At 31.5% G+C, this 44,921-nt stretch carries 43 protein-coding genes and 1 pseudogene (1 of these 44 only partly in view); 27 read left to right on the forward strand and 17 right to left on the reverse strand.

The features are described 5' to 3' along the window. Positions 1 to 329, reverse strand: the beginning of a protein-coding gene (locus ES044_RS05025) for a DUF5686 and carboxypeptidase regulatory-like domain-containing protein (protein ID WP_147118254.1). It extends 2,137 nt beyond the left edge of the window; only the first 329 of its 2,466 coding nucleotides appear in the window; it begins with the start codon at positions 327 to 329; its stop codon lies off the left edge, out of view. Positions 330 to 770: 441 nt separating this feature from the next. On the opposite strand from ES044_RS05025, the gene ES044_RS05030 reads away from it, so the two are divergent. Continuing rightward, on the forward strand, positions 771 to 1,724 hold the full coding sequence (locus ES044_RS05030; RefSeq protein ID WP_147118255.1) for a tRNA dihydrouridine synthase: 954 nt from the start codon (positions 771 to 773) through the stop codon (positions 1,722 to 1,724). A gap of 1 nt (position 1,725) precedes the next feature. Here ES044_RS05030 and ES044_RS05035 read toward each other — a convergent pair whose 3' ends face one another. After that, a complete protein-coding gene (locus ES044_RS05035) occupies positions 1,726 to 2,703 on the reverse strand; it encodes an endonuclease/exonuclease/phosphatase family protein (protein WP_147118256.1) in 978 nt (325 codons plus the stop codon). Positions 2,704 to 3,416: 713 nt separating this feature from the next. Here ES044_RS05035 and ES044_RS05040 point away from each other — a divergent pair. Next, positions 3,417 to 3,821, forward strand: a complete 405-nt coding sequence (locus tag ES044_RS05040) for a hypothetical protein (RefSeq protein ID WP_147118257.1) — start codon at positions 3,417 to 3,419, stop codon at positions 3,819 to 3,821. Between the two features lie 441 nt (positions 3,822 to 4,262). On the opposite strand, the gene ES044_RS05045 is transcribed toward ES044_RS05040, so the two are convergent. From ES044_RS05045 to ES044_RS05060, 4 genes and pseudogenes are all read right to left on the reverse strand, one after another. Continuing rightward, positions 4,263 to 4,778 (reverse strand): gamma carbonic anhydrase family protein, encoded by a 516-nt coding sequence (locus tag ES044_RS05045; RefSeq protein WP_147118258.1) that lies wholly within the window; start codon positions 4,776 to 4,778, stop codon positions 4,263 to 4,265. Between the two features lie 192 nt (positions 4,779 to 4,970). After that, positions 4,971 to 5,510: pseudogene (locus tag ES044_RS05050) on the reverse strand (LytR/AlgR family response regulator transcription factor); the annotation flags it as partial. Between the two features lie 158 nt (positions 5,511 to 5,668). Then, positions 5,669 to 6,496: a glucosaminidase domain-containing protein gene (locus ES044_RS05055; protein WP_147118259.1), complete on the reverse strand. Its 828-nt coding sequence runs from the start codon at positions 6,494 to 6,496 to the stop codon at positions 5,669 to 5,671. After that, positions 6,493 to 7,452 (reverse strand): 1-aminocyclopropane-1-carboxylate deaminase/D-cysteine desulfhydrase, encoded by a 960-nt coding sequence (locus tag ES044_RS05060; RefSeq protein ID WP_189663190.1) that lies wholly within the window; start codon positions 7,450 to 7,452, stop codon positions 6,493 to 6,495. Before ES044_RS05060 ends, ES044_RS05055 begins: the two co-directional genes overlap by 4 nt. 570 nt (positions 7,453 to 8,022) lie before the next feature. On the opposite strand from ES044_RS05060, the gene ES044_RS05065 reads away from it, so the two are divergent. The 6 genes from ES044_RS05065 (at position 8,023) to ES044_RS05090 (ending at position 10,794) form a co-directional block, all read left to right on the forward strand. Continuing rightward, entirely contained in the window at positions 8,023 to 8,313 is a 291-nt protein-coding gene (locus ES044_RS05065) for a hypothetical protein (RefSeq protein ID WP_147186930.1), read from the forward strand. Positions 8,314 to 8,354: 41 nt separating this feature from the next. After that, a complete protein-coding gene (locus ES044_RS05070) occupies positions 8,355 to 8,573 on the forward strand; it encodes a hypothetical protein (protein WP_147118261.1) in 219 nt (72 codons plus the stop codon). Positions 8,574 to 8,599: 26 nt separating this feature from the next. Beyond that, entirely contained in the window at positions 8,600 to 8,797 is a 198-nt protein-coding gene (locus tag ES044_RS05075) for a hypothetical protein (protein WP_147118262.1), read from the forward strand. Between the two features lie 156 nt (positions 8,798 to 8,953). After that, a complete protein-coding gene (locus ES044_RS05080) occupies positions 8,954 to 9,238 on the forward strand; it encodes an acyloxyacyl hydrolase (protein ID WP_223269119.1) in 285 nt (94 codons plus the stop codon). A gap of 290 nt (positions 9,239 to 9,528) precedes the next feature. Further along, positions 9,529 to 9,978 (forward strand): hypothetical protein, encoded by a 450-nt coding sequence (locus ES044_RS05085; RefSeq protein ID WP_147118264.1) that lies wholly within the window; start codon positions 9,529 to 9,531, stop codon positions 9,976 to 9,978. 426 nt (positions 9,979 to 10,404) lie between these two features. Further along, the gene (locus ES044_RS05090) at positions 10,405 to 10,794 is read left to right on the forward strand and encodes a hypothetical protein (RefSeq protein WP_147118265.1); all 390 of its coding nucleotides are present in this window, start codon (positions 10,405 to 10,407) and stop codon (positions 10,792 to 10,794) included. A 195-nt stretch (positions 10,795 to 10,989) separates the two neighbouring features. Here ES044_RS05090 and ES044_RS05095 read toward each other — a convergent pair whose 3' ends face one another. Next, complete coding sequence (locus tag ES044_RS05095; protein ID WP_147118266.1) at positions 10,990 to 12,906, reverse strand: ABC-F family ATP-binding cassette domain-containing protein; 1,917 nt, start codon at positions 12,904 to 12,906, stop codon at positions 10,990 to 10,992. Positions 12,907 to 12,959: 53 nt separating this feature from the next. On the opposite strand from ES044_RS05095, the gene ES044_RS05100 reads away from it, so the two are divergent. Further along, a complete protein-coding gene (locus tag ES044_RS05100) occupies positions 12,960 to 13,352 on the forward strand; it encodes a DUF983 domain-containing protein (RefSeq protein WP_147118267.1) in 393 nt (130 codons plus the stop codon). On the opposite strand, the gene ES044_RS05105 is transcribed toward ES044_RS05100, so the two are convergent. Further along, positions 13,336 to 14,376 carry an NAD(P)/FAD-dependent oxidoreductase gene (locus ES044_RS05105; RefSeq protein ID WP_147118268.1) on the reverse strand — a complete coding sequence of 347 codons (1,041 nt, stop codon included), beginning with the start codon at positions 14,374 to 14,376 and terminating at the stop codon, positions 13,336 to 13,338. The two genes, ES044_RS05100 and ES044_RS05105, sit on opposite strands and share 17 nt — an antisense overlap. A gap of 238 nt (positions 14,377 to 14,614) precedes the next feature. Here ES044_RS05105 and ES044_RS05110 point away from each other — a divergent pair, with 238 nt between their 5' ends. From ES044_RS05110 to ES044_RS05125, 4 genes are all read left to right on the forward strand, one after another. Next, positions 14,615 to 15,223 (forward strand): hypothetical protein, encoded by a 609-nt coding sequence (locus tag ES044_RS05110; RefSeq protein ID WP_147118269.1) that lies wholly within the window; start codon positions 14,615 to 14,617, stop codon positions 15,221 to 15,223. Continuing rightward, the gene (locus ES044_RS05115) at positions 15,216 to 15,410 is read left to right on the forward strand and encodes a hypothetical protein (RefSeq protein ID WP_147118270.1); all 195 of its coding nucleotides are present in this window, start codon (positions 15,216 to 15,218) and stop codon (positions 15,408 to 15,410) included. Before ES044_RS05110 ends, ES044_RS05115 begins: the two co-directional genes overlap by 8 nt. Position 15,411: 1 nt before the next feature. After that, positions 15,412 to 16,137, forward strand: a complete 726-nt coding sequence (locus ES044_RS05120; protein WP_147118271.1) for an HNH endonuclease — start codon at positions 15,412 to 15,414, stop codon at positions 16,135 to 16,137. Positions 16,138 to 16,217: 80 nt separating this feature from the next. Beyond that, entirely contained in the window at positions 16,218 to 17,198 is a 981-nt protein-coding gene (locus tag ES044_RS05125; RefSeq protein WP_147118272.1) for a DNA cytosine methyltransferase, read from the forward strand. A gap of 371 nt (positions 17,199 to 17,569) precedes the next feature. Here the strand turns inward: ES044_RS05125 and gldN are convergent, their stop codons facing one another. The 6 genes from gldN to topA all read right to left on the reverse strand — a co-directional run bounded on the left by gldN (position 17,570) and on the right by topA (position 25,912). Continuing rightward, a complete protein-coding gene (gene gldN / locus ES044_RS05130) occupies positions 17,570 to 18,424 on the reverse strand; it encodes a gliding motility protein GldN (protein WP_147118273.1) in 855 nt (284 codons plus the stop codon). Between the two features lie 16 nt (positions 18,425 to 18,440). Next, positions 18,441 to 19,973 carry a gliding motility protein GldM gene (gldM, locus tag ES044_RS05135; RefSeq protein WP_147118274.1) on the reverse strand — a complete coding sequence of 511 codons (1,533 nt, stop codon included), beginning with the start codon at positions 19,971 to 19,973 and terminating at the stop codon, positions 18,441 to 18,443. A 42-nt stretch (positions 19,974 to 20,015) separates the two neighbouring features. Next, positions 20,016 to 20,669 carry a gliding motility protein GldL gene (gldL, locus tag ES044_RS05140; RefSeq protein WP_147118275.1) on the reverse strand — a complete coding sequence of 218 codons (654 nt, stop codon included), beginning with the start codon at positions 20,667 to 20,669 and terminating at the stop codon, positions 20,016 to 20,018. Positions 20,670 to 20,714: 45 nt separating this feature from the next. Beyond that, the gene (gldK, locus tag ES044_RS05145) at positions 20,715 to 22,076 is read right to left on the reverse strand and encodes a gliding motility lipoprotein GldK (protein ID WP_147118276.1); all 1,362 of its coding nucleotides are present in this window, start codon (positions 22,074 to 22,076) and stop codon (positions 20,715 to 20,717) included. Between the two features lie 104 nt (positions 22,077 to 22,180). Beyond that, on the reverse strand, positions 22,181 to 23,341 hold the full coding sequence (locus tag ES044_RS05150) for a formimidoylglutamase (protein ID WP_147118277.1): 1,161 nt from the start codon (positions 23,339 to 23,341) through the stop codon (positions 22,181 to 22,183). A gap of 36 nt (positions 23,342 to 23,377) precedes the next feature. Then, positions 23,378 to 25,912: a type I DNA topoisomerase gene (topA, locus tag ES044_RS05155; protein ID WP_147118278.1), complete on the reverse strand. Its 2,535-nt coding sequence runs from the start codon at positions 25,910 to 25,912 to the stop codon at positions 23,378 to 23,380. A 203-nt stretch (positions 25,913 to 26,115) separates the two neighbouring features. Between topA and miaB the strand changes: the two genes are divergently transcribed. The 7 genes from miaB (at position 26,116) to groL (ending at position 33,133) form a co-directional block, all read left to right on the forward strand. Beyond that, a complete protein-coding gene (gene miaB, locus ES044_RS05160) occupies positions 26,116 to 27,570 on the forward strand; it encodes a tRNA (N6-isopentenyl adenosine(37)-C2)-methylthiotransferase MiaB (protein WP_147118279.1) in 1,455 nt (484 codons plus the stop codon). 361 nt (positions 27,571 to 27,931) lie between these two features. Next, the gene (locus ES044_RS05165) at positions 27,932 to 29,155 is read left to right on the forward strand and encodes a sigma 54-interacting transcriptional regulator (RefSeq protein WP_147118280.1); all 1,224 of its coding nucleotides are present in this window, start codon (positions 27,932 to 27,934) and stop codon (positions 29,153 to 29,155) included. 90 nt (positions 29,156 to 29,245) lie between these two features. After that, the gene (locus tag ES044_RS05170) at positions 29,246 to 29,752 is read left to right on the forward strand and encodes an LptE family protein (protein WP_147118281.1); all 507 of its coding nucleotides are present in this window, start codon (positions 29,246 to 29,248) and stop codon (positions 29,750 to 29,752) included. 83 nt (positions 29,753 to 29,835) lie between these two features. Next, the gene (locus tag ES044_RS05175; RefSeq protein WP_147118282.1) at positions 29,836 to 30,591 is read left to right on the forward strand and encodes a hypothetical protein; all 756 of its coding nucleotides are present in this window, start codon (positions 29,836 to 29,838) and stop codon (positions 30,589 to 30,591) included. Continuing rightward, positions 30,588 to 30,911: a preprotein translocase subunit SecG gene (gene secG / locus ES044_RS05180; RefSeq protein ID WP_147118283.1), complete on the forward strand. Its 324-nt coding sequence runs from the start codon at positions 30,588 to 30,590 to the stop codon at positions 30,909 to 30,911. Before ES044_RS05175 ends, secG begins: the two co-directional genes overlap by 4 nt. 197 nt (positions 30,912 to 31,108) lie before the next feature. Next, positions 31,109 to 31,384, forward strand: a complete 276-nt coding sequence (gene groES / locus ES044_RS05185; protein WP_147118284.1) for a co-chaperone GroES — start codon at positions 31,109 to 31,111, stop codon at positions 31,382 to 31,384. Positions 31,385 to 31,498: 114 nt separating this feature from the next. After that, a complete protein-coding gene (gene groL / locus ES044_RS05190) occupies positions 31,499 to 33,133 on the forward strand; it encodes a chaperonin GroEL (protein ID WP_147118285.1) in 1,635 nt (544 codons plus the stop codon). Between the two features lie 130 nt (positions 33,134 to 33,263). Here the strand turns inward: groL and ES044_RS05195 are convergent, their stop codons facing one another. The 3 genes from ES044_RS05195 to ES044_RS05205 form a co-directional block, all read right to left on the reverse strand. Continuing rightward, positions 33,264 to 33,671: a heavy-metal-associated domain-containing protein gene (locus tag ES044_RS05195; RefSeq protein ID WP_147118286.1), complete on the reverse strand. Its 408-nt coding sequence runs from the start codon at positions 33,669 to 33,671 to the stop codon at positions 33,264 to 33,266. 92 nt (positions 33,672 to 33,763) lie between these two features. After that, on the reverse strand, positions 33,764 to 36,007 hold the full coding sequence (locus tag ES044_RS05200) for a carboxypeptidase-like regulatory domain-containing protein (RefSeq protein ID WP_189663191.1): 2,244 nt from the start codon (positions 36,005 to 36,007) through the stop codon (positions 33,764 to 33,766). Between the two features lie 73 nt (positions 36,008 to 36,080). Beyond that, on the reverse strand, positions 36,081 to 36,485 hold the full coding sequence (locus ES044_RS05205) for an HYC_CC_PP family protein (RefSeq protein ID WP_147118287.1): 405 nt from the start codon (positions 36,483 to 36,485) through the stop codon (positions 36,081 to 36,083). 200 nt (positions 36,486 to 36,685) lie between these two features. Between ES044_RS05205 and ES044_RS05210 the strand changes: the two genes are divergently transcribed. From ES044_RS05210 to rodA, 7 genes are all read left to right on the forward strand, one after another. Further along, the gene (locus tag ES044_RS05210; protein ID WP_147118288.1) at positions 36,686 to 37,138 is read left to right on the forward strand and encodes a GAF domain-containing protein; all 453 of its coding nucleotides are present in this window, start codon (positions 36,686 to 36,688) and stop codon (positions 37,136 to 37,138) included. 258 nt (positions 37,139 to 37,396) lie between these two features. Next, positions 37,397 to 38,923 (forward strand): bifunctional phosphoribosylaminoimidazolecarboxamide formyltransferase/IMP cyclohydrolase, encoded by a 1,527-nt coding sequence (gene purH, locus ES044_RS05215; protein WP_147118289.1) that lies wholly within the window; start codon positions 37,397 to 37,399, stop codon positions 38,921 to 38,923. 74 nt (positions 38,924 to 38,997) lie between these two features. Further along, positions 38,998 to 40,026 carry a rod shape-determining protein gene (locus ES044_RS05220; RefSeq protein ID WP_147118290.1) on the forward strand — a complete coding sequence of 343 codons (1,029 nt, stop codon included), beginning with the start codon at positions 38,998 to 39,000 and terminating at the stop codon, positions 40,024 to 40,026. 19 nt (positions 40,027 to 40,045) lie between these two features. Continuing rightward, the gene (gene mreC, locus ES044_RS05225; protein ID WP_147118291.1) at positions 40,046 to 40,873 is read left to right on the forward strand and encodes a rod shape-determining protein MreC; all 828 of its coding nucleotides are present in this window, start codon (positions 40,046 to 40,048) and stop codon (positions 40,871 to 40,873) included. Then, entirely contained in the window at positions 40,866 to 41,369 is a 504-nt protein-coding gene (mreD, locus tag ES044_RS05230) for a rod shape-determining protein MreD (RefSeq protein ID WP_147118292.1), read from the forward strand. Before mreC ends, mreD begins: the two co-directional genes overlap by 8 nt. Continuing rightward, the gene (mrdA, locus tag ES044_RS05235) at positions 41,369 to 43,258 is read left to right on the forward strand and encodes a penicillin-binding protein 2 (protein ID WP_147118293.1); all 1,890 of its coding nucleotides are present in this window, start codon (positions 41,369 to 41,371) and stop codon (positions 43,256 to 43,258) included. Before mreD ends, mrdA begins: the two co-directional genes overlap by 1 nt. Next, positions 43,239 to 44,519, forward strand: coding sequence for a rod shape-determining protein RodA (rodA, locus tag ES044_RS05240; protein ID WP_147118294.1), 1,281 nt, complete (start codon positions 43,239 to 43,241; stop codon positions 44,517 to 44,519). Before mrdA ends, rodA begins: the two co-directional genes overlap by 20 nt. The last annotated feature ends 402 nt before the right edge of the window (positions 44,520 to 44,921 follow it).

Consider the following 44,921-nt stretch of genomic DNA (forward strand, 5'->3'; position numbering starts at 1 on the left):
TTGTCTTTTGTTGAAATAGAGATCTCATCTAGTTTAATATTTTCTTCCTCTAAAATTGCATTCAATTCGAAAGGAAAAGAAGTAATATTGATTTCTTTTTTTAAGGTTTTAAAACCTAAAAATTGAAAAACTACGGTGTGAGTTCCTTTTTTATTTAGTTCTAAAACATAATCACCATTATCGTTAGAGGTAGTTCCAGTAACCGTTTTGTCTAGATAAACACTTACAAAAGAAAGTGGTTCGCCTTCTTTATCTGTAATTTTCCCTTTTACTTGGGCAATCGTAATAGTTGAAATAAAAAGCAATAATAACACCGTAATATTTTTCATAAGTAAATTTTAATTCAACAGGAAACATAAAGTTTCTTAAAAAACTATAGAATATTAATTTGTGAAACAACCCATACTTGTTTCTTACTTTATAAGACGTACAAATAGTAAAATACTTGCTTCTTATTCTTTATTTTTCGATAAAAGTAAGATAAACCTTGAATAGAGAATCGTTTTTAACCGTTAAATTTAAAAGTAAAAAACAAGATTATTTACAAATACAATGCCATAACTCTTAAAAAGAATAGAGAAACTACAAACCCAAAAGAATACCATAAAACATTTATATTTGTAAGCGATTAATGATTATTTTTCGGGCTTATTAAAATCATTCATTAAAGAATAAAAACGTTAAGAGCGCATACAGCTAAAACGTTTTTAATCAACCAACAAAACAAAAAAAAACAAATTCTTAAAGCTATTCATTGCTATCCATTTTTCATGAACCAGACGCTCTTATCATCTCCTTTACAAGGTTTCACAGATTATAAATTTAGAAACGCCTTTAACCATTTCTTTGGAGGTATTGATACTTTTTATTCGCCCTACATTCGGCTTAACGGAAAGTTGGTGATTAAAAATTCGTATCAAAAAGATATACTTTTAGAAAATAATACAACACTCGAAGTAATTCCTCAAATTATTACCAATGATGTTGATGAATTTTTATTCGTTTCTAACTATGTGCAAGAATTAGGGTATAAAGAATTAAATTGGAATTTAGGTTGCCCGTATCCGATGGTTACAAAAAGAGGAATGGGTTCTGGGCTCATTAGCGATGCCGAAAAAATAAATAGTATTCTTCATAAAGTTCATAACGAATCTGATATTACTGTTTCTATGAAAATGAGAATGGGCTATGATACTCCTGAAGAAATTTTAGGTGTTTTACCCATTTTAGACCGTTACCCTCTAAAAAATATTGCCATTCATGCAAGAATAGGAAAACAGCTGTATAAAGGAGGAACTAATTTAGAAGCATTTCAAAAATGTTTAGATAATAGTAAACATAAAATGTATTATAATGGCGATATTACTTCCGTTGCCGCTTTTAAAAAACTACAAAAACGCTTTACATCGATAGACCATTGGATGATTGGCAGAGGCTTAATTGCCGATCCTTTTTTACCAAGTATGATTAAAGCGAACACCACAGAATATCCTAAAAATAGATATGACGTCTTTAATGAATTTCACGACCGTATTTATCAAGAATATGATGCTGCACTTTCTGGCCCTACTCCTATTAAAATGAAAATGCTTGGTTTTTGGGAGTACTTTTCTCAAAGTTTTTCAAATCCGCAGAAAACGTTCAAGAAAATTAAAAAGGCACAAAATGCCAAGATGTATGAAAATGCTGTAAGAGAAATTTTTAAAGAAGCTAAAAATGGCTAATTTACTTCAATCTAAACTCCATAAAAACAGGCAAATGATCTGAAGCTTGTTCAAAATCATTTAACACTTTTCCTGAAATATATTCAATAGAATTTTTGGTGTAAAAAATATAATCTATGCGTTCATAAGGATTTTTGGCATCAAAAGTATTTTCGATATTTGAAAGATCGAAAGCCGCATTTCCAACTCCTTTCATTTCAAATAACTCTTTTATGACTGTATTTTTATTTGTGGCACTTGCATTAAAATCGCCTAATAAAATAGTAGGATACACCTCTTTAAATTGGTTAAAAAGTTTTAAAACTTCTTTAAATTGCTTTGCTCTTGTCGCTGTGTCAAAAGCTTCTAAATGAATATTAATTACCATTACATCTTTGCCATTTAAAACAACTTTTACAATTTGAGCTAGACGATCTAAATAAAAAGCATCTCTATGAAAAGGCGAATCTGCAACTCTTGGCAACACAATTCTTTGTTGTTCTTTTAAAGGATATTTACTAATAATCGATTGCCCAGAAACCACTTTACCAAAATGCATCGATATAGGCCAATACGGAAAAGGCAAATAACGCTCATCCCAATTAATCGTTTTTGCTCTAAACGGATACCCTAAATTAGCAATTTGTTCTTCTTGATTTACATGATAACTTCTTGATGCATTATAATCTATTTCTTGAAAAGCAATAATATCTGGAGCACTTTTTTTGGTCTCTTTTAAAACTTTTTGTAAATTTTTATCAAATAATTCTTTCGGTTTTGCAATTGGCAGATTGTTTGTCATGCCACTTAAATAACCAATATTATAGGTTACAATGCTAAATATTGAATCCTTTACAGGCAGCACATTGCTATTTACAATGGTTAGTTTCGCATACTCTTTTTCTTCTAAAGTTGATGAGGATGCCCAAAAAAAGAAAATGATAAAGGCAATGAGCAACAGTAAAAAAAATTGAGAAAATTGTTTTAAGAAACGTTTCATAAATGTATGTTTTATACTTTCTTTAGAAAATTACAATCTTATTTTTTAAACAGAAGTATCTATTTTCTTTTCCGTATTACAACACTTTAAAGCTACTCCTTTTTTTGTCAAGAAAAACCTTCTTATTGTTTATTCTTTTGTAAACTTTAAAAAAAGCTACTTCTAAAACGCTTTGCAAGAAATAGACTTTCATAGAATTATAAAGGTCGTTCTATTCTTTTTTATTGTGTACAACTTAAACAAAGAACTTAAAATTAGGTTTAAATACATAATGTATTACCAAAGAAGTCTTTAAAACCTCTAAAAGAACAAGGTTTTAAAGCGTTTCTATTTGCTGTAGCTCTCTAAAAATAGTGGCTTCCACTTTTTTTGGGTGGTAAAAATCTTGTTTTTCTATCATTTTTTTTGACATAAAACGAGCAGTCATCATTCTCATTATTTTTTTTAGAATTAACTTTGTTATTCACAGACTAATTTAAATTAGAAGCTTAAACCAGTTTAATTTAATAGTGACGTGCAAATAAATTGAATTATTTTTTCATTAAATGAAATATAATTAGCATAGCATCGTTACGCTAATTATTTTTGATGAAAAGTAAATAAAAAAAACGATTTATTACGGCATTATAAGGCTAATTTGGTATTAAACCTTCTCTGTCTGCGGTAGTCAAAGACAAAGTAGTATAAAATACAATTTAACAAAAAATCTATTTATGAAAAAAACAGTAAGTATCCTCTTTTTAGTATTCGCTTTTACCTTTGCTGCCCAAGCACAAAAAGAGGGTATCAAATTAAAAGCTGAACAGTTGTTAAAAGAAATGACAACCGCATTAAGTTTAACTGAAGAGCAACAATATAAAATTAAACCCTTATTAATGGCGCAAGTTATCGATAGAAAACAAGTATCTGAAAAGAAAAAAGAGCTAAAAGAATCTGGCAAAAAAGCATCTGTAGCTGCTCTTAAAAAAATGAAAGAAGAAAAAATAGCAAAAAAAATCGCTATGAATTCTAAAATGGCAACTATTTTAAATAAAGAGCAATTTGCAAAGTTTGAAATGATTGCAAAAGAGAAAAAAAAGAATGCCAAAATAAAAAACGACCAAAAGAAAACAAATTAATAGTGGTTCGTTCGTTTGTACTTACAACTCGAATTCTTTATTGAATTCGAGTTTTTTTTTACGCTTTAAAGTACTGTTAAAAAACTAGGAATCAAACAAATGAACCACCTAAAGGCAGAGCCATCAAGGTGTCAAAAAAATAACCTTTTCATATTTCGACACATGGCGTCGAGATATGAAGACAAAATTCTGCTAAAGAACCGACTAGGTAGGCAGGTTCAACTTACAATTTTAAAATTAAGTTTCACGAATAAAGACCTGATTTTATAATACTCTCTTAACAAAACCCTATTTCAATGAAGAAATCGGTTTTTTTTGTTTTATGATAAATTTGCGTTAGCGATTGAACGGCTTGTTTGAGCTCTTTTTCTTGTGCTAAATGAAATTTAGCACAAGAAAAAAGCGAGTAGTGAAAGCGCGACCTTGTGTAACGCCCAAATATTATTCTTTAAACCAACTAGAATATTTTACATAATTATTCGCAATTCGGTCTATTTCTCCAGAAATTAATTCTTGAGAGATATCTTTTACTTTTTTAGCCGGCACGCCTGCATAAATACTTCCGCTTTCTACTCTTGTATTTTTAGTAACCACGGCACCTGCGGCAATAATTGAGTTCGATTCTATGATACAATCGTCCATAATAATACTGCCCATACCAATTAAAACATTGTCGTGAATTGTGCAACCGTGAACAATGGCATTGTGCCCAATAGAAACGTTATTGCCAATGGTTGTTGGCGATTTTTGATAGGTAGCGTGAATTACCGCGCCATCTTGAATATTTACTTTATTCCCTATTTTTATATAATGAACATCGCCTCGAATCACGGCATTATACCAAATACTGCATTCTTTACCCAATGAAACTTCACCAAGAATTGTTGCGTTTTCTGCTACAAAACAGTCTTCTGGTATTTGTGGATGTTTACCGTTCACGGTTTTTATAATTGGCATACTTATTTATTTTAAGGTTAAATTTATGTTAGATTGAAAATTTTAAAAATATAGAAAATAAAATCATCTCGATACAAATTTGATGAAAAATCAAATTCACTCGATGTGACAGACTCTAATTAACAAAATTCTAGCATATAAGTTTACTTCTTGAGTTAATTTTGACAGAAACAGGAATGGTAAAATGGCGTTTTATTTAAAATAAGACAACAAATTACTCTTTTGCGAATCAGAAACCAATATTTCTTTTCCGTTCGAAACTATAACACTTCCGCCTTTTCCCTTTTTGTACTTGGTAATTGCGTTTACATTTAACAGATGTGATTTATGAATTCTTGCAAACGAATACCCCTTTGATGCTTCTTGAAAATACTTTACCGTTTTGCTTACCAATTTTTTTGAATTCGCTAAATGAATTTCGGTATAATTATCGTCTGCTTTGCAGAAAACAATATCATTAATGTTTAAAACTTCAAAACCATCTAATTGCGGAATGGAAATTTTTCCTGTCGCTGAATTTGTTTTTAGCAATAGTATTTGGTGTTGTAATTAATGCTCTTTTTACTTAATTTCTGCAACAATATTTACGGCTTTCATCAACTCATCATTAGAAATTGGTTTTAACAAATAATAACTTGCATGACTGTTCAACGCTTCTATGGCATATTGGTTATTGGCGGTTACAAAAATAGTCTCAAAAGTTATATCTTCTACTTTTTCTAACAAATCAAAAATGGTATTTGCAAAAAAGCTGTTGAGTTTCAAAAAATAAAAGTTACCTCCTCTATTTTTGTGAAATTTAAAATAAAATAACCTTTTTAATTTAGTTAAACACAGTTTAAATGCGCTGTGATTCCTTTTATTCTAAAACCTATATAAGTTTATAAATTCTATTGTAGTACTAATTTCTGCCCGATAACAATCGTATTATCCTTTAGATTATTGAGCTTTTTTAGTGCATTCACAGAAATATTGAATTTTCGACTCACCGCATATAAAGTATCGCCTTTTTTAACCTCGTAATAGCTAGCGGTTAAAGAAGTAGTTTCTTCACCGTCTCTATTAGGTGCCTCGTAAATAAAATCCTTCTTTTTTACTTTATCGAACTCGTGCAATTTATAATCTCTAATAATTTTCAATAATTTTGCTGGGTACCTTGTATCGGTTGCATAACCTGCTTTGCGCAAACCATACGCCCATTTTTTATAGTCTCTTATATGATACTCAAACAAAAAAGCATACCGTTTTCTTTGGGTTAAGAATAAAGAATGATCGTGGTAAGAAGTTTCTGGATATTGATATTTTCTAAAGCATTCTCCTTTTTCATCATCGTCATGATAAACCCTTTCACCCGTCCATTGTGTATGGCATTTTATTCCAAAATGATTGTTAGATTTTAGTGCTAAAACGCTTCTACCTTTTCCAGATTCTAAAATTCCTTGCGCTAAAGTAATACTAGCCGGAATTTTATATTCGTGCATTTCTCTCACTGCAATTGATGCGTATTTTCTTATATAAGCGAGTGTATACGAATTTAATGCCGGATTTTTCTTGGCTAATTTTCGGGTAATTTCTTTTTCATCAACAGAAGGTAGGTCTTCTGGTTTTGGCTCTGCAAGGACAACTCCTGAATTTTTTTTCTGAACCACCCTTTTTTTTGAGCCACAACTGGCCAAAAAGAGTATTGCACATAAAAAAACCAAAAATCTTAACTTCATGCTATATTAATTAATTGTTGCCCGTCATTTTTTAATTTTTTATTGATTCCTTCAATTCCTTGCATTCCTCCTGTATGAATTGCCAAAATACGACTTCCTTCTGCAAACTTGTCTTTTTTGATTAAATCTAAAACCCCAAACATCATTTTAGCCGTATAAACAGGATCTAACAAAACATTTGTTTCCGTTTTAAAATCATTAATAAACTGAATTAATTCTTCGTTATACTTGGCATAGCCTCCAAAATGATACTCCTTTTGTAAGCTCCAATTTTTTCTTTTAATCGTATATTTTTTAATTTCTTCGGATAAAAAATTTCCTTTTAAAGCAGGAAACCCAATTACTTTTTGTTGTTTACCTAAAGAATTAATCAAACCAGAAATCGTTCCGCCTGTGCCTAATGCCGCACAAACAAAATTAAATTTCTTGTCTTCTTTTGTTAAAATTTCTTCACAACCTTGTATTGCTAATATATTTGTTCCGCCCTCAGGAATTAAGTAGAAATCTCCCCATTTATTTTTTAGTTTCTCTATGAAACCAAAAGAAGTTTTTTGCCTGTAGTCTTCTCTAGAAACAAATTGTAACTTCATTCCGTTATTATGAGCCTCTCTTAAAGTAGCATTTTGTTCTATGGTTTCCGTTAAGCTTTTTCCTAACTCCTCTCCTCTTATAATTCCAAAAGTTTTAAAGCCTGCTAATTTACCAGCCACTGCAGTTGCTGCAATATGGTTAGAGTATGCACCCCCAAAGGTAAGTAACGCTTTCTTTTTTAGTTTTTTAGCCTCTTCAAGATTATATTTTAATTTCCTAAATTTGTTTCCCGAAACAAAAGGGTGAATTAAATCTTCTCTCTTTAAAAAGAGCTCAACTTTTTTCTCTTCTAAAATTGGAAGAAAAATTTGTTGGTTTTCGCTGGTAATAGCCTCGTTAAAAAAGGTAATGTCTGTCTTGATCAAAAAAATATTTTTATATAGAGAGCAAAAATATATAAAGTTTAGTATTAAATCTATTTTTAACTACTTTTAGATGCTATTCTCTTTAAATTATCTGTGCAATATTCTATTAATTTTAATACTTCAACAATAAATAACAACAACATAAAGTTTATATCTTTAAGGCTGTGTTGAACAAATAGCCGCTTTATAGTTTCATGTTCTAAAACACCGCTTAATTTCGATAACTTGATTCCCCTGTTTGTTCATGTTTATTCTTGTAATTCTGTTGCTAGCAATTTCATCGTTATTTGCAGTACTAACTTTCGTTACGTTTTATTTAGCATCGAGCAAGAACCAACATCAATGTACTATAAATATTTATTATACTTTTAAAATAACAATGAGATGAAGACAAACTTAAAAATCTTTATTGTCCTTATAGCATTACTACTCCTCAACTCTTGCGAAAAAGATGACTCAACACCCAAACCAAAAGTATTTCTGTACATAAAATAATGTGTTTAGGTGCATCGCGAGAAAACGAAAAACAGACCAAACCCTGAGAGTTTTAGATTCAAACTTTGGAAAGACTTGATTGAGAGCAATTGCGTATTTGACTTTATAGGAACGCAGTCTGACGAAGCTTTTTATCCAACATTTACCAAACGTACTTTTGATATTGACCATGAAGGAAGAAGCGGTTGGACTTCTGGAGAGATTTTAAATATCATTACCAATTCGCTTAATCAAACAGGAACGCCAGATATTGTTCTTTATAGCGCACCCGTTGGGAATGATGCCCTACAAAATTTACCTTATGAACAAGCGATATTAAATATAAAAGCAATCGTTACTGCTTTAAAAATGCAAATCCGAACGTAACAATAATCCTTGAACAATTAGCTCCGGCGAGATCTGATGCAATGACTCCTGAATTAACCACTTATTTTAATCAATTAAAACAAGATGTACTAACAATTGCATCTGAAAACGCTACAACTTCATCACAAAATATTCCTGTAAATATGTTCACAGGCTTTACAGATCGTTTGTTAGCAGATGATGTTCATTATAATAAAGCTATCGCTAATTTTATAGCCAGTCGATTTTATAAGGTGCTTCAAAATATATTAGAAGAATAAATATTAGTGTCAGCAAAAAAAAATCTATGAAACATATAGCAATAGCCCTTATTCTTTTTATTTCCGTACATATTCATTCTCAAGATAAGCAGTGGGCAGCCATCCTAGGTATTGATGAAGGCGGAATTATTTTAATAGATCAAAATAGTTTTATAGGTGTTATTGGAGCTGCTACAATATCTTATGGACTTATAAAATATGTTTTAGGGATGATAAAGATTTGAATTATTACCAAGTAAGGGCAAGTGCTTTTGGCACACAAGGAGGCACTGTAATCATAGATAATTTTGGAATTGAAAAAAGACTTGCACCTTGGTTTGGGTTTAGAAATCAATAATCAATAATGGCTTTATGAAGGAAATAATGGAGCAGGAATTGGCATCAACTCCTACTATAGATGGCATTTATTTGGTAACAAAAAATTTAGTCCTTACCTAGAATATGGCGCCGGGTTTTTCTACGGATTTAGTGAATTTCCGCCTAACGGAACAAATTTCACCTTTAATAGTACTACCCAAGTGGGTGTAGAATATACATTTGACAATAAAAATAAATTACGCCTTAGTTATGGTCATATTCATCAATCAAATAATGAACTATTAGACCCAAACCCTGGTGAAGACGGAAACGGTTTTAAGATCACTTATTTATGGTTTTGGAAATAACTCAAAAACTCGTTAGCTAAAATTTAACATCCTAAAGTCGTACAAGATAAACCCTTGAATTAATCGGGAATATGACTCTCAATACGCTGCTATAGTTACGGGAAACCCTATTGAACCAGTTCAAGTTTTTAATAATGGGATGACTTTACAAGAATATTTAAAAACGGCACCCTTTGGATAAATTATGCAGAAGGCACCCATGAAATAAATCTTTTGTAAAAACTAGTACAATTTAAAGCAACCATTTGGCCATTTTTACATCTACTTAATAGAACCAAAACGACTAAACAATGAAAACATTAATTTTAATATTAGCAGTTGGACTATTTTTCTCCTGTGAAGAAAATGAAAACCTACCTCAAAGCAAATTAACAGTAGTAACCTCTCTAGAGAGTCAAACTGGTATTTCTTATTCAGAAAGCATTGGCAACAGGAATGAATTAAAGAATAAAAATGGCAACTCATACGTGTACCATACAAAGTTTGCTTCATGGCTAGGAGAAGATAGTATAACAGAAGTAACGATAATCGATGGTATTGTTATTTCGAGGGTTTATGAACATTTTAAAACAAATGAAACAAACGGCCGAGTTGAAATAATTGACTCTTATTCTGAAACAACATCAAATCTAGGAGTTCATGAAAAAGGCGCAGTACCAATAACAATTGATGCACTATACAGCACTTGTGCAAGTGACTATTTAACGGTTGATGTTCAAAATAATACTATTATACTTTGAAACTGGATTAAATGTCTTAATGACTTTGTGTGGCTTTGTTCCGGATGGATGCCAAGACGATTGTTATGAAGGCATACGTATTCATAGTTTTGATTGGATTTAATAGAAATATACCCTGAAAATGTGGACTTATCTAGAAAATTTCTTGACTGCTTTTTAAATCTTATATTCAGAAACTAAAGAGAACATTTCTAGAAAATTTTGATCAAAAACTATCAAGTTTAATCTAAAACCAGAAAAGCTATGTAATTCTTTAGTTTGTAAAAACCGAATCTTGTCCATGTCAATTTAAAAAACTAAATTTAAGCATTACGAATTTAAGTCATTAAAATAACCTTAATATTCAAGATGATGTTTAAAATTTAAAGACAACTCCTTTTACTTTCAGTATCAATTTTTCTGTTTTCTTGCCAAGCAGATAACAGCTTGCCCGAAACATCTTCTTATTCAAAAAAGATTATCGGAGAATGGCAACAGGTTCAAACTTTTAATATTTTAGATGCGTCAGCAACTCCTGCAACTTATGATTGGTTTGAAGTAGCAGATGGCTTTATCTTACAATTGTTTGAGAATAGTACGTTTAAGTATACAATATTTAAAGAATGTTTTACGGGCAACTATATCTATAATGACAATTTAGCTCAAATTGAGTTTAACTTTGACTGCCAAATTAATTTTTACGGAAAATCTGTTACAAAAATAACAGCCTCTTTTGCGGAAGATCCTTCAGACAATAATCAATTATTTTTAATGCATGCCTTGGGCCCTGAAATTTGTGAAACAGCCTGTAATAGTATCCTTAAAAGAAAAGAATAATTTCTGTTGACAATAGTAATTTTAGCAGAATAATTTAATTGAAAATTAAACACAAATTATAACAATTCAATAAAATTAAGCTATTTTTAGGTATCCAAAACTCTTTATAAACCTAAAAAAGTATCTATAATGATTGTTAAGATTTTCATTATAGATACTTTTAGGATGCAATAGGTTTAAGATTTTACCGCTTGTTTAGAAACTAGAAATTTGCCCTTCAACCTTTTCCCAATCTTCCATTAACGCATCTACTTTTGCTTTCTTTACTTTGTATTTCTCAAAAAAGTTAGGTCTTGCCGAAACCTCGTCATAATTTTTTGCGAGTTCTAAATCTATTTTTTCGATTTCTTTTTCTAAATCAGCAATATCAGATTCTATTCCTGATAATTTATTATTTAGTTTTTTTAAATCTTTTTCTTGGTCTCTAGAAAGCTGTTTTTTTTCACTTTTAGAAGTATCTTTTTGCTCTTTTATGACCGTTCTCTTTTCAGCTTCACGCAGATTTTCCATCTTGTGCTGCTCTAAGAAATAATCAATATCACCTAAATACTCTCTAATTTCTTTGTCTTTAAATCCGTATACAGATGATGTTAATCCTTGTAAAAACTCTCTATCGTGAGAAACTACAATTAAAGTTCCTATAAACTGATTTAAAGCCTCTTTTAAAACTGTTTTTGAAGCAATATCTAAATGATTTGTTGGCTCATCCATAATCAAAACATTAAAGGGCTTCAACATCAACTTACATAAAGCCAATCTATTTCTCTCACCTCCAGAAAGCACTTTTGCTTTTTTATCTGCAGCGTCACCACTAAATAAGAAAGAACCCAACATGTCTCTAACGCGCATTCTATTAGAATCTGTTGCCGCATCTTCCATGATTTCTAGAACCGTTTTTTCTGGTGGTAAATATTCTGATTGGTTTTGAGCAAAATAACCAACCTCTACGTTATGACCTAGTTTTAGAAACCCTTCAAACGGAATTTCTCCAACCATCATTTTAGCTAACGTCGATTTTCCTTGTCCGTTTTGCCCCACAAAAGCAATCTTACTATTTCTTTCGATGAGTAAATCTACGCCCTCTAAAACATGTTTTTCACCATATCTTTTGCTTAAATTTTCTGCTTCAACAATAATTTTACCAGGCTCTTTAGAAATTGCAAAACGCACATTCATCGATGCATTATCATCTTGATCAACCTCTATCAGCTCAACTTTATCTAGCTGCTTCATTAAAGATTGCGCCATAGAAGCTTTACTTGCCTTTGCCTTAAACTTGTTGATTAAGTGTTGCTTCTGCTTAATTTCTTTCTCTTGATTTTTTTGCGCCTGTAATTGCTTTTCCTTAATCTCTCCTCTTAACAATAAGAACTCAGAATACGGTTTTTTATAATCGTAAATCTGCCCTAAAGAAATTTCAATAGTTCTATTCGTTACGTTGTCTAAAAACATTTTATCATGAGAAACCAATACAATGGCACCAGAATAGCCTTTTAAAAAGTTCTCTAACCAAATTATAGATTCAATATCTAAGTGGTTTGTTGGCTCATCTAACAGTAAAATATCGTTGTTCTGTAATAGCAGTTTTGCGAGCTCAATACGCATTCTCCAACCTCCAGAAAAAGTATCTGTAAGTTTATCAAAATCATCTCTTTGAAAACCTAAACCGAGTAAGATTTTCTCTGTATCTCCTTGATAATTATAACCTCCTAAAAGCTCATAACGCTCTGTTTGATCTGTTAAATCGATAATTAACTGGCTGTAAGCTTCACTTTCATAGTCCGTTCTTTCTACCAATTGTTTATTAATATCGTCAAGTTGTAACTCAATTTTCTTAATTTCTTCAAACGCTTGGTACGCTTCCTCTAAAATTGTTCTTCCTTCTACAAAATCTATATCTTGTCGTAAAAACCCAATTTCTACATCTTTGTCAAAAGCCATAGAACCAGCACTGCTCTCTATATCTTTAGACAACACTTTTAAAAGCGTAGATTTTCCTGCCCCATTTTTTCCAATCAATCCAATTCTATCTCCTTTATTCAGTTTAAAAGTGATTCCTTGAAACAACTCAGTTCCCATAAAGGAAACTGTTAAGTTATGTACGTTTAACATAAATTTTGCGTATATTTATAGATTGCAAAACTACTTAAAAAATAAAGTTTATCATGTTTAAAAAAGGAACAAAATTATACAGTATTGCAAACGGTAAATGTCCTAAATGTCATGAGGGAGTTTTTTTCGCGAATAGCTTCACTTTTAATCCTTCTAAAGTTACTAAAATCCATTCACATTGTTCTAAATGTAATTTAAAATACATGCTAGAGCCTTCATTTTTTTACGGAGCTATGTATGTAAATTACGGCATTACGGTGGCAATTTCTATTACCGTTTTTGTAATTACAAAATTAGGACTACACTTAAACTTATTAGAATCTTTTTTAAGTGTGCTTGCTGCCCTACTTATTTTAGCGCCTGTAAATTTAAGATTAGCAAGAATTATCTGGATTAATATGTTTGTTTCATTTGATAAAAATGCTTCACTTACAAAAAACGTTTAATATCTGTTTCTGCATCTAGCTCACCCTCTCTTTCTATATGATTAAAGAGCTCTTTAGCAACAGTTGGTGCAATCATAACCCCACGAGTGCCTAAACCATTTAAAATAGCTAAATTTCTATATTCTTGATGAATACCCACTAAAGGTCTTCTGTCTTTTACAGCGGGTCTTATTCCGGCAGTTTGATCTACAATTGTATACGGAACATCAATTACCTTTTTTAAATTCTCGACCAATTCTTGTTTGCCTTCTTCTGACGGATTTGAAGTTTTATCTTTATGATTAAAAGTTGCACCTACTTTATACATTTCACCTCCCAACGGCATTACGAATAAGGTGGATTTTAAGATAAAATCGATTTTAAGTGCTGGCGCGTGAATAATAATCGATTCGCCTTTTACTTCTTCTAAAGGCAAATCTTTAAAATAAGGATTCTCTTTTACACCAAAGCCTTCTGCAAACAGAATTTTACTGGCTTTTATATCTTTGTATTGAATTGCATTTTGGTTAAAAGTAATTTCTGAATGCTTAAATTGCTCAAATAAAATCCAACCATTTTCTTTTAAATAGCTTCTGTATGTTTCAATTAAATGAAGTGTGTCTATTCTACCTGCCTCCTTTACATTGCCATACTGATAGTTTTCTAGAACCCCCTTGTACTTTTGGGTGTCTAAAGTAGCCTCTAAAAAGGGTGCAACTTTTGGTTTATCAAAGGCCGAAAACCAATTATTTTGATCTCCTACAGATTTAAAAACTTTTTTAATTACAAACTTTTTATCAAATTGTGTCTTAAATTTTGTTTCTAATTTTTCATAGAAAGGAAGTGCAACTGCTAGTTGTTCTCTCGCATTCCAAACGGGCGAAAATCTTTTTAAAATAACCGGATTGTAAACACCACCTGCTACTAAAGAAGATGTTTGAGAATTGTTTTCAAAAACAACAAATGTTTTTTTTGCCTCCAATAATTCTTCTACAAAAGCTAAACCTGCCAAACCTAAACCAACAATAATGTAATCTACTTTCATGCTGCAAAAATAATTAAGTTTTCTTGAAAATTGATGGTTTTCGAAAACTTTGCGATTTAAACAAATCAGAAATAAAATTTTAAAAAATAAACTAATGCAACAAAGTTTTGTCTTTGCCGCCAAAGAGAGAAATTATATGAAGTTAAACTACTTTGATGTTCACTTTTATAGGAGTTGTAAACAATTATTCAGAAAAATCCGAACTATAAATTATATTATCTTTGAAAAAAGAATAATTATGAATAATGAGACTTTTGGAATGACTTTTCAATATGCAATTTGCATAGAATATGATATTGAAAACAAAATTTCAATTGAAAGAATAGACAAAGAACTTCTTTCTACTTTTTTAAAATCAAAAATAATACGAAAAATATTTAGAGGAAAAAGCAAACCTATTAAATCATTATATAAAACAAAAGAATTTACTTCCGAATTTATAAGTAGATGTCCGCATAGTTTTCTATTGGAAAATGAAGAAACTTTTTCAGTAAAAACATTTAAAGGAAATGGAAAAATGTTTGCTCCAAAGGTTGTTGGTCAAGCAGGAGAAGACACCTTTAACCACTTCTTTGGGCATTTACAGAAAAACGAAATAAACAGAACTAATTTCAAAGAATTTTGTCTTGAAAATATTTCAGAAATTTTACCAATTGTGGTTGATTATGCTTTAGTAAGTGATTATAATTGTTGGTTTTATAGAAAAGATGAAACATTTAGTTACGAAATAATTAAGAGGGCTGATTTACCAGATTTAACATTTGATAAAAGTAATTTTACATTTACAAAACCAACTTCACAATCTTGGAATGAATCTAATAATTTAAAATATAAATATTGTGCATAAAACTATACTTTCAAAAAATAATTTGACAAATGATGATACAAGAGATATTGCTATTAAAATTGTAGATAAATTTGTGGAAGAAGGATTAATAAAAAACTGTATTGATACGGATGATGATACCGAATTTGATTTTCAAGATATTATTAATAATGTATTGAACGAGGTTTTTAATATAAAAGAAGATTAAAATGGACTATATAAATTCAGAGCCTGAATTTTACAAATTTTTAACTTTTGATGAAAAAATTTCAAAGAAAGTTAGAACAAACTATATTTCTTGGTTAAGGTTTCTTTCCCAAAATCATAAAATTGATGACAAATTAAATTTTGATAAAATCGATGCTATCATTTCAATTGAAGAAAAACGAAAAATCAATAGAAATTTTTACACAAAAGACAAAGACTTAAGCAACTTTAAATCTTCTTTAAGGAAATATAACAAATATCTGAATAACGGTTTTTCAACAAAAATTAAAAATTCTATTAGGAAAGAAGAAGATGATATAAACGTTGATAATAAAATTACAAATACAGAAAAAGAAAGTTTGATTTTATCCAGAATTGGGCAAGGAAATTTTAGAAATAACTTAATTAAATATTGGAGTACTTGTTCTGTTACAAATTTTGATAAAACTGGATTATTAATTGCTTCTCATATTAAACCTTGGAAAGAAAGTAATAATATTGAAAGATTAGATGCTTTTAACGGTTTACTTCTTCTTCCTAATTATGACAAATTGTTTGATAGAGGTTATATTAATTTCGACTCAAATGGTAAAATAAAAATCTCTAAATTTTTAAATGCTGTTGATAAAAACATACTAAATATTAACTCTGAAATTAAATTAAGAAATCTTGAAAAAGAACATATTAAGTATTTGGAATATCATAAAGAATTCTGTTTTATTAATTAGTGTTAGCATTTGCGTTAGGGATTGAAACGGCATCCTTTTTTATTTTTCTTAAAAAAGATATAGTGTAAAGCCCGACCCTTGTGGTAACGCCCAAAAACGAATATACTTCAGCAGATTTATTTTGTGGTGCTGGCGGTATGGCTAAAGGTTTTGAATTGGAGGGCTTTAATCAAGTTTGTGGTTTAGATTGGTTTAAAGAAGCTGGCATGACTTACAGACACAACTTTGAGCATCCATTAATTGAAGGAGATATTACAAGTAGAGAAATAAAAGACAAATTTATAAACACCGTAAAAAAACAACTTAAAGGTAAACCTTTAACTGTTCTTTCTGGCGGTTTTCCTTGTCAAGGTTTTAGTATGTCTGGAAGTAGGATTGTAGAAGATGAGAGAAATTCACTTTACAAAGATATGCTTGAAATAATTGAAGAACTACAACCTGAATTTATTGTTGCTGAAAATGTTAAAGGTTTACGTTCAATGCTTAAAGGAAAGGTTGAGGATAAAATAAAAACCGACATAAAAAAACTTGGTTATCATGTTAATGTTACTGTTTTAAATTCAGCAGATTATTATGTTACTCAAAAAAGAGAACGAATTATTTTTATAGCCAATAGAATCGGAAAAAAAAATCATCATCCCTCTCCTCTACTTGAATCTGGTTCCTACGTTACAACAAAAGAAGCAATTAAAGATTTAATAAAACTCAAAGACAAAAAGGAATTTAATCATGTAAGAACTAAACATAGTGACGATATGAAAGAAAGATTAGCTTTAGTTCCAGAAGGAAAAAGTCTTTATGATAATTATTCTGATTCTTGGAAAAAATGTCCTTGGAATGAAGCAAGTTGCACAATAAAGGAAAATCATGGCGGAGTTAATATTCATCCTATTGAACCAAGAGTAATAACAGTTCGAGAAATGGCAAGATTACAATCTTTTCCAGACGATTTTATATTTAAAGGTTCAAAGGGAAAACAAATGGTACAAATTGGAAATGCAGTTCCTCCTTTTTTGGCGAAAGCAATTGGATTATCAATTAAAAAAACGTTAGAAAAATAACTATTTACAACACCGTGTATAATTAATCGATTGTTTATTAATTACTTACTTACGAAAGTTCTCGCAGATTTTAAATTTAGTTTTTATTTGCTAACTTTCGTGCTTGACCACGCAACTAATCATACACAAACACGTTCTCCTAAAGTCGATATGACAAATATTGAGACTATAATAGAGAAATAAAGAAGCTATAAATCTTTAATTTGCTAAAAAAATGCAAACAAGTTTAGCCCTGATTGAGCGGTTTGTTTGAGCTCTTTTTTGCTTTTTCAGCAAAAAAAGCGAGTAGCGAAAGCAGGAAATAGCTTCAAGTAAAAAAACGCTTACTTTCGTAAACGTTTATGTTGATTTTATTAGAGTATAAAGTTTTACTAATAATTCCACATATCAATTTCTCTATTTCTAATATTCTCTTTAATTTTATTAGCTTCTAAAAGTTGAAATAAAGAATTGCCTCGAACATAATCTTCGATAGCTCTGTTTCCATAAATATTTTCTTCCTTCACAATTACAGAACTAAATCTTCTTGCATTTAATAAATGATCGTAAGAAATGGGATGCGAAGCATTCATAGGATTGAACACTTTTGCTTCATGCAAAACTTCTCTAGCAGACGGAAAGAAAACCCAAAACAACTCGTATAATTTGTCATCTTCTATTTGCTCTACACCTAATGTTTGCACATCTTTACCCATTGGCGCTAAAGCCAATAGTCTGTATTTCATTTCTCCTTGACGCTTATCAAAATACCACATTCCTTTAAGCATATAGCCGCCAACATCTTGTGTCTGGATTCTCAAGGTATCAGAATATCCGTTTTCTTCACGAATATTAATCAAACGACTATCTATTTCGTTTTGAGTAATTTTAGTTGTGAAGAAAGAATCTGAATACGCTTCTTCTATTTTACCTTGTTTAATTCCTTTTATTAATGTGTCGAATAACGATCTTCTTTCTGAAGAAATATTCGTGGTATCAATTGGAAAATAATACGGTAGATTAATTTTTTGATTTAAATCTACAAACTCCCAAACTACTTTAGACCACATAACATCTCTATCATCTACATAACCATAAGGAATTGGTCCGTCGTTATCTACAGCTAATTGCGCTGCACTTTTCTTACCAATTTGATCTGCAGATCTTGCATTTAGGATGTTAACCTGTGCAGTTATAAAACCTGTAGTGAAACAAATAAAAAATACTAGTAAAAGTTTTCTAAACATATTTTATTTTTTTATTCTAATTGATTAACTCGATGCTAACAGGTAATACTTTTTTAAGAGGAACGCCGTTAGCGGTCGCTTGAATATCGTAAATATTAATTTGATCACCTCTTCTTGCTTTTCCTAAAGCTTTTTTAGCTGCAGCATTTAATCTTGATCCGTTTACAATAACCGTTAATTCTCCTGGTACTTTAACCTTAAAGCTAATTACCTGTATGTTCAAATCAAATTCAAAATCAGGCAAACCTGCTGCTATTGGAGCATTTTCTAAACCAGATTTTGGCATTCTTACCGTTCCGAATTGTTCCCGAACAGACCCCATAGCTGCTGGTATATCTTTAATTCTAAACGTGGCTTTCGAATTAACAGTTTTTCCGCTGCTTAATTTTGCGCTTACATTTATCGTTGCAATATCTCCACTTCCTGGTCTAAACATATAACCAGAACCAGCATTTGTTAATTTACCTCCTGAAGCATTTACATTTAAATCTCTAGAGCTAACGCCAGGCAATGAAACAGAAATAGGGTTGTCTAAACCTCTGTATACTACATTCATTTTATCTGCAGAAACTACTGCACTGCTTGGTTCTGCAATTACAGAATATTTACTTTCGAAATCTACAGGAACCTCTTCACCATTTTCTGTAAAAAAGATAGTTCCTTTTATTGTTTTTTCTCCTACATTACCTGCTGGCATATCGATAACAACTTGACCATCTTTAACAGAATTAGTTGCGTCTTTACCATTTAAAATAACTTTATTAGGCACTAAAGTGGCATCGTAACGCCCTAAAACAACTTGACCTTTTACACTTTCTCCTGCAAAATAAGCAGTTTTATCTAACCTCACAATACCTTGATAATTAGACAATGACAAAGACTCTTCTAATTTACCTCCTAATAGATCACCAACAATAGCTGCCTCTGTATTTCTAATATCAGCTTGCATTTGTGTAAGATTTGTTAAAGAAGCAACCAAAGGAAAACCTTCATATCTTGCTTTTAACCATGCTACACTTATGCCTGTTTTGCTATTGATTACAGCTTCTGTAGAAAACCTGTCTTTTAAGGTTGGTGTAAACTTACTATTTTCTCCTACTACATCAATTACACCTACTCTATACCCATTTATTTTATCTAAAAACTCCTGACCTTCTGATGTATAACCATCTCCAACAAAGAAATAAGAGTTTAAAAACTCTGTTTTATCCATTGTTTCATAAGCAGTTTTATCTTCTAAATCAGCGGTCATTTTCGATTTTATAGCAGCTAAATGTGAATAAAAATCTGCTGACAACTTTTTTATTTCATTTGCCTGCTCATTTAATTTACCAAATTTCGCAGCTTGTTCAGATGCTTTGGTTTCTAAATTAGCATAGGCTAACTTATTTTTTTCTGAAGTAGAGATATTATTCGCCTCTAACTTTTCGTTCATAAAACCAAAAGCCGATAAAACTTCTTTATCCATTTGCATTGCTAACATAGCAATAAATACAAGATACATTAAGTTAATCATTTTTTGCCTTGCGGACACTTTTCCTCCTGCCATATTTTCTAATTAGTTTTGTAAGTTCGTGTTTTATTTAACTAATTATTTACTCGACATTGCAGAAAGCATGTTTCCATAAACTCCGTTTAAAGAAGACAGATTTTTTGCTAACGAATCCATCTGATTGTTTAACCTCTCTGTATTTTCTACAACCGATGTATTTAATTCTGCTTGTCTTGTTGTGTTTTCTACTTGTACTTTATAGAGACCGTTTAAAGATTCCATTTGAACAGCAGCCAATGAAACTTGCTCATTATATTTATTAGTTGATGAAATAGACTCTGAAGCCGCCGATAAACCTTCTGCTGCACCTTGAAAGTTTTTCATGCTACTCCCTAAACTTTCCATAAGAGAAACATCAATTTTAGCCTCTTTTAAAAGAGTATCTAATTTTTGAGATAACATGCCTTCGGCACCAATTTTATCTTCTGCACCAATTTTATCTTCTGAATTTAAACCACTTTTACCTAATTCTGGATATACTTTAGACCAATCTAAATCGTCTTCTGGTGACTCAAATGCAGAGAAAAAGAAGATAACTGCTTCGGCAATTAATCCTACGGCTAAAACATTTGTACCATTCAACCAACCATAGCTAATATGATTTAACTTAAATAATGCTCCTGTTATTACAATTGAAGCTCCAACGTTGTAAGCCACATTAAATAGTTTTTTTTGAGTTTTAGACTGTGCCATGTTTTTTTAAAATATTTTATTTTTTGTTTTTTATTTTTCTTAACCCTACTTTACTGTTGTTCCAATATAATTTTGAACGGTTCTAAAACCAATATAACTTCTTGCTGTATCTGCATATTCGTAGTCTCTAGAGCCCACCTCTAAATAATACGCTACATCTTTCCAAGAACCACCTCTAATTATTTTTCTTTTGTTTTTTCTATCTTCTACATTTGGGTTCATGGTGGATGCCATGTAATATGAAGACAAATTATATGCAGTATTAGTCCATTCAGAAACATTACCCGCCATGTTGTACAATCCATAATCATTCGCATTAAAAGATTTGGCTTCCATTGTGTACAAAGCACCATCTACAGAATAATTACCTCTTACCGGTTTAAAGTTGGCTAAAAAGCAACCACGATCACTTGTGGTGCTTCCTGTTCCCCAAGGATATGTTGCAAATTCTAAACCACCTCTTGCTGCATATTCCCATTCAGCCTCTGTTGGTAATCTAAAATCTGGTACTTGTGTTGCTCCTTTTTTTCCTCTTAAATACGTGTTTTTCTTTTTAGTTCTCCAGTTACAAAAAGCATTTGCTTGTTCCCAAGAAACACCAACAACCGGATAATCTCCATAAGATTGATGGTAAAAATAATCTTGGTGCATTGGGTCGTTGTAAGAGTAATTAAAATCTTTTACCCAAACAGTGGTGTCTGGATAGATATTTAAAACCTCTGTCTTTACAAAATCTTTTCTATTTCCGCCTTTTCTAGCGGCATTATCTCTATCAAACCAAGAATAAGAATAATTTAAAAATTTGGTATTAAAAGTTCTAATACCGTCTACAGCTTCTTCTTTACTAATAAATAAAGAGTCCATTACTTCTACATAATCTACATCAGGAAACTCTTCTTTTTTCCAGATAATATCTTGCTCCCAACTTAAAGGCTGAATTGTATCAAAACTATAATAGTTATCATACATATATTTTTGATATGCACTTGCATTTGTTGTGTCTGAAGCTTTAAAAGCGTAATTCTGAATTCCGCCAGAAGGCCCGTCTCCATTAACATCTACGGCTGCCCCTAAAGATGCAAATTCTGCTTGACTAGCCAATTTAGCTCTTACCACAGAATCTCTAACCCAAAATACAAACTCTTTATATTCTTTGTTTGTAATTTCGGTTTCATCCATAAAATAAGGTCTAACAGTCACCGTTTTTGTAGGATTGCCCATAGTACCTAACATGTCTTGATCTTGTTTACCCATTGTAAAAGAACCTCCGGGAATTAGTGTCATTCCATAAGGTTTTTCTGAAAACCATTTTTTCTTATATTTTACACCTACTAATTCTCCTCTATCATTAGAACCACAACTGTAAAAAACGGTTATTAAAAGTGCAAATATTGCTGCTTTCTTCATATTTTATTTTTGTCTTTACTAAAAGTCTGTAAACCTATTATTTTTTTTGCTAAAATACAATCTTGAAATTGCTTTTAACGTACTAAATTTTTCTTTTTAAACAATTACATCATTTTTTGCATCGCTTTAAACCACCTTTCTGGTATAATTTGCTTTGTTGCCTCTGTGTAATCTTTGTATGTACATGGTATTAACGCATGCCTTTTGTATTTATTATCTGATAAAATATTTATCTCCATCCACCATCTACCCGTTTTGTTGCTCTTGTAAAAAACCAAAGGGTCATCATCTTCTAGTAAAACAGTAAATTTCTGATAATTTTCTTTTCCTGAAAACGGGTAATCTTTTACTCTAAAATTAACGCCTTCAATAAAATACCAAATCATTTGCGCAATTAAACTAGCTGTTTGATGGTTGTTGTCGTATTTAGAATTGTACTCGTAAATACCAAATGAAGAAACTTTATCGCTAATACCCGCATACCTTGCAATAGCACAAATTTCTTCGCCATAAAATCCGTTTGGTGAAGCGTTGTTATTTGCAGGGGCTTCGCTTTGCCTTACCGCCCCAATATCTATAGAAACAAGATCTGCATTTCTAAACGCAGGTTCTATGATCTCTAATTCTTTTGCTTTGCCTAATCGGCATGTATCAAAAAAGAGAGAATCCAATAATTCTATTTCTCCTTGGGAGTTAAAATATGTTTGATACCCAACATTACTATAATTAAACAGATTGTTTGGCTTTTGCATAATTATTTTACTCAAATACGATTGCGATGTTAATTCGTCTTCTAAACTTCCTAAATCAAAACGGCTGTCTACCGCTGTAATATTAATAGTTTGTTCTAAAGAATCATAGGCTCTATAGTTTACGTAAGTGATATCTTGACCGCCACCAAGAATAATAGGAATAATATTTTGTTTTAGGAGGTCTTTAATAATTTCTGAAACTGCAAAATAAGTATCTGCAACTGTATTTCCTTTTAAGACATTTCCTAGATCGGCAATTTCTCCTTGCCATTCTCCTGGAAATAATTCGTAAAATTTTCTTCGTATAAAGTACAAATTATCACCACAACCAAAATTATTTTCAGAATTACGATCTTCTTCCACGCCAAAAATCGCCAATTTAACATCGTTTAATTCAGGAAACCCTTCTTCGGATGTATGAATTCTTATTGTGTTTCCTAAACAATATGGAGAGCTCAACAATAAATGCGATAGCGCAGCTTCTTTTACAGGAGACAAAAAATCTTGGTTCATCAATTTTTTATTGGGGCACGCAATATAGCAAAATCTTTATTTCTTTTTTACAGTTTTCTTTGCTGTAGTTTTCTTTTTTGTTGCCGGTTTCTTTTTTGCAGCAGGTTTCTTTTTTGCTACTTTTTTCTTGGGTGTTTTTGCTTCGATCATTTTAACCGCTTCTGCTTTAGAAAGGTTTTCAATATCTGTAGTTTTAGGCAATTCAATTTTAATTTTACCTTTTAATACATTAAATCTTCCCCATCTCGCTTTTTCTACACGAATGCCTTCATCTTCCCAATTATGAATAACCTTCTCTATTTCTTTCTGTTTTTTTGCTTCAATTAATTCAATAATTTCCTCTTCGGATAAAGTATCAAAATCATATTTTTTATTAACGTTGATAAACATTGAGTTCCATTTTAAAAAAGGACCAAAACGCCCAACGCCTTTTTGCACCGGCAAATCTTCGTAATGAGCCACAGGCGCATCTGCTTTTTGTTTCGCAACAATTAACTCTTCTGCCCTTGGCAAATCAACCTCCATTGGGTTTTCTCCTTTATCCAAAGAAACAAACATCGTTCCGAATCTTATATACGGTCCAAAACGACCGTTAGAAACAATAACTTCTTCATCTTCATAATTCCCCAAAGTTTTTGGCAATAAAAACAACTCTAAAGCTTCTTCAATGGTAATTGTGCCTAAATTCTGATCTTTATTTAAACTTGCAAATGTTTTTTCTTCATCTTCTGGAGCGCCAATTTGTGCAATAGGTCCGAATTTACCCAAACGTACTAAAACTGTTTTTCCCGATTCAGGATGTTTACCTAAAATACGTTCTCCACTTTCTCTTTCTGCGTTTTCTTTAACATCTTCTACATTCTCATGAAAATTTGTATAGAAACCTTTAATCATTTCTATCCAATTTTCTTCACCTTCAGAAATATCATCAAAAGAAGATTCTACTTTTGCTGTAAAATTAAAATCTAAAATATTAGAAAAATTGGTCACTAAAAAGTCGTTTACAATATTACCTATATCCGTAGGAATTAATTTATTTTTATCGGAACCCGTTTTTTCGGTCAACATCTGACTATTTACATCGCCATTGGCTAAAATCATTTGCTCGTAAGACCTTTCAACACCTTCATTTTGTCCTTTTTCTACATACCCTCTTCGTTGTACAGTAGAAATTGTTGGTGCGTAGGTAGACGGACGACCGATCCCTAATTCTTCTAATTGTTTTACTAAAGATGCTTCTGAAAAACGGTATGGCGGACTCGTAAATCGTTGTGTTGCGTTTATAAAAGCGTATTCTAAACTTTCATTTACTTTTAAACTTGGCAACATGCCTGCTTGCTCCTCTTCATCATCATCTTTTCCTTCTAAATACACTTTTAAGAAACCTTCAAACTTAATCATTTCACCATTTGCAGTAAAAATCTTTGAGTTTTCAGAATTCTCAATTTTCATATTGGTGCGTTCCAATAGTGCATCACTCATTTGAGAAGCCAACGTTCTTTTCCATATTAAATCATACAATCTATTTTGATCGTATTCTGTATGAATAGAATGCATTTTCATGTTTGTTGGTCTAATCGCTTCATGGGCTTCTTGCGCTCCTTTTACTTTCGATTTAAAAACACGTTGTTTGCTATATTCTTTTCCGTAAGAATGTGTAATTTCTTCTTCAGCTTCATTTCTAGCATCCACAGATAAATTAACACTATCTGTTCTCATATAGGTTATTAAACCCGCCTCGTATAAGCGTTGTGCAACTTGCATCGTTTTACCCACCGGAAAGCCTAATTTTCTAGAAGCTTCTTGTTGTAAGGTTGATGTTGTAAATGGCGCTGCTGGCGATTTCTTTGCTGGCTTTTTCGTTAAATCTGCAATCGAAAAATCTGCAGTACTACAAGATTTTAAAAATGTTTCTGCAGATTTTTTAGAATCGAAATTCTTCGGAATCGATGCTTTAAACGTTTTGCCTTCGATATTAGAAAACTCTGCAACCACCTTATAATGAGTTTCTGCAGTAAATTCTTGAATACTTCTTTCTTTTTCTACAATTAAACGCACAGCAACAGATTGCACTCTACCTGCAGATAAACCTCCTTTTACTTTTCGCCATAAAACTGGCGATAATTCGTAACCAACAAGCCTGTCTAAAACTCTACGCGCCTGTTGTGCGTTTACCATATTATAGTCTATATCTCTAGGATTTTCGACTGCTTTTAAAATGGCTTTTTTGGTGATTTCATGAAAAACAATACGTTTTGTATTTTCTTCTTTTAACTCTAGTTGCTCTTTTAAATGCCAAGCAATTGCCTCTCCCTCTCGATCTTCATCACTCGCTAACCAAACAGTTTCTGCTTTCTTTGCTAACGATTTCAATTTTTTTACGATTGCTTTCTTATCGTCTGAAACAATATATTTTGGGGTAAAATCTCCATCTACATCAATACCCAATTCTTTGGATGGTAAGTCTGCAATATGACCATAGCTAGATTCTACTTGAAAATCTTTTCCAAGAAATTTTTCGATAGTTTTTGCCTTTGCTGGCGACTCTACAATTACTAAATTCTTTGCCATGTATCTTTTTTTTGTTGCTTTTAACAGAGCATTAACTCTATGTTAAAGCTTTGCAAAAGTATGTAGTTTTTTTTTATAATTTTTTCTTTGTTTGATTTTAGTCTAGAATTTAACAGAAATACAACATTATTTTTTCTGCCAATTTGTCATAAAAATTCAAATATGGTTGTACCTTTGCACTTCTTGAAATGATAAATTGATTGATGGAACACGTAGAAAAAATTATCGACGAAAAAATACAAGGCAAAGCCCTTGTTACGGAAAACAAAAAGCAAAACACTAAAAAATTATTCATAGAAAGCTATGGCTGTCAAATGAATATGAATGATAGTGAAATAGTTGCTGCTATTTTAGACAAAGAAGGTTACAACACCACACAGATATTAGAAGAAGCAGATTTGGTGCTTGTAAACACTTGTTCTATTCGTGAAAAAGCAGAAACCTCTGTTCGTAAAAGATTACAGAAATACAATGCTGTAAAAAAAATTAATAAAAATATGAAAGTAGGCGTTTTAGGCTGTATGGCAGAACGTTTAAAAGAAAAATTTTTAGAGGAAGAAAAAATTGTTGATCTAGTTGTAGGTCCGGATGCTTATAAAGACTTACCGAACTTATTATCAGAAGTATATGAAGGGCGAGATGCTGTAAATGTAATTTTATCGAAAGATGAAACTTATGGCGATATTTCTCCTGTTCGTTTAAACTCTAACGGCGTTACTGCATTTGTATCGATTACGCGGGGTTGTGATAATATGTGCACATTTTGCGTAGTTCCTTTTACTCGAGGACGAGAGAGAAGTAGAGATCCTAAAAGTATTTTAGAAGAAGTTCAATCTATGGTAGCTCAAAATTATAAAGAAATTACACTTCTTGGGCAAAATGTAGACAGCTTTTTATGGTATGGCGGCGGTTTGAAAAAAGATTTCAAAAAAGCAACTGAAATGGCACAAGCAACAGCTGTTGGTTTTGCCGAACTGTTAGATATGTGCGCTACGAAGTTTCCAAAAACTCGTTTTCGTTTTTCTACTTCTAATCCACAAGACATGAGTTTAGATGTAATTCACGTAATGGCAAAGCACAGAAATATCTGTAAATATTTACACTTACCTGTTCAAAGCGGCAGTAACGCGATGTTAAAAGCAATGAACAGACAGCACACGCGAGAAGAATATAAAACATTGGTTGATAATATTTTTAAGATCATTCCAGAAATGTCTTTATCACAAGATATGATTGTTGGGTTTTGTGGCGAAACAGAAGAAGATCATCAAGATACTTTAGAGTTGATGAAATATGTAAAATATGACTTTGGGTTTATGTTTACCTATTCTGAAAGACCAGGAACTTTAGCTGGTAATAAAATGGAAGACGATGTTCCTTTTGCAACAAAGAAACGCAGATTACAAGAAGTAATTGACCTACAACAAGAACACGCGTTATTTAGAACACAGCAGCATTTAGGAAAAACAGAAGAATTTTTGATTGAAGGTACTTCCAAGAAAAACCCGAATGAATGGAAAGCTAGAAATACACAAAATACGGTAGCCGTATTTGCAAAAGATGCTTATAAGTTAGGTGATTTTGTAATGGTTAAAGTAGAAGATTGTACTTCTGCAACTTTAAAAGGAACCGTTGTTGGGTATTCTGACAATAATTAAAAATCCCATCCTTATTCCTTCTCGAAGGGAAAGAAACTGTTGCGAGTAAAAAACTGTGAAAATAAAAATAATGAATAAGAGAACTTTTATAATTTATATAGCATCAATTTTTATTTGTACAATCTCTGTGATTCTTTTTTATTAAGGACACCAAGAACCATTTAGAATGCAGCGACGTTGCGACCATTACAATTTTAAAAAATGGAACTAACATTGAAATTCTTGAACATATTTGTAGAGAAAAGTATAATTTTTAAAATCACAATATTGAATCAGAGTGATCTTGATTCAAAATAAGAATAGAAAACACACAGAATATAAACCAAGAGTGTTTTCCCCTTCGGGGAAATTAAAAGAGGCTATGGAAAACATACAAGCAGTAAAACAACGTTTCGGGATTATTGGTAACGATATTCATCTCGATAGGGCTTTAGAAAAAGCGGTACGAGTTGCGCCTACAGATATTTCTGTTTTAGTAACGGGAGAAAGTGGTGTTGGTAAAGAAAGTATTCCGAAAATAATACATTCCTTATCACATAGAAAGCATGCAAAATATATTGCTGTAAACTGCGGTGCAATACCAGAAGGTACTATTGATAGTGAACTATTTGGTCATGAAAAAGGTGCTTTTACAGGCGCAACGCAAGACCGAAAAGGCTATTTTGAAGTTACCGATGGTGGTACCATTTTTTTAGACGAAGTAGGTGAACTACCACTAACAACCCAAGTACGTTTACTACGTGTGTTAGAAAATGGCGAATTTATAAAAGTAGGTTCTTCTAAAGTTATCAAAACAAATGTTAGAATTGTAGCTGCAACTAACGTGAATATGGAATCTGCTATTGAAAAAGAAAAGTTTAGAGAAGATTTATATTACAGATTAAGCACCGTAGAAATTCATTTACCACCGTTAAGAGAGCGCAATGAAGATATACATTTATTGTTCAGAAAATTCGCGTCAGATTTTGCTCAAAAATATAGAATGCCTTCTGTTCGGTTAGATGAAAATGCGGTAACAATTTTATTAAAGTATCGCTTTCCAGGAAATATTCGTCAGTTAAAAAATTTAGCAGAACAGATTTCTGTGATTGAAGAAACTAGAGTTCTTACAGCACAAAAACTACAACAATATTTACCGAATAATAAAGGAAACCTTCCGGCAGTAATTGGTGGTAAAAAAGAGAATGATTTTTCTACCGAACGTGATATCATGTATAAGATTTTATTTGATATGCGGAATGACATCAACGATTTAAAAAAGCTGACTTTAGATTTGATGAAAAACGGAAATATCGAAGAAGTTCAGGAAGAAAATCACCGTCTTTTAGAAAAAATCTATAACGATAAAGATTTAGAAGATCTTGATATCGAAGTTTTAAACATTCCTCAAAACTCATCCAAAGAAAAAGAATATGATTTTATTGAAACGATAGAAGAAGACGAATCTTTATCCCTACAAGACAAAGAAATTGAAATGATTAAAAAATCTTTAGAAAAAAACAATAATAAACGAAAGTTAGCAGCCAAAGAATTGGGCATTTCCGAAAGAACTCTGTATCGAAAAATTAAACAATACGATTTGTAAATAAATTTAAAGTTTAAAACTCTACGTTTTTAAGATGTATCAAAACTTTTTAAATTTGACAATTAAATTTTCTACCTTGAATAATCAAATATGAAAAAAATATTTTATTTAGCACTTTTTTCAATCAGTACTTTATTATTTGTAGCTTGTGGCGCATATTCGTTTACAGGAGGAAATACGGGTGATGCAAAAACCTTACAAATCGATTTTTTTCCAAACCAAGCTCCTTTAGTAGAACCTGTTTTAACACAACGTTTTACAAACGATTTAATAGATTTATTTATACGTCAAACAAATTTAGAACCAGCAACCTCTAATGGCGATTTATTCTTTAGCGGAGAAATAACAGGTTTTAGAGTAACGCCAATGAGTGGAACATCAGACCAAACAGCGGCTCAAAATAGACTAACAGTTACTGTAAATGTTCGTTTTGTAAATAAGTTAAAACCCAAAGACGATTTTGAAAAAACATTTTCTTTCTACTCTGATTTTGATGCCAATTCTCAATTAACAGGCAGTATTTTAGAAAATGCCTTAGATGAAATTGTAGAACGAATTACACAAGATATTTTTAACGCATCGGTTGCAAAGTGGTAGCTGTTAGTTGTTAGTTGTTAGTTGTTAGTTGTTAGTTGTTAGTTGTTAGTTGTTAGTTGTTTAAAAATTATAAAAAACGAAAGTTGGAATCCAATACTTTTATCGATTTATTAGAAAATAAAAAACAAATTGAGCAGGTTACAACTGCTCAATTAAAATTGATTGTTGATGAATTTCCTTATTTTCAAAGCGCTAGAGCTTTGTATTTAAAGGAATTAAACAATCAAGATAGTTTTAAATATAATAAAGAATTAAAAGTAACTGCTGCTTACACCACAGACAGAGCTATTTTGTTTGATTTTATTACATCCAAAGAATTTAAGAACTCGAAAGAAACGATACAAAAACCTAGCATTAAAGAAAAATTTGTAGAAAAACAAACGATTACGATTCAAGAAACGCCACCAAATACAGCACCTATAAAAAAACTTGAAGAAGTTTTAGAAGTAGATAAACCGCTCCCTTTTTCTGAATCAGAAAATTATTCTTTTAATCAATGGTTGCAATTATCATCAAAAAAACCAATCATTAGAAAAATATCTCAAAAAAGTACCACAGATACAATTGACGATAACAAGGGAATTATCGAGAAATTTATTCAGAATAACCCGAAAATAAAACCGCTCGTTAAAGATAAAAGTATTGCAGTTTCAATTGCTAAAAATAAACAAGATTCCTCTTTAATGACAGAGACATTGGCAAAAGTTTATCTAGCGCAAAAGAAGTACGAAAATGCTCTACAAGCATACAGAATATTAAGTTTGAAATATCCAGAAAAAAGTGGTTTCTTTGCAGACCAAATGAAAAGAATACAAATTTTACAAAAAAATAAATCATGAGTTATACAGCATTTTTAATTATAATTTTAGTTGTAGCAGTAGCTTTAATACTAATAGTTATGGTACAAAATCCAAAAGGTGGAGGCTTATCTTCTTCATTTGGTGGTGGCGGAGCGCAATCTTTAGGAGGTGTGCAAAACACGAATAATTTTTTAGACAGAACAACTTGGACGTTGGCAATTGCAATGTTTGCTTTAATTTTATTATCTAATTTTGCAATTCCTAGAGCAGGCGATAACAGTGTTAATTTAGACAATACTTTAGAAGGCACAGCACCAATAGAAAATACAATACCAGCTACAAACGATAGTATTAAATAACGTTTAAAGTTACCTTATATAAAATGCCAATGTAAATGACACGTTGGCATTTTTTTGTACACTAAATTTAGCTTAAAAAAACAATCAAAGAAAAATTGTCAGTTTTAAACTATTGGCATAATTACTGACGCTTTATTGTTTAGAGTAAAAAATTAATTAATCAGCCTATTATAAATAGGATTAAATAGATAAAAAAGATGGGATTAAACATTAAGCCTTTAGCAGACAGAGTTCTTGTAGAACCAGCGCCAGCAGAAACAAAAACAGCATCTGGATTAATTATACCAGACAATGCAAAAGAGAAGCCCCAAAAAGGCACTGTTGTAGCCGTTGGAAATGGTAAAATAGATGAGCCTTTAACCGTTAAAGTTGGTGACACTGTGTTGTACGGAAAATACGGAGGAACAGATTTAAAATTAGAAGGAAAAGATTATTTAATGATGCGTGAATCTGATATTTTAGCGATTATTTAATACGCTATTTGCCTTTAGCACTTTGCTATTTGCAAAATCGAAAATAAATGTATAGTAATTATTTTTTAGCTAAAAGCCAATTTGCTAATAGCTAAAAGCAAAATTTAAAGAACAATGGCAAAAAATATAAAATTTGATATAGAAGCTAGAGATGGCTTAAAACGCGGAGTAGATGCGTTAGCAAATGCAGTAAAAGTAACATTAGGCCCTAAAGGTAGAAATGTAATTATTTCGAAATCTTTTGGTGCGCCAACAGTAACTAAAGATGGTGTTTCTGTCGCAAAAGAAATTGAGTTAGCAGATCCTCTAGAAAACATGGGTGCTCAAATGGTAAAAGAAGTTGCTTCTAAAACCAATGATTTAGCCGGTGACGGTACAACTACCGCTACTGTTTTAGCACAAGCAATTGTAAAAGAAGGATTAAAGAATGTTGCTGCAGGTGCAAATCCTATGGATTTAAAACGCGGAATTGATAAAGCTGTTGCTGCAATCGTTGCCGATTTAGAGAAACAAGCTCAAAAAGTTGGTAATTCTTCTGAAAAAATAAAACAAGTTGCTGCAATTTCTGCAAACAACGATGATATGATCGGAGATTTAATTGCAACTGCTTTTACCAAAGTTGGTAAAGAAGGTGTAATTACTGTTGAGGAAGCAAAAGGAATGGAAACTTATGTTGATGTTGTAGAAGGAATGCAATTTGACAGAGGTTATTTATCTCCTTACTTTGTAACGGATTCAGATAAAATGATTGTGGATTTAGAAAATCCTTATATTTTATTATTCGATAAAAAGATTTCTAACTTAAACGAAATTCTTCCAATACTAGAGCCAGTTGCACAATCTAGCAGACCTTTATTAATTATTGCTGAAGATGTAGACGGCCAAGCATTGGCTACTTTAGTCGTAAACAAGTTAAGAGGTGGCTTAAAAATTGCCGCTGTAAAAGCGCCAGGTTTTGGAGACAGAAGAAAAGCAATGTTAGAAGACATCGCGATTTTAACTGGTGGAACCGTAATTTCTGAAGAAAGAGGATTTTCTTTAGAAAACGCTACGTTAGATTTATTAGGAACTGCTGAAACAGTTACTATTGATAAAGACAACACAACTATTATAAATGGTTCTGGTGATGCAGCTACTATTAAGGCGAGAGTAAATCAAATTAAAGCACAAATAGAAACTACAACTTCTGATTACGATAAAGAAAAACTACAAGAACGTTTGGCTAAATTAGCTGGTGGTGTTGCTGTTTTATATGTTGGTGCTGCTTCTGAAGTAGAAATGAAAGAAAAGAAAGACAGAGTTGATGATGCTTTACATGCTACAAGAGCTGCCGTTGAAGAAGGTATTGTTGCTGGTGGCGGTGTTGCTTTAGTGCGTGCTAAAAGAGTATTGGAAAAGATCGCTACAGAAAATTTAGACGAAACTACAGGTGTTCAAATTATTAACAAAGCTATTGAAGCTCCGTTAAGAATTATTGTTGAAAATGCTGGTGGTGAAGGTTCTGTAGTTATCAATAAAGTTTTAGAAGGTAAAAAGAACTTTGGGTATGATGCTAAAAATGATATCTATGTAGATATGTTAGAAGCAGGAATTATAGATCCTAAAAAGGTAACAAGAGTTGCTTTAGAAAATGCAGCTTCTGTTGCAGGGATGATTTTAACGACCGAATGTGCTTTAATCGATATTAAAGAAGAATCTGCTGGAGGTATGCCTCCAATGGGTGGTGGCGGAATGCCAGGAATGATGTAATGGCGAACAGCCATAGATAAGTAGCTTACTCTTTCTAGTAATAGTTTGTTTCTTATTTTTATAAAGATTAAAAAAATCCGTTAGAATTAATTTCTAACGGATTTTTCTTTGCATTTTAAAGGTCAAAAAACTATTGTTTTTTCACTTTCTTCAATTCGCCTTCGTGGTCTAAAATAATTTTCTCATCTCTATATTTACAGCAAGGATGCACGGAATTATAAGCCTCTTCTTCAGCGATTATTTTTTTCTTATCAGCGCCAAAAACATCATGCCCAACTTTTAGAATACTTTGTTGCACATCTGCAACTGCCGTTTTTCGTTCGTCCATGATTAGGTTTAATTGATGTGTTTTCACACTCCAAATAGCAAATTTTACACCTTTTGTTTTTAAGGCTGCAGTTTCAATCCTTTTTTTACACATGCCGCAAATTCCGTCTACTTCAAAAGAGACTTTTGCGTTTTTATCTTTTTCAACTTCTTGAGATTGTACTGAAAAGCCTACGAATAGTAAACTTAATGTGAATAGTATTTTTTTCATTTTTTATTGATATTAATATTATTGTTTTTACTGTTAATCGATTAGATATTCTTCAATTTGTGTCATCTTCTGAATGACATGTTGTTATTTCACTATTTGATTTTAAAACGTAACCCTACATACATTGCTCGTCCGAAAATAGGTTGATATACAATTGTACTATCAAAATTTGCTCCAAAAGGATCATCACTGGCTAAAATAGGATTATTTTGCTGCACGTTTGTTAAATTCTCGCCTCCTATATACACTTCAAACTTGCTTGAAAAAACTCTTGTAATTTGTGAATTCAATAATTGATACGGTGCTGCATTTTCTGGCAGTTGATATTGCGCAGGATTCGACCTCGTATTCGGCAATCGCTGTTCACCTATATTGTTAAAAGTTACGTCAAATCTCCATTGAGCATCTTTGTTGCTTAATTCAGTTTCATAAGAAAGGTTTACAAAAAATCTGTTTTGAGGCTGAATTGGCTTTTGCAAGTTACCTGATTTGTAATCAGTAGAAATATCAAAATATTTATAAGCCGTTCTTAAATTAAAGTTTTTTGCTAATTCATAACTTACCTCTACCTGAAAACTATTAGCGATGCTTTGGCCATCTAAATCGTAAAAAGAAATTTCTTGAGGATTTTCCCAATCTACAACTACTTGGTTCTGAAAATTAGTTTGATAAAAATCGAACGTAATATCTCCTTTTCGCTCAAATAAATTAAATTTCTGCATATAAGAAACTCCGTAATTCCATGCAATTTCAGGATTTAATCCATAAATATTACCGCCAACATCATCAACATTTATTTGCCTAGAACTTGCAAATAATTGCTGATTTTCGGCAAAAATATTCGCACTTCTTTTTCCTCTTCCGGCAGATGCTTTCAAAACTCCTTTTTCCCAAGGAACATATCGTATGTGCAAACGTGGGGTTACAAAAGTACCTAATAAATTATGCGTATCTACCCGTAAACCTGCGGTTAAACTGAAATTATCTAGATTATCAAAAGCATATTCAAAGAAAGCTCCTAAAGAATTTTCATTTCTATTAAAATCAGTAGTATTTACCAACTCATCAAACTTATCGTAGGTAAAATTAAGACCTGTTTTAAATTTATTTCTCGTATCGCCAATAATAGAATTAAAAACAATGTTAGAGTACACGCTTTCATGCTGAATATCATACACATTTAGGCCAAAATAAGAATCTTGTTGATGATTGCTATATGCCATTTGAAAACCAATACTTTGATACGGAATTTCAGGGAAAACATAGCCTACCTTTAAAGAAGTATCAAAACGTTTTGTGTCTATTTCACTTCCCCAAGCGTTCTTGGTCCCTCTATCATTTACCGGATTAAAATTAAGTTCTCCTGTTTGTTTTTCATCGTTTAAAAAACGAACATTGATGAAACTTACCAAACCTTTTTCTGCATCTGTAAATTGCCATCTGTTCATGACGTTTATTTGGTTTGACAAAGGCATATCTAAAAAATTATCCTTATTTCTATCAAATTTCTGACCTCTGTAATTTCCATGAATGTATACACCTGTTTGCCATTTTTCAGAGATCCGCTCATTAAAGTGCGTGTTTAATTCTAATCTTCCGTCTAAAGAACTGTAAGCGTTTAAAAAGAATTTAGCATCAGAAAAAGGTTTTACCAATTCGGCATTTATTTGTCCAGAAATACTTTCGAAACCGTTTACCACAGAACCTGCACCCTTTGTAATTTGAATACTCTCTACCCAAGTACCCGGTGTAAATGTGAGACCAAAAACTTGACTTGCTCCTCTTACGGAGGGTATATTTTCTTGCGTAATTAACAAATAACGACTTGTTAAACCTAGCATTTCTATTTGCCTTGTGCCCGTTAAAGCGTCAGAAAAACTAATATCAATAGAAGGATTCGTTTCAAAACTTTCGGCTAAATTACAGCAAGCCGCTTTTAACAATTCTTCTGAATTTACGGTAAACATATTTACCGTTGATAAAAATGATTTCTGAACAGCATTTCTTTGACTTTTAATCGTAATTTCTTTTAAATTATTTTCTGGAGTTATATAATGACGAATAGGCGCTACACTTGCAACCGTAATCGTATCTGTCTTATACCCCAAATAATTGACAACTAATTTTTTATAATCAGATTTATAAGGAATTGTAAACCACCCATTACCATTAGTAATAGCGCTTATATTGGTGTTTAACCAATGAACACTTGCCCCTTCTACACCCAAATTATCTTTAGGATTGTTTTTATCCATAATCATCCCTTTTAACGTTGTTTGAGAAAAGAAAATGAGAGGCATAAATAGCAAGAGACTATTTATTATGTATTTTTTCATTTTTAAATTAATTAGAATTTATAACATGATTTTTATCACCTTAAAAGATGATGCGTAAATGTTAAAAATTAAATCAGATTAAAAAAGATTGATATATAACTTGGTAGTTTTGGTGCGTTTCTGGTGGTGAAAAATCATTTAAATTTATGTTCTCTACTTGGGTTTTAGAAAAAATATTTTGATAAGAAATGATAAAAGCTGTTAAAAATTGTTGCTTTTCAAAAGATATTTTATCAATACTAGTTAACCGCAATTCATCTTGCCCTTTAAATTGCTGCACTTCGTCTTTGCAACATTTTTTTGTTTGTATTGTGTTTTCTGATGAAATAGCACCTAAACAACCTCCCGCATCGCCCATAAAAGAAACATCAATTAAGAAATCTCCACAATAATGCTTATCCACCGTAAAAGAAAAGGTAGAAAATAGCACTAAAAAGGCTAGTGTAATGGACGCTATTTTAGATAAAAATTGTTTCATTATATCCTTGCAAATTTACAATAAGATATTTTAATAATGTGTTAAAATAAAGCTGACTCCAAACCATGTTTTACACCAACAATTTACAAGTTATTTATTTTGATAAAAAAAATAATCCTTTCTTTTGTATCATAAATTTGTGACTAATTTTAAGAAGGAATACCGATTTATAATTTATTTTTGCAATTAAACTTCTACCTATGAATTTACAAGTATTACAACAAAGTATTGATAAAATTATTTCTGATACAACACCCAAAGAAGAAAAGCTACAAGCAATTTGCGATTTTTTAGAAAACGAAATTTCTTATTATGATTGGGTAGGTTTTTACTTTAAAAACGGTCATAAAGAAGAACTAAAATTAGCCCAATACACCGGCGAAGAAACAGAGCATACCATTATTCCTTTTGGTAAAGGTATTTGTGGTCAAGTTGCGGTAACCAATAAAAATTTTGTAGTGCAAGATGTTTCTGAACAAGATAATTATATTTCTTGTGGATGGAAAGTAAAATCTGAAATCGTGATTCCTATTTTTGTCGATGGCGAAAATTTTGGACAAATTGATATCGATTCTCACACTGCAAATACATTTACCGATAATGACGAAGCGTTGTTAGAATATGTTTGTAAGGAAGTTGCAACTTTATTTTAATTTTTTATTACAAATTTTTACTCGATCAATTTGTCACGCTGTAAAAGTCTTCATTAAAATTAATTATAATTTATAATGATCCTTGCAGCATGACAAAGTGTTCGGGAATTGATGTAGCTTACTTTTGCTTGTTGATGAACCCTTTTATGAATATTTTATACTATTCATTGTTAACTACTTCCCTATTTTGTTACTATCTTTTTATTGTAGTTCATTTTATGTTTGCGTAATTTTGCTTGCTTAACAAGATAAAAATAAATGAGCACTTCAAAAACAATAAAATCTGCCTTAATTTCGGTATTTCACAAAAATGGTTTAGCACCAATTGTACAAAAATTAAATGAATTAAATGTAACTATTTACTCTACTGGTGGTACAGAAAAATTCATTAAAGAATTAGGTATTGATGTTGTTCCTGTAGAAGATGTAACGTCGTATCCCTCTATTTTAGGCGGACGCGTAAAAACATTACATCCTAAAATTTTTGGAGGAATTTTAAACAGACAAGATCACCAGGGTGATGTTGCTGAAATGAAAGAATACAACATTCCTCAACTAGATTTGGTGATTGTTGACTTATATCCTTTTGAAAAAACAGTTGCTTCTGGAGCTGCTGAAGAAGCTATTGTAGAAAAAATTGATATTGGTGGTATTTCTTTAATAAGAGCCTCGGCAAAAAACTTTAAAGACACCTTTACAGTTTCATCAATGGAACAATATGATGCATTTTTAGAGATTTTATCCGAAGGAAAAGGAGAAACTTCTATGGAGCAAAGAAAGAAATTTGCAGCAAAATCTTTTAATGTTTCTTCTCATTACGATACCGCTATTTTTAATTATTTTAATGAAGATGAAGTTGTTTTTAAAGCCAGTGAAACTACCTCTAAAGTTTTACGTTATGGAGAGAATCCGCATCAAAAAGGCTATTTCTTTGGCAATTTAGATGCCATGTTCGATAAATTACACGGTAAAGAATTAAGCTATAATAATTTATTAGATGTTGATGCCGCTGTTAATTTAATGAACGAATTTATTGGAGAAGCGCCCACATTTGCCGTATTAAAACATAATAATGCTTGTGGTTTTGCACAAAGAAATACTATTAAGCAGGCGTATGTAGACGCTCTGGCCGGAGATCCTGTCTCTGCTTTTGGAGGTGTTTTAATTGCAAACAAAGAAATTGATGCTGAAACTGCCGCAGAAATTCATAAACTTTTTTGTGAGGTTGTCATTGCGCCTTCTTATTCTGATGAAGCCTTAGCTACCTTAAAAGGAAAGAAAAATAGAGTTCTTTTAATTCAGAAATCTACAGAATTACCAGTTCAGAACGTAAGAACTGCTTTAAACGGTTTATTAGTGCAAGATAAAGATTCTAAAACAGATACTTTAGACGATTTAACCTATGCTACAAACACAAAGCCCTCTGAATCAGAATTAAAAGATTTATTATTTGCTTCTAAAATTTGTAAACACACAAAATCTAATACCATTGTTTTTACAAAAAACAATCAATTATTAGCAAGCGGAACAGGACAAACAAGCAGAGTTGATGCTTTAAACCAAGCCATAGAGAAGGCAAATAATTTTGGTTTTGATTTAAAAGGCGCTGTTATGGCGAGTGATGCATTTTTTCCTTTTCCTGATTGTGTAGAAATTGCAGACAAAGCGGGTATAAAAAGTATTATTCAACCTGGCGGATCTATCAAAGATCACTTAAGTATAGACTACTGTAACACTCATAATTTATCGATGGTGATAACAGGAACAAGACATTTTAAACATTAAAAAAATTATCAGATTTACAAGATTAATTTTAGTAAATTTGTACAACACATTACTTCTAACGAGAAATATACATTATGGGTTTTTTTGATTTTATGACGGAGGATATTGCGATCGATTTAGGAACCGCAAATACGTTGATAATACACAATGGAAAAGTGGTTATCGATGCACCGTCTATTGTTGCTAGAGATAGAACAACTGGAAAAATTATTGCAATTGGTGAAGAAGCCAATCTAATGCAAGGAAAAACTCATGAAAACATTAAAACAATTCGCCCTTTAAAAGACGGCGTAATTGCAGATTTTCAAGCTTCAGAAGAAATGATAAAGGAGTTTGTTAAGCAAATTCCGTCTATCAAAAAGAAATTATTTCCACCAGCATTAAGAATGGTAATTTGCATTCCGTCAGGAATTACAGAGGTTGAAAAACGGGCGGTAAGAGATTCTGCAAAACACATGAATGCCAAAGAAATATATTTAATTTACGAGCCAATGGCTGCTGCTATTGGTGTTGGTATCGATATTATGGAGCCTAAAGGAAACATGATTATTGATATTGGTGGTGGTACAACAGAAATTGCTGTAATTGCTTTAGGTGGTATTGTTTGTGATCAATCTGTAAAAGCTGCCGGAGATTTATTTACCAGTGATATTATGTATTATATGCGTACACAACATAATTTACATGTTGGTGAAACTACCGCAGAAAAAATAAAAATCACAATTGGTGCTGCTACCGAAGATTTAGACACGCCGCCAGATGAAATGTTGGTTCAGGGTAGAGATTTATTAAGCGGAAAACCAAAACAAGTGCAGGTTTCTTACAGAGAAATTGCCAAAGCATTAGATAAATCTATTTTAAGGATAGAAGATGCTGTAATGGAAACTTTGTCTAAAACCCCCCCAGAATTAGCTGCTGACATCTACAACACAGGTATTTATTTAGCGGGTGGTGGCTCTTTATTAAGAGGTTTAGATAAGCGTTTATCTCGTAAAACAGATTTACCGGTTTATGTAACCGAAGACCCTTTAAGAGCAGTTGTTCGTGGAACAGGAATTGCCTTAAAAGAATTAAAAAAATACAAAAATGTTTTAATGAATTAGCACTTTTAACGCGCTAACAATGCAGCAACTCATATTTTTTTTTCAAAAGTTTAAGTATTTTCTTTTTTTTTTATTCTTACAACTTATAGCACTTACCTTAACATTTAACAATCTTACTTTTCATAAAAGTAAATTTGTGAATTCTGCAAACACGATTACTGGTGGCCTTTACGCTTCGTCTTCTAATCTTTCAGAGTACATGAATTTAAAATCTGAAAATATTTTGTTATCAAAAGAGAATGCGCGTCTCAAAAATATTTTAGAAAAAAATAGCGCAGTCCGTCCTGTTTTAGATTCTGTGTTGATTGATTCAATAAAGTATCATCAAGAATATACTTTTACAGATGCAAAAATCATCAACAATAGTTATACAAAACAATTCAATTTTATAACCGTTAATAAAGGTAAAAACCAAGGAATTGATAAAGAGATGGCGGTGATTAATAGCAAAGGAATTATTGGTATTACAGATAATTCATCTGCAGGTTATACTAGAGTACAATCAATTTTAAATAGAAACAGTAAAATTAATGCGCGCTTAAAAAATAGTAATTATTTTGGCTCATTAGGCTGGGATGGCACACATTATAATACCGCACAGCTTTCTGACATACCAAGACAAGCACCTTTAAAAATTGGAGACACTATTGAAACGGGAGGGAAATCTACGATTTTCCCTGAAGGTATTTTGATAGGAACTATCTCTAAAATAAACAAAGGCAATACCGCAGATAATGAAGTAGATATTACCCTTTTTAATGATATGAGTAATTTAGGATTTGTGTATATCATTAAAAATCTAGATAAAAAAGAAATTAAAACATTAGAAATTAACAGCAATGAGTAAGACTATTAACTTGGTGTTTTTATTTTTTTTCTTGCTTTTTTTGCAAGTTTTTGTCTTAAATAATATTTTATTTTTTGGCTATATAAATCCCTATGCATATGTAGCTTTTGTCTTTCTATATCCTTTAAAAGAAAATAGAATTCCGTTTCTTTTTTATAGTTTCTTATTAGGTCTTTTTATTGATTTTTTCTCTGATTCTGGCGGTATTCATGCTTTTTCTCTCTTATCGATAGCGTATATAAGACTCTTTTTTATAAAGTTGTATTTTAGAAAAGTAACCGCAGATTATCCTTTTTTTAACCTAAAATCAGAATCTTTTGGTAAAGTTTTCAATTACACGGTAACTTTAACAATTATTCATCACCTCATATACTTTTCTTTTGCTAATTTTAGCCTACAGAATTATTCTACCGTACTTTTAAATGTTCTTTTTTCAAGTATTTTTACGTTAACTTTATATTTTTTAGGAACCTATATTTTTATGAAAAGCGAATAATGCAAAAAAGTTTTTTACTCTATTTTTTAATCACTCTTGTTGGGCTTATTTTTATTGGTCGGTTATATCAGCTTCAAATTATTAGAAGTGACAGTTATGATCCGATTCGTAATTCTGCCGTAAAGGTTGAGTATGATTATCCAGAACGCGGCTATATTTACGACAGAAATGGTAAACTATTAGTTGCCAATCAACTTTCTTATGATGTAATGGTGCAACCCAATAAAGTAAAACCATTAGACACTTTAGAGTTTTGTAAACTTTTAAAAATTGATAAAATAGACTTTAATAAAAGATTAGTGAGAGCAGAAAACTATGCTAGCTATTTACCCTCTGTTTTTTTGAAACAATTGGCAAAAAAAGATTTTGCTTTTTTGCAAGAAAAGCTGCATAAATATTCGGGATTTTACATTCAAAAAAGAATTATAAGAGATTACCCAATAAAAGCCGCCGCAAATGTTCTCGGCTATATTGGCGAAGTAAATGAAGAAAGAGCTAGAAAAAGTGATTACTATGAGCAGGGAGAATTAGAAGGCAAAGACGGCGTAGAAAAACAGTATGAAAATATTTTAAGAGGTAAAAAAGGTAAAAAATATTTAAAAAGAAATAACCTCAATAAGGTTACAGGTTCTTACAAAGAAGGAACTTTTGACACCTTACCAAAAAACGGAAAAGATTTAACATTAACTTTAGATATCGATTTACAATTATACGCGCAACAATTAATGAAAGGAAAACGGGGAGGAATCGTTGCTATCGAGCCGTCTACTGGAGAAATTTTAGCACTTGTCACAGCGCCGTCTTACGACCCAAATATGTTAGTGGGTAGAAAACGCTCTAAAAACTCCGTCTTATTATTCAATGATACTATAAGTAAACCTTCTTATGATAGAGGGTTATTAGCCGCTTACGCGCCAGGGTCTCCTTTTAAAATGATGAATGCGTTAATTGGTTTGCAAGAAAATGTAATCACACAACAAACCTCTTTTAAATGTTATGGAGGCTTTAGATATGGAAAAAGAGCAGGAGCATTTATGAAATGTCACTGTAATATTTATGGCAGTCCTATTCAATTAAAAACAGCAATTTCGAGATCTTGTAATAGCTACTTTTCAAATACTTATAAAAAAATTATAGAAAAAAATAAGAATCCACCTGAAGGGTTAGATACTTGGCATGACCATGTTGCTAGTTTTGGTTTAGGTGATTTTTTAGGATATGATTTACCTGCAGGTCAGAGAGGATTAATTCCGGACGGAGATTATTACAACAAAAGATTAAATTATAGATGGAATGGCTCTTCTACCATATCAAACGCTATTGGCCAAGGAGAAGTTTTAACAACCCCCATTCAATTAGCAAATTTTACAGCGGCAATTGCAAATAAAGGGTACTTTTATACGCCCCATATTGTAAAGAGCATTAATCAAAACCCAATTAAAGATTCTGCCTACACAAGTAAAAAGCAAACAACAATTGATAAAGAACATTTTACACCCGTTATAGAGGCAATGTACGAAGTCTTTAAAACAGGAACAGGAAGATGGAGCCAAGTAAAAGGAATCGAAATTTGCGGAAAAACAGGAACCGCAGAAAATTTTATTGTTGTAGATGGCTTTAAAGAACAATTAGCAGATCATTCTATTTTGGTTGCTTTTGCACCTAAAGATAATCCTAAAATTGCCTTGGCTGTTTTTGTAGAAAACGGAGGATATGGATCTACTATTGCTGCACCAATTACTAGTTTATTAGTAGAAAAATATATAAATGGTGTTATCTCTAAAAGGAGTAAATACAGAGAATTAAGCATGTTAAACTTAAGTTTGCAAGATATTTATGACAAACAAATTCAAAAACCAGTAGAAGAAATTGCGTCAGGAACAAAATAATATTTTTGCAGGCATAGATTGGATTCTAATAATTATCTACGTAACGCTAGTTGGTTTCGGTTGGTTAAACATTTTTGCGGCCTCTAAAAACGAAGAAAACTTCGAAATTCTAGACTTTTCTACAAAATATGGCAAACAACTAATTTGGATTGGCTTAAGCCTCCCATTAATCATTATCGTACTTTTTTTTAACTCGAAATTTTATGAGCAATTTGCAAGTATCTTATATCTGGCCTCTATTGTTGCGTTAATTTTATTATTCCCTTTCGGAAAAGAAATTAACGGCGCTAAATCTTGGTTTAGTTTTGGTGCGATGAGCCTGCAACCCGCAGAATTTGTAAAAGTTTTTACCGCTTTAGCAGTTGCAAAATTAGTAAGTGATCGACAGTATAATTTTAAGCTAATAAAAAATCAAATAAAAGCATTTATTATTATTTTTTTACCCGCTTTTTTAATTTTCCTGCAACCAGATGCCGGTTCTGCAGTTATTTATTTAGCTTTTTTCTTTGTATTGCATAGAGAAGGTTTAACCTTAAACTACATTCTATTAGGTGCTACATTTATCATTTTATTTATTCTAACCATCTTTTTTGGTTCTAAAGGGATGCTTATCTCCACATTTATTTTGATAACACTACTGGTTTATTATCTTTTTTATAGAGGAGGAAAACGGTTTTTACGCTTTAATTGGCACAAGATGCTAGGTATTTATTTGGTAGTTGGTATTTTTATTTTAGGAACAGGATACACCTACGATAATATTTTAGCTTCTCATCAAAAAGATCGATTTGATATTTTACTAGGTATTAAAACAGATAATAAAGGAATCGGATATAATTCTCATCAATCAGAATTAACCATTAGTTCAGGCGGATTTAAAGGAAAAGGCTTCTTAAAAGGAGATTTAACACAAGGAGATTTTGTGCCAGAACAACACACAGATTATATTTTTAGCGCTGTGGGTGAAGAATGGGGTTTTCTAGGCAGTAGCTTTGTGGTTATTCTTTTTATGCTCTTGCTATACAGAATTATTTATTTGGCAGAAACACATACTAACAAATTTGGAAGAATTTATGGCTATGGATTAGCTTCTATCCTATTTTTTCATATTATTGTAAACATCGGTATGGTTATAGGATTACTACCTACTGTAGGCATACCTCTGCCCTTCTTCAGTTACGGAGGCTCTTCTCTTTGGGGATTTACGATCTTACTTTTTATCTTTATTCGTTTAGACGCGCATAAAGATTATGATTTATAAAATTGATTGTCTATAAATCAAAATTTTCGAGAAATGCATATAAAATTCAGAACACAAATAAAGGTAAAATATAGTTTGATTGAAATTATACAGTGAAGCTAAGTTATTTTTTAGCAAATCTTTACTTGATAAAAATTGCGCCCTCGTAAGACTTGTTATATACTCAATACATTTAGGTTTTCGGGAACATAAAATTTCATGGTCTAATTATTGATATTAAATTACTGTTTTTCAGTTATTTAAGCACTATATTTTTGTTATTTTGAGTAATATTTAGTATCTTTATATTGTTGATATTCAGATGTATGACTATAAAATTATCACAAGAAGAGAAAATTACAATTAAACAATTACACCGTAATTGTAAACAAAGAAAACATGCCGATAAACTAAAAGCTATTC

The organism is Polaribacter sp. IC066, assembly GCF_007997085.1.
Taxonomy (GTDB): Bacteria; Bacteroidota; Bacteroidia; order Flavobacteriales; family Flavobacteriaceae; genus Polaribacter.

Excerpts from the sequence above, each read along its gene's own strand:
- ES044_RS05030 (WP_147118255.1), top strand. The coding sequence starts at position 771 with ATGAACCAGACGCTCTTATCATCTCCTTTACAAGGTTTCACAGATTAT.
- ES044_RS05035 (WP_147118256.1), bottom strand. The coding sequence starts at position 2,703 with ATGAAACGTTTCTTAAAACAATTTTCTCAATTTTTTTTACTGTTGCTC.
- ES044_RS05040 (WP_147118257.1), top strand. The coding sequence starts at position 3,417 with ATGAAAAAAACAGTAAGTATCCTCTTTTTAGTATTCGCTTTTACCTTT.
- ES044_RS05045 (WP_147118258.1), bottom strand. The coding sequence starts at position 4,778 with ATGCCAATTATAAAAACCGTGAACGGTAAACATCCACAAATACCAGAA.
- ES044_RS05055 (WP_147118259.1), bottom strand. The coding sequence starts at position 6,496 with ATGAAGTTAAGATTTTTGGTTTTTTTATGTGCAATACTCTTTTTGGCC.
- ES044_RS05070 (WP_147118261.1), top strand. The coding sequence starts at position 8,355 with ATGACTCCTGAATTAACCACTTATTTTAATCAATTAAAACAAGATGTA.
- ES044_RS05075 (WP_147118262.1), top strand. The coding sequence starts at position 8,600 with ATGAAACATATAGCAATAGCCCTTATTCTTTTTATTTCCGTACATATT.
- ES044_RS05085 (WP_147118264.1), top strand. The coding sequence starts at position 9,529 with ATGAAAACATTAATTTTAATATTAGCAGTTGGACTATTTTTCTCCTGT.
- ES044_RS05095 (WP_147118266.1), bottom strand. The coding sequence starts at position 12,906 with ATGTTAAACGTACATAACTTAACAGTTTCCTTTATGGGAACTGAGTTG.
- ES044_RS05100 (WP_147118267.1), top strand. The coding sequence starts at position 12,960 with ATGTTTAAAAAAGGAACAAAATTATACAGTATTGCAAACGGTAAATGT.
- ES044_RS05105 (WP_147118268.1), bottom strand. The coding sequence starts at position 14,376 with ATGAAAGTAGATTACATTATTGTTGGTTTAGGTTTGGCAGGTTTAGCT.
- ES044_RS05110 (WP_147118269.1), top strand. The coding sequence starts at position 14,615 with ATGAATAATGAGACTTTTGGAATGACTTTTCAATATGCAATTTGCATA.
- ES044_RS05120 (WP_147118271.1), top strand. The coding sequence starts at position 15,412 with ATGGACTATATAAATTCAGAGCCTGAATTTTACAAATTTTTAACTTTT.
- gldN (WP_147118273.1), bottom strand. The coding sequence starts at position 18,424 with ATGTTTAGAAAACTTTTACTAGTATTTTTTATTTGTTTCACTACAGGT.
- gldM (WP_147118274.1), bottom strand. The coding sequence starts at position 19,973 with ATGGCAGGAGGAAAAGTGTCCGCAAGGCAAAAAATGATTAACTTAATG.
- gldL (WP_147118275.1), bottom strand. The coding sequence starts at position 20,669 with ATGGCACAGTCTAAAACTCAAAAAAAACTATTTAATGTGGCTTACAAC.
- gldK (WP_147118276.1), bottom strand. The coding sequence starts at position 22,076 with ATGAAGAAAGCAGCAATATTTGCACTTTTAATAACCGTTTTTTACAGT.
- ES044_RS05150 (WP_147118277.1), bottom strand. The coding sequence starts at position 23,341 with ATGAACCAAGATTTTTTGTCTCCTGTAAAAGAAGCTGCGCTATCGCAT.
- topA (WP_147118278.1), bottom strand. The coding sequence starts at position 25,912 with ATGGCAAAGAATTTAGTAATTGTAGAGTCGCCAGCAAAGGCAAAAACT.
- miaB (WP_147118279.1), top strand. The coding sequence starts at position 26,116 with ATGGAACACGTAGAAAAAATTATCGACGAAAAAATACAAGGCAAAGCC.
- ES044_RS05165 (WP_147118280.1), top strand. The coding sequence starts at position 27,932 with ATGGAAAACATACAAGCAGTAAAACAACGTTTCGGGATTATTGGTAAC.
- ES044_RS05170 (WP_147118281.1), top strand. The coding sequence starts at position 29,246 with ATGAAAAAAATATTTTATTTAGCACTTTTTTCAATCAGTACTTTATTA.
- secG (WP_147118283.1), top strand. The coding sequence starts at position 30,588 with ATGAGTTATACAGCATTTTTAATTATAATTTTAGTTGTAGCAGTAGCT.
- groES (WP_147118284.1), top strand. The coding sequence starts at position 31,109 with ATGGGATTAAACATTAAGCCTTTAGCAGACAGAGTTCTTGTAGAACCA.
- groL (WP_147118285.1), top strand. The coding sequence starts at position 31,499 with ATGGCAAAAAATATAAAATTTGATATAGAAGCTAGAGATGGCTTAAAA.
- ES044_RS05195 (WP_147118286.1), bottom strand. The coding sequence starts at position 33,671 with ATGAAAAAAATACTATTCACATTAAGTTTACTATTCGTAGGCTTTTCA.
- ES044_RS05200 (WP_189663191.1), bottom strand. The coding sequence starts at position 36,007 with ATGAAAAAATACATAATAAATAGTCTCTTGCTATTTATGCCTCTCATT.
- ES044_RS05205 (WP_147118287.1), bottom strand. The coding sequence starts at position 36,485 with ATGAAACAATTTTTATCTAAAATAGCGTCCATTACACTAGCCTTTTTA.
- ES044_RS05210 (WP_147118288.1), top strand. The coding sequence starts at position 36,686 with ATGAATTTACAAGTATTACAACAAAGTATTGATAAAATTATTTCTGAT.
- purH (WP_147118289.1), top strand. The coding sequence starts at position 37,397 with ATGAGCACTTCAAAAACAATAAAATCTGCCTTAATTTCGGTATTTCAC.
- ES044_RS05220 (WP_147118290.1), top strand. The coding sequence starts at position 38,998 with ATGGGTTTTTTTGATTTTATGACGGAGGATATTGCGATCGATTTAGGA.
- mreC (WP_147118291.1), top strand. The coding sequence starts at position 40,046 with ATGCAGCAACTCATATTTTTTTTTCAAAAGTTTAAGTATTTTCTTTTT.
- mreD (WP_147118292.1), top strand. The coding sequence starts at position 40,866 with ATGAGTAAGACTATTAACTTGGTGTTTTTATTTTTTTTCTTGCTTTTT.
- mrdA (WP_147118293.1), top strand. The coding sequence starts at position 41,369 with ATGCAAAAAAGTTTTTTACTCTATTTTTTAATCACTCTTGTTGGGCTT.